The organism is Streptomyces sp. NPDC048269 (assembly GCF_040652395.1).
Taxonomy (GTDB): domain Bacteria; phylum Actinomycetota; class Actinomycetes; order Streptomycetales; family Streptomycetaceae; genus Streptomyces.
The window spans coordinates 289,888-347,558 of record NZ_JBEZLW010000004.1 but is presented as its reverse complement, the minus strand read 5'-3'; the positions used below and the strand labels follow the sequence as shown (position 1 = coordinate 347,558).

General features: G+C 73.5%; 42 protein-coding genes (2 of these 42 only partly in view). 26 read left to right on the top strand and 16 right to left on the bottom strand.

Features of this window, described 5'->3' with window-relative positions; genetic code table 11:
- The 5 genes in view from AB0D48_RS07140 to AB0D48_RS07120 are tightly spaced (at most 7 nt apart) and all read left to right on the top strand, a layout consistent with a single transcriptional unit that may run on beyond the window.
- Window positions 1–1,262, top strand: the 3' end of a protein-coding gene (locus AB0D48_RS07140; RefSeq protein WP_362391671.1) for a beta-ketoacyl synthase N-terminal-like domain-containing protein. 1,729 nt of this gene lie to the left of the window's left edge; only the last 1,262 of its 2,991 coding nucleotides appear in the window; the start codon falls outside the window, past its left edge; it ends in the stop codon at window positions 1,260–1,262.
- On the top strand, window positions 1,259–2,278 hold the full coding sequence (locus tag AB0D48_RS07135) for a 3-oxoacyl-ACP synthase III family protein (protein WP_362391669.1): 1,020 nt from the start codon (window positions 1,259–1,261) through the stop codon (window positions 2,276–2,278). The genes AB0D48_RS07140 and AB0D48_RS07135 overlap by 4 nt, the downstream gene beginning before the upstream one ends.
- 7 nt (window positions 2,279–2,285) lie before the next feature.
- The gene (locus AB0D48_RS07130) at window positions 2,286–4,232 is read left to right on the top strand and encodes an HAD-IIIC family phosphatase (protein WP_362391667.1); all 1,947 of its coding nucleotides are present in this window, start codon (window positions 2,286–2,288) and stop codon (window positions 4,230–4,232) included.
- Window positions 4,229–4,465: a phosphopantetheine-binding protein gene (locus AB0D48_RS07125; protein ID WP_362391665.1), complete on the top strand. Its 237-nt coding sequence runs from the start codon at window positions 4,229–4,231 to the stop codon at window positions 4,463–4,465. Before AB0D48_RS07130 ends, AB0D48_RS07125 begins: the two co-directional genes overlap by 4 nt.
- Window positions 4,462–5,316, top strand: coding sequence for a 4'-phosphopantetheinyl transferase superfamily protein (locus tag AB0D48_RS07120; protein WP_362391663.1), 855 nt, complete (start codon window positions 4,462–4,464; stop codon window positions 5,314–5,316). The genes AB0D48_RS07125 and AB0D48_RS07120 overlap by 4 nt, the downstream gene beginning before the upstream one ends.
- A 33-nt stretch (window positions 5,317–5,349) precedes the next feature.
- Here the strand turns inward: AB0D48_RS07120 and AB0D48_RS07115 are convergent, their stop codons facing one another.
- Window positions 5,350–6,393, bottom strand: coding sequence for a hypothetical protein (locus AB0D48_RS07115; RefSeq protein WP_362391661.1), 1,044 nt, complete (start codon window positions 6,391–6,393; stop codon window positions 5,350–5,352).
- A 393-nt stretch (window positions 6,394–6,786) separates the two neighbouring features.
- Window positions 6,787–7,518, bottom strand: a complete 732-nt coding sequence (locus AB0D48_RS07110; protein WP_362391659.1) for a 4'-phosphopantetheinyl transferase superfamily protein — start codon at window positions 7,516–7,518, stop codon at window positions 6,787–6,789.
- A gap of 290 nt (window positions 7,519–7,808) precedes the next feature.
- Between AB0D48_RS07110 and AB0D48_RS07105 the strand changes: the two genes are divergently transcribed.
- The 3 genes from AB0D48_RS07105 (at window position 7,809) to AB0D48_RS07095 (ending at window position 12,708) form a co-directional block, all read left to right on the top strand.
- Window positions 7,809–8,654 carry a metallophosphoesterase gene (locus AB0D48_RS07105; protein ID WP_362391657.1) on the top strand — a complete coding sequence of 282 codons (846 nt, stop codon included), beginning with the start codon at window positions 7,809–7,811 and terminating at the stop codon, window positions 8,652–8,654.
- Window positions 8,655–8,801: 147 nt separating this feature from the next.
- Window positions 8,802–11,507 (top strand): AAA family ATPase, encoded by a 2,706-nt coding sequence (locus tag AB0D48_RS07100; RefSeq protein ID WP_362391655.1) that lies wholly within the window; start codon window positions 8,802–8,804, stop codon window positions 11,505–11,507.
- Window positions 11,508–11,751: 244 nt separating this feature from the next.
- Window positions 11,752–12,708 (top strand): polyprenyl synthetase family protein, encoded by a 957-nt coding sequence (locus tag AB0D48_RS07095; RefSeq protein ID WP_362391653.1) that lies wholly within the window; start codon window positions 11,752–11,754, stop codon window positions 12,706–12,708.
- A 168-nt stretch (window positions 12,709–12,876) separates the two neighbouring features.
- Here AB0D48_RS07095 and AB0D48_RS07090 read toward each other — a convergent pair whose 3' ends face one another.
- The 4 genes from AB0D48_RS07090 to AB0D48_RS07075 all read right to left on the bottom strand — a co-directional run bounded on the left by AB0D48_RS07090 (window position 12,877) and on the right by AB0D48_RS07075 (window position 20,459).
- Window positions 12,877–14,601, bottom strand: coding sequence for an AMP-binding protein (locus tag AB0D48_RS07090; RefSeq protein ID WP_362391651.1), 1,725 nt, complete (start codon window positions 14,599–14,601; stop codon window positions 12,877–12,879).
- Window positions 14,592–16,814 (bottom strand): LuxR C-terminal-related transcriptional regulator, encoded by a 2,223-nt coding sequence (locus AB0D48_RS07085; RefSeq protein ID WP_362391649.1) that lies wholly within the window; start codon window positions 16,812–16,814, stop codon window positions 14,592–14,594. The genes AB0D48_RS07090 and AB0D48_RS07085 overlap by 10 nt, the downstream gene beginning before the upstream one ends.
- Window positions 16,815–16,896: 82 nt before the next feature.
- Window positions 16,897–19,446, bottom strand: coding sequence for a BTAD domain-containing putative transcriptional regulator (locus AB0D48_RS07080; protein ID WP_362391647.1), 2,550 nt, complete (start codon window positions 19,444–19,446; stop codon window positions 16,897–16,899).
- Window positions 19,447–19,451: 5 nt separating this feature from the next.
- Window positions 19,452–20,459: an AfsA-related hotdog domain-containing protein gene (locus tag AB0D48_RS07075; protein WP_362391645.1), complete on the bottom strand. Its 1,008-nt coding sequence runs from the start codon at window positions 20,457–20,459 to the stop codon at window positions 19,452–19,454.
- Window positions 20,460–20,719: 260 nt separating this feature from the next.
- Between AB0D48_RS07075 and AB0D48_RS07070 the strand changes: the two genes are divergently transcribed.
- The 11 genes from AB0D48_RS07070 to AB0D48_RS07020 all read left to right on the top strand — a co-directional run bounded on the left by AB0D48_RS07070 (window position 20,720) and on the right by AB0D48_RS07020 (window position 32,906).
- Window positions 20,720–22,141, top strand: coding sequence for an MFS transporter (locus AB0D48_RS07070; protein WP_362391643.1), 1,422 nt, complete (start codon window positions 20,720–20,722; stop codon window positions 22,139–22,141).
- Between the two features lie 97 nt (window positions 22,142–22,238).
- Window positions 22,239–23,234: an AIR synthase-related protein gene (locus AB0D48_RS07065; protein WP_362391641.1), complete on the top strand. Its 996-nt coding sequence runs from the start codon at window positions 22,239–22,241 to the stop codon at window positions 23,232–23,234.
- A gap of 163 nt (window positions 23,235–23,397) precedes the next feature.
- Window positions 23,398–23,997, top strand: coding sequence for an acyltransferase (locus AB0D48_RS07060; protein WP_362391639.1), 600 nt, complete (start codon window positions 23,398–23,400; stop codon window positions 23,995–23,997).
- Window positions 23,998–24,429: 432 nt separating this feature from the next.
- Window positions 24,430–25,599 (top strand): hypothetical protein, encoded by a 1,170-nt coding sequence (locus AB0D48_RS07055; protein ID WP_362391637.1) that lies wholly within the window; start codon window positions 24,430–24,432, stop codon window positions 25,597–25,599.
- Window positions 25,596–26,375 carry a WecB/TagA/CpsF family glycosyltransferase gene (locus AB0D48_RS07050; RefSeq protein ID WP_362391635.1) on the top strand — a complete coding sequence of 260 codons (780 nt, stop codon included), beginning with the start codon at window positions 25,596–25,598 and terminating at the stop codon, window positions 26,373–26,375. The genes AB0D48_RS07055 and AB0D48_RS07050 overlap by 4 nt, the downstream gene beginning before the upstream one ends.
- Complete coding sequence (locus AB0D48_RS07045; RefSeq protein WP_362391633.1) at window positions 26,375–27,631, top strand: nucleotide sugar dehydrogenase; 1,257 nt, start codon at window positions 26,375–26,377, stop codon at window positions 27,629–27,631. Before AB0D48_RS07050 ends, AB0D48_RS07045 begins: the two co-directional genes overlap by 1 nt.
- Window positions 27,632–27,634: 3 nt before the next feature.
- Window positions 27,635–28,762, top strand: coding sequence for a UDP-N-acetylglucosamine 2-epimerase (non-hydrolyzing) (gene wecB, locus AB0D48_RS07040; protein WP_362391631.1), 1,128 nt, complete (start codon window positions 27,635–27,637; stop codon window positions 28,760–28,762).
- Between the two features lie 51 nt (window positions 28,763–28,813).
- Window positions 28,814–29,506 carry a chain length determinant protein gene (locus AB0D48_RS07035; protein WP_362391629.1) on the top strand — a complete coding sequence of 231 codons (693 nt, stop codon included), beginning with the start codon at window positions 28,814–28,816 and terminating at the stop codon, window positions 29,504–29,506.
- Window positions 29,503–30,954, top strand: a complete 1,452-nt coding sequence (locus tag AB0D48_RS07030; RefSeq protein ID WP_362391627.1) for an oligosaccharide flippase family protein — start codon at window positions 29,503–29,505, stop codon at window positions 30,952–30,954. Before AB0D48_RS07035 ends, AB0D48_RS07030 begins: the two co-directional genes overlap by 4 nt.
- Before the next feature lie 6 nt (window positions 30,955–30,960).
- The gene (locus AB0D48_RS07025; RefSeq protein ID WP_362391625.1) at window positions 30,961–32,016 is read left to right on the top strand and encodes a hypothetical protein; all 1,056 of its coding nucleotides are present in this window, start codon (window positions 30,961–30,963) and stop codon (window positions 32,014–32,016) included.
- A gap of 86 nt (window positions 32,017–32,102) precedes the next feature.
- Window positions 32,103–32,906: a glycosyltransferase family 2 protein gene (locus AB0D48_RS07020; protein WP_362391623.1), complete on the top strand. Its 804-nt coding sequence runs from the start codon at window positions 32,103–32,105 to the stop codon at window positions 32,904–32,906.
- Here the strand turns inward: AB0D48_RS07020 and AB0D48_RS07015 are convergent.
- Both AB0D48_RS07015 and AB0D48_RS07010 read right to left on the bottom strand, forming a co-directional pair.
- The gene (locus tag AB0D48_RS07015) at window positions 32,903–33,868 is read right to left on the bottom strand and encodes a glycosyltransferase family 2 protein (protein ID WP_362391621.1); all 966 of its coding nucleotides are present in this window, start codon (window positions 33,866–33,868) and stop codon (window positions 32,903–32,905) included. The genes AB0D48_RS07020 and AB0D48_RS07015 overlap by 4 nt on opposite strands.
- Window positions 33,826–35,850 carry an O-antigen ligase family protein gene (locus AB0D48_RS07010; protein WP_362391619.1) on the bottom strand — a complete coding sequence of 675 codons (2,025 nt, stop codon included), beginning with the start codon at window positions 35,848–35,850 and terminating at the stop codon, window positions 33,826–33,828. The genes AB0D48_RS07015 and AB0D48_RS07010 overlap by 43 nt, the downstream gene beginning before the upstream one ends.
- 80 nt (window positions 35,851–35,930) lie before the next feature.
- On the opposite strand from AB0D48_RS07010, the gene AB0D48_RS07005 reads away from it, so the two are divergent.
- Window positions 35,931–36,626, top strand: coding sequence for a hypothetical protein (locus tag AB0D48_RS07005; RefSeq protein ID WP_362391617.1), 696 nt, complete (start codon window positions 35,931–35,933; stop codon window positions 36,624–36,626).
- A 35-nt stretch (window positions 36,627–36,661) separates the two neighbouring features.
- On the opposite strand, the gene AB0D48_RS07000 is transcribed toward AB0D48_RS07005, so the two are convergent.
- The 7 genes from AB0D48_RS07000 to AB0D48_RS06970 all read right to left on the bottom strand — a co-directional run bounded on the left by AB0D48_RS07000 (window position 36,662) and on the right by AB0D48_RS06970 (window position 46,340).
- Entirely contained in the window at window positions 36,662–37,708 is a 1,047-nt protein-coding gene (locus tag AB0D48_RS07000) for a glycosyltransferase (protein ID WP_362391615.1), read from the bottom strand.
- The gene (locus AB0D48_RS06995; RefSeq protein ID WP_362391613.1) at window positions 37,705–41,019 is read right to left on the bottom strand and encodes a DUF4082 domain-containing protein; all 3,315 of its coding nucleotides are present in this window, start codon (window positions 41,017–41,019) and stop codon (window positions 37,705–37,707) included. Before AB0D48_RS06995 ends, AB0D48_RS07000 begins: the two co-directional genes overlap by 4 nt.
- Window positions 41,020–41,052: 33 nt before the next feature.
- Entirely contained in the window at window positions 41,053–42,171 is a 1,119-nt protein-coding gene (locus AB0D48_RS06990; RefSeq protein WP_362391611.1) for a DegT/DnrJ/EryC1/StrS family aminotransferase, read from the bottom strand.
- A complete protein-coding gene (locus AB0D48_RS06985) occupies window positions 42,168–42,938 on the bottom strand; it encodes a NeuD/PglB/VioB family sugar acetyltransferase (RefSeq protein WP_362391609.1) in 771 nt (256 codons plus the stop codon). Before AB0D48_RS06985 ends, AB0D48_RS06990 begins: the two co-directional genes overlap by 4 nt.
- Window positions 42,935–44,089, bottom strand: coding sequence for a DegT/DnrJ/EryC1/StrS family aminotransferase (locus AB0D48_RS06980; protein ID WP_362391607.1), 1,155 nt, complete (start codon window positions 44,087–44,089; stop codon window positions 42,935–42,937). Before AB0D48_RS06980 ends, AB0D48_RS06985 begins: the two co-directional genes overlap by 4 nt.
- Window positions 44,086–45,123, bottom strand: coding sequence for an SDR family NAD(P)-dependent oxidoreductase (locus AB0D48_RS06975; RefSeq protein ID WP_362391604.1), 1,038 nt, complete (start codon window positions 45,121–45,123; stop codon window positions 44,086–44,088). The genes AB0D48_RS06980 and AB0D48_RS06975 overlap by 4 nt, the downstream gene beginning before the upstream one ends.
- A gap of 131 nt (window positions 45,124–45,254) precedes the next feature.
- Window positions 45,255–46,340: a Gfo/Idh/MocA family oxidoreductase gene (locus tag AB0D48_RS06970; RefSeq protein WP_362391602.1), complete on the bottom strand. Its 1,086-nt coding sequence runs from the start codon at window positions 46,338–46,340 to the stop codon at window positions 45,255–45,257.
- Window positions 46,341–46,653: 313 nt separating this feature from the next.
- Here AB0D48_RS06970 and AB0D48_RS06965 point away from each other — a divergent pair, with 313 nt between their 5' ends.
- The 6 genes from AB0D48_RS06965 (at window position 46,654) to AB0D48_RS06940 (ending at window position 57,213) form a co-directional block, all read left to right on the top strand.
- Window positions 46,654–47,535 (top strand): glycosyltransferase family A protein, encoded by an 882-nt coding sequence (locus AB0D48_RS06965; protein WP_362391600.1) that lies wholly within the window; start codon window positions 46,654–46,656, stop codon window positions 47,533–47,535.
- A 113-nt stretch (window positions 47,536–47,648) separates the two neighbouring features.
- On the top strand, window positions 47,649–49,292 hold the full coding sequence (locus AB0D48_RS06960) for an MFS transporter (protein WP_362391723.1): 1,644 nt from the start codon (window positions 47,649–47,651) through the stop codon (window positions 49,290–49,292).
- Window positions 49,289–50,302: a TolB-like translocation protein gene (locus tag AB0D48_RS06955; protein ID WP_362391598.1), complete on the top strand. Its 1,014-nt coding sequence runs from the start codon at window positions 49,289–49,291 to the stop codon at window positions 50,300–50,302. The genes AB0D48_RS06960 and AB0D48_RS06955 overlap by 4 nt, the downstream gene beginning before the upstream one ends.
- A 100-nt stretch (window positions 50,303–50,402) precedes the next feature.
- Entirely contained in the window at window positions 50,403–52,199 is a 1,797-nt protein-coding gene (locus AB0D48_RS06950) for a VanW family protein (RefSeq protein WP_362391596.1), read from the top strand.
- A 96-nt stretch (window positions 52,200–52,295) separates the two neighbouring features.
- Entirely contained in the window at window positions 52,296–54,998 is a 2,703-nt protein-coding gene (locus AB0D48_RS06945; protein WP_362391594.1) for a SpoIIE family protein phosphatase, read from the top strand.
- 253 nt (window positions 54,999–55,251) lie between these two features.
- Window positions 55,252–57,213 (top strand): FAD-dependent oxidoreductase, encoded by a 1,962-nt coding sequence (locus AB0D48_RS06940; protein WP_362391592.1) that lies wholly within the window; start codon window positions 55,252–55,254, stop codon window positions 57,211–57,213.
- A 69-nt stretch (window positions 57,214–57,282) separates the two neighbouring features.
- Here the strand turns inward: AB0D48_RS06940 and AB0D48_RS06935 are convergent, their stop codons facing one another.
- Window positions 57,283–57,671: the 3' portion of an NAD-binding lipoprotein gene (locus AB0D48_RS06935; protein ID WP_362391590.1), read on the bottom strand. 1,555 nt of this gene lie beyond the right edge of the window; only the last 389 of its 1,944 coding nucleotides appear in the window; the start codon falls outside the window, past its right edge — the gene reads right to left on this strand; its stop codon occupies window positions 57,283–57,285.

Sequence of the window (57,671 nt, the reverse complement as noted above, 5' to 3'; positions counted from 1 at the left end):
CCGAGTTCGCGCAGCCCGCCCTGTTCGCCGTCGGCTACGCCCTGGCCCGCACGCTCACCTCGCTCGGCGTCGCCCCGGCCGCCGTCCTCGGCCACAGCCTGGGCGAGTACGCGGCGGCGGTGACCGCGGGCGCCGTCGGCCTGGAGGAGGCCGCCCGGCTGGTGGTCCGGCGCGGCGCGCTGACCGGAGAACTGCCCCGGGGCGGCGGCATGATCGCCGCCGCCACCGGACCCGGGGGGCTCGCCGGGATCCTGGCGGCGGAGCCGGAGGCCGCCGTGGCCGCGCTGAACGGCCCCGCGGACACCGTGGTCTCCGGGCCCCTGGACGTCCTGGCGAGGATCGGCAAGGAGCTCGCCGGGCGCGGCGTACGGGTCAGGGAGCTGCCCGTCTCCCACGCCTTCCACTCGGCCCTGATGGCCCCGGCCGCCGCCGCGCTGCGCACCGCCGAGGTGCGGTGCGCGCCGCCCGCCGTGCCGGTGGCCTCGACCCGGTACGGCCGGATGCTGCACCACGAACCCATGGACGCCGGCTATTGGGCCGACCAGATCGAGGAGCCCGTGCTCATGGACACCGCGCTGAGAGCGCTCGTCTCGGACATCGCCCCCACCCATCTGATCGAGATCGGCCCGCGCACCCAGCTGCTGCAGATCGCCGCCCGGGGCGGCCGGGTACCGGGTGCGGAGCTCCTGCACCCCGCCCCGGGCCCCGAGGCGACCGGCCGGGACCTGGCCGAGGCGGTCGCCGCGCTGCACCGCTGCGGACTCGACCCGCTCTGGGAGGAGCTGTACGACCCCGAGCACCGGGTCGTCGAGCCGCTGAGCCCGTACGTGTTCTCCTCGGCGCAGCGTTACTGGGACCGGCGGACCCCGGCGCCCGCCGCCCCGCTCCCGGCTCCGGCTCCGCCTCCGGGCGAGGAGCGCCGGCCGGACGGCGGGCCCGAAGACCGGCCGCAGTGGCAGGCCGCCGAGGCCGCCGCCCCCGCGACCGCCGCCGCCCGCGACGCCGCCGACCCGGTACTGCTCGCCGTCGTCGAGGCGGTCACCGAGGTCGGCGGATACCCCCCGGAGCGCGTGGTGCGCGAGGCCCGCTTCCACGAGGACCTCGGCTTCGACTCGGTGATGATCATGCAGCTCAAGAACCGGGTGGAGGCCCGGCTGCCGCGCGTCGGCGAGGTGTCCGTCCAGCAGATGCTGCCCGCGTTGAACTCGGTCGGCTCGCTCGCCGAGTTCCTCGGCGACCTGATCACCGCGAGGTCGGCGTGACGGCCCCCGCGGTCTACCTCGCGGCGACCGGTACGGCACTGCCCGGCGACCCGGTGGACAACTCCGCGCTCGGCCGGCTGCTGGGGGTGAGCGAGGAGTGGATCGACATCTTCGTCGGCACCCGCACCCGGCACTTCGGCTGGGACCCGGTGACCGGGGAGGTCCGCGGCTCGCTGGCCGACCTGTGCGCCGAGGCCGGCGCGCAGGCCGTCGACGCCTCCGGGCTCGACCCCGCCGACATGGAGTTCCTGGTCCTCGCCACCGCCACCCCCGACCTTCTCCTGCCGACCACCGCGAGCGAGGTCGCCGACCGGCTCGGCCTCGGCCATCTGCCCGTCTTCCAGCTCCAGTCGGGCTGTTCCGGCGCGATCCAGGCCCTCGACCTCGGCCGCACCCTGATCCGCGGCGGCCACCGGGCGGGCCTGATCCTCGGCGGGGACGTCACGCACCGCTTCCTGTCGCCCCGGGGGGACACCGCCCGGATGCCCACCGAGGAACTGGTCAACTACGTCCTGTTCGGGGACGGAGCCGGCGCCGCCGTCCTCACGGACGAGCCCGAGGGCGAGCGGGTGGCCGTACGGGCGGTGCTGAACTCCTGGACCGGTCAGGGCCGTGCGCCCGGCCAGGTGCTGGACTGGTACGGGACCACCGACCGCCACTCGGAGCGGCCGATGCTGGCCGAGGACTACAAGGCGATCGAGGAGCACGTCCCGTCGATCTCCGTGGAGATCCTCTGGGAGCTGCTCGGCGGACTCGGATGGAGTCTGGACGACATCGGCTACCTGCTGCCGCCCCAGCTCTCCCGGCGGATGACCGCACGGATCCTGGAGCGGCTGCCGGCCACCTCGGCGCGGGAGGTCTCCTGCGTCTCGGAGACCGGCAACACGGGCAACGCCCTGCCGTTCCTGCAACTCGACCGGCTGCTGCCGACGTTCTCCGAGGGAGAGCGCGCACTCGCCCTGTGCGTGGAGTCCAGCAGGTGGATCAGAGCCGGGTTCGCCCTGGAGAAGGTGTGAGGCGTCGATGACGACGGGACTGGACCGGCTGCGCGACCTGCGCACGCGGGGCCTGCTGGAAAAGGCGTACGACCAGGTGCCGGCGCTGCTCGCGGACGAGAGCGGACCGGGCGGACCGGGCGGGCCTGGCGGACCGGGCGGACAGGTCGGCGCGGGCACGGCCTCGGCCGCCGCCGCGGCCGGGAGGCTGCTCGCCGGGCTCGACCCCGATGCCGTGCTGGCCCACCATCCGCGGACACCCGTGGTGACGGTGGCCGTCACCGGCCAGTCCACGGTCGGCCACGTCGTCGATCCCCTCACGGGCGAACTGGCCCGCCACGGACTGCTGCTGCGGCCCGTCCTCGGCGAGCACGGCACCTACCTGCGCGACCTGACCGACCCGGGCGGCGAACTGCGAGCGGCCGCACCCGATCTGACCCTGTGTCTGCTCGACGCCGAGACCGTGTTCTGCGAGGTTCCCGCGGTGTGGCGGCCCGAGGACGTCGAAGCGGCGGGGGAGGAGGTGCTGCGGCGGTGCATCGCGCTCGCGGACCGGGCCCCCGGCACCCTGGTGCTCAACACCGTTCCACTGCCGCGCGCCCACAGCCACCAGCTCCTCGACCACCGCTCCCGGGCCCTGCTCGGCGCGGTCTGGCGGGAGTTCAACGCCCGCCTGCTGCGCCTCACCGAGTCCGCCCACCGCCTCGTGGTGATCGACCTCGAACCGCTGGTCGGCGAGGGCGGACCGGTCACCGACGCGCGCCTGGCGCGTTACGCGAAGGTCCAGCTCGGCGCGGAACTCCTCGCCGCGTACGCACGCGAGGTCGCGCACCTGGCCCGCGCCCTGCGCGGCATGACCCGCAAATGCCTGGTGCTCGACCTCGACAACACCCTGTGGGACGGCGTGCTCGGCGAGCGGGGACCCGACGGCGTCGCGGCGGCCGGCACGCTGCGGGGGGAGGCGTTCGGGGCCTTCCAGAAGTGCGTCAAGCAGCTCGGCTCCCAGGGCGTCCTCCTCGCGGTGAGCAGCAAGAACGACGAAGGCCCGGTCCTCGCGGCGCTGCGAGGACATCCCGATCTCGTGCTGCGCGAGGAGGACTTCGTACGGATCAACGCCAACTGGCAGCCCAAGGACGGCAATCTCGCCGACATCGCGCACCGGCTGGACATCGCCACCGACGCCCTCGTCTTCGCCGACGACTCGCCGGCCGAGCGCGCCCAGGTGCGCTTCGGTGCGCCCGAGGTGGCCGTCGTACCGCTCGACGGCGAGCCCGCGCTGCACGTGACCCGGCTCCTCGCGGACGGCTGGTTCGACACCCTGCGGCTGACCGACGAGGACCGGGCCAGGACCGGCGAGTACCACCGGCAGCGCGAACGCCGGGCCCTGCACGAGAGCTCGGGCTCGCACGAGGAGTTCCTGCGGGCCCTCGGTGTCGGCGTCGGGTGCGGGCCGCCCCGGCCCCACGAGTTCGCCCGGCTGTCCCAGCTGACCCTGCGCACCAACCAGTTCAACCTCACCGGCGGCGGCCACCAGGAGTCCGAGCTGGCATCCCTGGCCGCCGACCCGGACCGGCACCTGCTGCTCGCCGCCCGTACCTCGGACCGGTTCGGCGACAACGGCCTGGTCGGGGCGGTGCTGGGGACCTTCGCCGACGGGGCGCTGCACCTGGACAACATGTGGCTCAGCTGCCGCGTGCTCGGCCGGGGCGTCGAACAGGCCTGCCTCGCGGTGCTGCTGGCCCGGGCCCGCGACCTCGGGCTGTCCGAGGTGACGGCCCGGTACGTGCCCACCCCGCGCAACCACCGCGTCCGTGACTTCTACCCGTCCTGCGGCTTCACGGAGGTCCGGCCCCGCGCGGCCCGGGACGGGGCGGGGGCGGACGGGGCGGTGGAGTTCCACCACGACCTGGCGCGGGTGCCGGAAGTCCCCGGCCACGTGCGCATCACCGAATCCTGGGGGAAGGCGGGCGGATGAGCCTCGACAGCCTCGACACGTTCCTTCGGACGGTCCGGGACGACCTCGGCCTGGACCTCGACATCCCCGCGGGCGCGGACACCGCTCTGGTGAACCTGCCCGGCTGGGACTCGCTCAACCTGCTCCGGCTGCTGGCCCTCCTGGAGGAGTCCGGCCACCGGGTGCCGGTGCACCGTCTGCTGGAGGCGCACAGCCTCCGCGACATCCACACGCTGGTGAAGGAGTACGGATGACCGCCCCGGGCAGCCCCACGCTCGGCCCGCCGCTCGGTGAGCCCGTCGCCGTGGTCCCGGGAGGGGACTCGTGGGACCGGGTCAGGGAAGACCTGGCAGACCACGGGACCGCGCTGGTCTACGCGTGGCTGAAGGACCTGGAGCCCGTCCTGCCCTCCGGTGACGGGCTGCGCGAACTGCTCGGCCGCGACTGGACGCGCTACCTCGACCTGACGCACGCCGACGTGCGCAACCGCTACATCGCCTCCCGGATGCTGCTGAAGTACGCGGCGGGCGCGGTGCTCGCCAGCGAACCCGCCGACCTGGAACTGGCCTACGGGCCGACCGGCCGCCCGTACCTGCGCGGCTGCGACCAGATCGACATCAGCCTCAGCCACACGGAGGACCTGCTCCTCGTGGGTCTGACGACCTGCGGCCTGATCGGCGTGGACGCGGAACGCGCCGACCGGGAGATGTACGGCAGCGGTCTGGGCCGCCACATCTGCACGCCCTACGAGCTGGTGCTGCTGTCCGGGATGCCGGAGGAGGAGCGCAACGGCGCGCTCGTGCGGCTGTGGACCCTCAAGGAGGCCTACAGCAAAGCCATCGGCCAGGGCATGCAGTTCCGCTTCACCGAGTTCGGCTTCGGTCCCGACGGCAGGCCGGTACGGGTCCAGCGGCCGGACGGGACGGCGGGCACCGGAGACGAGTGGATCTTCCGGACCTTCCCGCTGGCCGGCGGCTACGTCGTCAGCGCCGCGGTCTACGACGCGGGCTTCGGCCGGCTCCAGGACGCCCATGTCACGACGATGCTGGACCAGGACTGCGTGGACGCCATCACTGAGGCGCTGGAGGGGGACCCGGGGCGGTGACCGGCACCGCCGGGTGCCGGCGGGCCCCGCGATTCACGATAAGGAGGACGCGGCCGGACCGCCGGAGAGCATCTCCAGCCGTGCGGCGTTGTAGCCCGCCTGGAAGCGGCTGGTGGCTTCCAGCTCTTCGGTGATCTCGGCGATGTGGCGGCGGCACGTGCGCACCGACATGCCGAGCCGGCGGGCGACCATCTCGTCCTTGTAGCCCTTGGTCATCAGCCGGATGATCGACCACTTGAGCTCGTCGGAGGAGGCGGGGGACCGTTGGGACTCCACGACGTACGGGGACGCGCCGTCCCACAGGTACTCGAAGACGGAGCACAGGAAGGCCACGAGCGTGGGCTCGCGGACGATCGCCGCACCGGGCGCGCTGTCCCGGGCGGATCGTTCCGGCAGGAAGGCCACCTCCCGGTCGTAGATGATCAGCCGGTCGATGACCTCGTCGGCGGTACGGATCTCCGCGCCCTGGACGGTGACGTCGCGGACGTACGAGCGGGTGGGCAGGTCGTTGCGCGCGGTGTGCTGGTAGATGGTCCGGATCCGGACGCCGCGCGCCAGGGTGGACAGCGCCGACTCCCGTGCTTCCTCGAGCAGTTCGGCCGGGCGGGCGCCGCCGGGCTGGACGGTGAGCAGCTCGCTCTTGCAGTTCTGGCTCAGGTGGTTGAGCATCGCCTGGATCCGGGTGACATCGGTGATGATGTCGAAGGCCTCCAGGCGGTTGCGCAGCCGGCGTCCCTCGAAGTACAGCGGCGTCAGGGACAGCAGCTTCGCCCGGACGTCGGTCACCGCCTGCTGCAGTTCCCGGATGTGCCGCTCCGCGGGTGCCACCAGGGACGCGGCCGCCACATCGGGTGTGACGGGGGTCAGTTCGGACGGATGGCCCGGCATGGACTGGAGCAGGCGGACCCCGCGCAGCACCTGTTCCACCCGTGTGATCTCCGCGGGTGTCAGGGACAGCTCCTCGGCGATCTTCTCGCGTACGAAGCGGCCGCACTCGACCGCGAGACCGTACGCCGCCGCGCTGATGTCGTCCAGCTCGGCGAACCCTGAAGATTCCGGGCCCTCCCCTGCGAACATCTCAGCCCCCACTGATCGGTGTAATTGCTGCCACGTAACTTTACGCCAGCGTAAGGCCCTTGGCGCGAATGATCGATATCAAGCACTCTATTCGCATCACCAGAGACGCCAAAGCCGGAGAAATCGGGCGAAGCTGTGCTGGGGGAGTTAATCTCGATCTTCGACTGGGGGAGTCGTGAGGGTAGTTTCCGGTAAATTCTCCTCGATTTACTTGACCTTACTGGCGGGTATGGTCATGGCCGTTATGGGGGTGCAGTTCATGTCGGGCCCGGTTCTGCCGGGCACATCCGCCCGGTCCGCCGGAGTCAGTGGTCCCGACGGGGCCGGCCAGGGGTACACCACGACCCCGGAGGACGACCGCTGGGGATGACCAGACCCCGCAGGTGATCCGGTTCAGCAAGCGCTCCCCGCACGGTGAATGGGGGGAGCGCTTCGCGCTGTCCGGGCCCCTGCGGCGTCCGCCGGACGCGCGGCCGGCACCGCTATGGCGCTGAGCAGTACGCCCTCGGCCGCCGACCAGCGGCCGCTGAACGCGGTGGGCCCGTCCGGCGAGAGCCACCCGGGGTCCGGCAGCAGCCGGGCGCGGAACGTCTCCTGCCCCGCGTCGACGGTGACCAGGGCGTCGGTGAAGTCCAGCTCCTGTCCGGTGAGCGGGAACCACGTCTTGTACACCGCCTCCTTCATGCTGAAGAGCAGCCGGTCCCACGCCACCTCCGGCACCGCCCGGGCCAGCTCCCGCGTCCGGCGCAGTTCCTGGGGCAGCGCGATCGACTCCAGCACCCCGTCCGGCAGTGGAGCGTTCGGCTCCGCGTCGATGCCCACCGCGGCGAACTCCGAGGCGCGGGCGAGCGCCACTCCCCGGTAGCCCGCGCAGTGCGTCATCGACCCCACCACCGAGGCGTCCCACTGCGGGACCCCGCGCCGGCCCGGCACCACGGGCGCCGCGGGCACCCCGAGGGACCCCATCGCCCGCCGGGCGCACCACCGCACGGTCCCGAACTCCGCCCGCCGCTTCGGAACGGCGTTGCTGATCAGGAGTTCTTCCTCCGGGAAGAGGAATACGCCGTCGGGGTCGACGGTGGACTCGGCGGTGGCGACATCCGATGGCAGGAGCTTCGTGAGCACGGCATTCCCCCCGGTCGATGGGTCGGTCTGACAGCTCCCACGCTGCCGCCGGCGCCCCGCCCCGGCCACGAACGGAGGCGCCGCCCGCCCCGATCGGCCCCCGCGCACCCGGTTTCCTCCCAGGCCGCTGCCATCCGCCGTCCCCGGGGACGGCTTCCTGCCGGGAGGCTGGCACCGCCACCCGCCGGCATTGCCATCCGCCTGTCATGCGGCACGGTCCGTACGTCCACCGGCGATTGAGGGGATGAACAGGGGTGTGCACCGCATGATCGGTCGCCCATCCTCGCGGAATGCCGCACGGAAACCTCATGGGCATCAGCGACCTCCACGTCGCATTCCGCGAGAATCGACGGATCGTCGAGGAGCTGTATCCGGACAGTCCCGCCGACTGGCTGATCGTGGCCGGGGACGTGGGAGAGTCGCCCGACGATCTTCGATGGGTGCTCGACGTGCTCACCCGGCGCTACGCCACCGTGGTGTGGGCGCCCGGAAATCATGATCTCTGGACGCTGCGCGACGATCCGGTGCCCTTGCGTGGAGAAGCGCGCTACCGGCACCTCGTCGAGATCTGCCGCTCCTTCGGCGTGCAGACTCCGGAAGACCCCTATCCCGTATGGTCGGGACAGGGCGGACCGCTCGTCGTGGCTCCCCTCTTCCTGCTGTACGACTACAGCTTCCGCGCGCCCGGGGCGGCCACCCGGGAGGAGGCGCTGGAGCAGGCGTACGAGGCCGGAGTGGTGTGCACCGACGAGTTCATGCTGCATCCCGACCCGTACCCGTCCCGTGAGGCCTGGTGCCGGGCCAGGGTCGCCGTCACCGAGCAGCGCCTCGCTGCCTGTGACCCCGACCTGCGCATGGTGCTCGTCAACCATTTTCCGCTGGTCAGGAACCCCACCCGGATCCTGCGGCACCCCGAGTTCGCCCAATGGTGCGGCACCGAACTGACCGCCGACTGGCACACCCGGTTCCGGGCGGCGGCCGTCGTCTACGGCCACCTGCACATCCCGCGCACCACGTGGTACGACGGCGTGCGCTTCGAAGAGGTGTCCGTGGGCTACCCGCGTGAGTGGCGAAGGCCCGGCCACCCGCGCAACGTCCCGCGCCGGATCTTCCCCGGAGCCCCTGCCGGGGATTGATGTCTGGCAACTTCCGGACACCGTGGGGCGCTGGATTTCGAGCCTATACTGATCTTGAATTCCCGCTCAAGCGATGCTCGACCATCCCTCTTTCCGATTTTCGCGGTCCTTCCCGGAACGCACGGAAAAGGGACACTGGGGGACCCTATGGTGTTGTTCCGGCGTGCCGAGGAACTTTCTCTTTCACATGCACTGCTCGACGGCTGTGCCGAAGGAAATGCCGGATTACTATTGATCGAAGGGGCGGTCGGCTGCGGAAAGAGCGAATTCCTGGAGACCGTCGCCGCCCACGCCGAGGCCCGCGGCGCGGTCGTCCTGCGCGCCATGGGCACCGCCGCCGAACGCGGCCATCCGCTCGGCGTCCTGCGCCAGTTGGCGGCCGACGCACCGGCCGGGGCCCTCCCGCCGCCGCCGCACGAGGCGGCGCGGGTCGAGGCCATGCAGGCGTTCGCCGCCGCCGTCCGCGAACTGAGCACCGCCGCACCCGTGGTGATCTGCGTCGACGACCTGCACCACGCCGACGAACTCTCCAGCCGCTACCTGCTGCACCTGGCGCGCGGCACCCGCCAGGCCAGGATCCTCCTGGCGTTCGCCGAGTCGGTGCACGAACGCGGCGACGACCCGCTGCTGCGCACCGAACTGCTCCGCCTGCCCCACTTCGTACGACTGCGGCTCGAACGGTTCACCCCGGAAGCCGTCCGCGCCATGCTGCCGGACCGCACCGAGGCGGAGACCGAACGGCTGCACCGGGCCAGCGGCGGAAACCCGCTGCTGCTGCGGTCCCTGCTCCAGGACCCCCGGAGCCGCCCCGGCGACGCCTACGCCCAGGCCGTGCTCGCCTGCCTGCACCGCTGCGGGCCCGCCACCACCGAACTGGCCGACGCGATCGCCGTACTCGACGGTCTCGCGAGCGCCGCGCACCTCACACGGCTGACCGGCGCCGCCGGGCCCGCCGTCGCCCGGGCCCTCGCCGCGCTCGACGCCGCGGGCCTGCTCGCCGCCGAAGGCGGGCACGGGTTCCGTCACCCGGCCGCCCGGGCCGCCGTACTCGACCGGATGGACCCGGCGGCACGGGCGGCCCTGCACCGGGAGGCCGCCCTGCTCGCCCGCGCCTCGGGCGCGCCCGACACGGCGGTCGCCGACCAACTGCTCGGCGCACGCCACACCTGCGAGGAATGGGCCCTGCCCGTCCTGCGGTCCGCCGCGGACCAGTACGTCGCCGACGGAGCCCTCGAACAGGCCGCGGCCGTCCTGCGACTCGCCCAGGAGGCAAGCCCCGATGACGCGGGGCGCGCCGAACTCGCCGTCAGACTCAGCGTCGTCGCCGGCCGCACCGACCCGGCCGCGGCCGAACGCCACCTCCGCGAACCCCTCTGCGCCCTGGCCGCCGGACAGCTGGGGCCGCACGCCATGGGCCCGCTGGCCCGGGTACTGGCCGCCCAGGGCCGGATCGACGAGTCGGCCGACGTACTGGAACGGCTGGCGGCCGCCGGAGGGCGGCACCCTGGCGCGGAGCGCAGGCCGGGCGACATCCCCGGGGACGATCCCCTGGACGGACTCTCCGCGTTCCCCCAGTGGGCGGCCTCCAACCGCCGCGGCACACCGGCCGAGACCGGACCGCCCCCGGCCGGCCGCACGGCCAGGACCCCGGTCCACCCGGCCGCCCTGTGGGCCCTGCCGGTGGATACGGAGGAAGGCGCGGCCGCCCAGGCCGCCGAACTCTTCCTCCGGGGCGCCATCCTCGCCGAAGGCACCGTGGAGCCGGTGGTCCAGGCCCTGCGCACCCTCCTGTACCTGGACGGCGCCGGACGGGCGCTGCCCTGGTGCGAGTCCTTCGTCCTCCAGGCGACCCGGCGCGGGGCCACCGGCTGGCAGGCCGTGTTCGCCGGCCTGCTCGCCGAGGCCCGGATGCGCCTGGGCGACCTCAGGGGCGCGGCCCAGACCGCGGAAGGGGTCCTGCGGGCCGTACCCGTACGCGGCGGAAGCGTCCTGCTGAGCGGGGTCGCCGGGACCCTGGTCCGGGCCTGCACCGCCATGGGCAGGCCGGAGGAGGCCGCGGCCGTACTGAGCCGGCCCGTCCCCGCCGAGCTGACCGGGAGCATCCACGGACTCGCGTACCTCCGCGCCCGGGGCCAGTACGCGCTCGCCACGAGCCGCTTCCACGCGGCGCTCGGCGACTTCCTGGACGTCGGCCGCCACATGAAGCGCTGGGGCCTGGACCGGCCGCGGCTCCTGCCCTGGCGCACCGACGCGGCGGAGGCCCTGCTGCGGCTCGGCGAGGCACGCCAGGCCGAACGGTTCCTCGCGGACCAGCTCAGCAGCCGGGACGCCGCCGACCCGTGGGTGCGCGGGATGTCCCTGCGGCTGCGGGCCTCCCTGCGCGAGCCGAAGGAGCGGCAGGCGATGCTCGCCAAGGCCGTGGACGATCTGCACCGTTCGGGGGACCAGTACGAACTGGCCCGCGCGATGAGTGACTTCGGCCAGGTGCTGCGGGAGATCGGCGAGCCCGCCCGCGCCGCCATGGTCAACCGCCGGGCCTGGCACGTCGCCAGGGAGTGCGGAGCCGAGTCCCTGTGCGTGAAGATCCTCCCCGGCCACACCGGCGACGGCTCCGACGCCGGGGAGACGGCCGAGACCCCGCACGCCGACCTCGTCGCGAGCCTCAGCGAGTCGGAAAAGCGCGTGGCCCTGCTCGCGGTGCACGGCCACACCAACCGCGAGATCGCCCAGAAGCTCTACATCACCGTGAGCACGGTGGAACAGCACCTGACCCGCGTCTACCGCAAGCTGGAGATCCCCGGCCGGCAGGCACTCCCGGTCGACTTCCACCTGGGCGTCGCGGAGTTCGTCTGATCCCGATCCCGATCCCGAGCCCGAGCCCGAGCCCGAGCCCGCGCCCGCGCCCGCCACGGCAGCGGTGCGCGGGATAGCAAGGTCATGGCAAGCCCGCCCCGACCCCGGCCCTCCCTGGCAGACAACTGGCGCACTTGGCCCCGTCTTCCCCCGGGCCCGCTCAGGTGAGCCCTCCCCGCTGGCTCCGCGCGAGCCGTGTGCGAAACGGTTCGGTCATGAGCCGCAGCCCACCAGGGAGGGCACCATGACCACACCGACGCACGACCAGCCGTGGCGCACGGCCACACCCGGACAGGTCCGCGACGCCATGCTCGACCGGGTCGAGGAGCGCCTCGCCCGACTGCTCGCCGAGGAGCACCGCACCCGGCGTACCTCCGACCCGCGCAGCGCCGTCCTCGTGGCCGGCGTCGCCGAACTCGTCCAGGCCGGGGCCGAGCGGGCCCACCCGGTCATCTGCCTCACCGGATACCTCGCGGCGGGCGGCGATCCGGACGGCGAGGACGCCGTGGCCGCGGCCGCCGCGCTCGAACTCCTCGACACCTGCCTGATGATCCGTGAGGACGTACGGGACAACGCGCCGCTGCGCCGGGGCATCCCGACCCTGCACGTCAGCCACGCCGCCGAGCACGAGCGCAACGGCTGGCGGGGCGAGTCCCGCCGGTTCGGCGAGGGGACCGCCGTGCTCGCGGGGGACCTCGCGCTCGCCTACGGTGACCGGCTGGCCGTCCGGCTCCCGTACGAGGCCTGGGAGCTGTGGGACGACCTGCGGACCGAGCGGGCGATCGGCGCGCACACCGAGGCCGCCGCCGCGACCGAGTACCTCGACGACGCATGGCCGGGGCAGTGCCTGGAGGGCTGCGGCAGCGGCTGCGGCGCGGGCTGGTACGGGCTGCGCCACGCGCTGCTGATCGGCGCCTCGCTGGCGGGGCGGAGCGATCTGCGCGAGCCGTACGAGGCGTACGCGCGGGCCCTGCACGCCGCCTGGCGGATCCGCGGATTCCTGCGCGGCGGCCCGGGCTTCGACGGCGACGCCCAGTTCCTGCGCGACGTGTTCTTCGACGCGCGGGCCCGGGACGGGGCCGAGGAGATCATCGCAGGACTCCTGGCGCGCGCGGACGAGGCCGTGGCGGGAGCCCCCGTCGAGGCCCGGTGGCGCACCGAACTCGCCGCCTTCGCCCGCCGGGTGGCCGGCTGCGAGTGACCCCCGGGGCGCACGGCGCCGCCGAGGACGGATTCCGCCCCCGGCCCAGGAAACGGCGCCGAGGACCGGATCCGGTCCGGCGACCTCTCAGGCGACCGGTCCGGCGGACTCCTCCGGTCCGGCGACCTCTCCGGCACGGCGGACCCCGGCCCCGGCGGCGGCCGCGCCTCAGTCGGGGGCCTGCCGGGGCCCGCCGGGCCGCAGGCGCGTCAGCCAGCTGCGCAGCGCGCCGCGGCGGATCCGGCCGAGGTCGTCGCGCGGCAGTGCGCCGACGATCTCCAGCCGCGTGGGCAGGAAGGCCTCCGCCACGCCCCGGGCGGTGAGGTGCTCGCGCAGCTCGGCCGGACCGGGCGGCCGGTCCTGCGCGGTCGGGACCACGACGGCGCAGGGCAGCTCCCCGTGCTCGGGGTCGGTGTAGGCGACGACCGCGGCCTCGCGGACCCGGGGGTGGGTCAGCAACTGCTCCTCCACCTCGGCCACCGGCACCATGAAGATCGCCCCGGTCCGCGTCCCGGCCCTGGCCAGGACCCGGATCCCGCCGTGCGGGCCGGACTGCGCCAGGTCCCCCGTGTCGAGCCAGCCGTCGGCCCGCTCCCACGTCGCCACCGGCGCCGGGTCCCCCTGCCCCCAGGTGGCCAGGCAGACCGACGGCCCGCGCACCGTGAGCGCCGGCGTCCCGTACCCGGCGGACACCTCCAGCCCGCGCAGCGGGTGGAAGGCGTCGCCCTCGTCGGGGGTGTCCCCGGTGAGCGCGCCCATGCCCAGTTCCGGGGTCCCCCATACGGAGAGCACCGGTACGCCGAACACCGCGCGGAGTTCGGCGGCGAGCGGCGGCGGGGTGCTGGTGCGCCCGCCGGACAGCACCAGCCGCAGCCGGTCCAGGTCCCGGGGGCGGCGCTGCTGCGTGGTGAGCAGCTCGGAGAAGTAGGCGGGCTCCGCGTAGACCTGGTCCACCCCGGCCGCCGCCATCAGGTCCAGGCACCGGCCCGGTTCCCACACGTCCTGGTAGACCCCCGTCCCGCCGACCGCCAGCGGCCAGCACACGGTGTAGATCAGCGAGGCCAGCGAGGTGAGCGGCAGCGTGCTGAGGAAGACCTCGCGGGGCCGCCGCCCCGGGCCGTCGCCGTCGTGCTGGGAGGCGATGTTGGCGTACAGCGTGTTGGGGGAGTGCAGCACCGAGGTGTAGGCGTCCCGCAGGCCCATCACGCTGATCAGCAGGGCGGGCCGGTCCGCCTGGCCGCGGTGCGGCCTGCTCCGCCTGCCCGCCTCCGTGCGCTCGTGCGCGGTGCGCCGGAAGTGCGACGTGAAGTCGACCGCCCCCGTCGCCGCCGCGTCCCCCACGACGACCCGGTGACGCAGCCACGGCAGGCGTGGGGCGAGGTCCGCGAGGGCCTCGGCGTGCGGATAACCCTCCCACACGTCGGGCACCACGCAGACCCGGGCCCGGGTGCTCTCCAGGATCCGGTGCAGCCCGTGGGCCCGTACGGTCGGCAGCACGGGCACCGCGACCGCCCCGGCCCGCAGGCAGGCGAGGGTCAGCGCCGCGGTCTCCCACCAGCTCGGCAGCTGGTAGGCGACCGGATCCCCGGGGGTCACCCCGAGCGAGGCCAGGGCGGCGGCGAACCGGTCGACGTACAGCGCCAGCTGGGCGTACGTGACGGTGACCCGGCGCCGGTCGGCGGGCCGGTGGGCCCGCTCCGAGACGATCGCCGGGCGCTCGGGCGCGGCGGCGGCCGTTCGGTACAGGTCGTCGAGGAACGTCTCCGGCCGCCACCAGCCGGCGGCCCGGAACCTCGCCGCCACGCGGGCCGGCGCGGTGAGGTCCAGGGGCCGGCCGTGGGCGGAGCCCAGACCCTCCGCCGCGGGGTACGAGGGGGAGTCCGTCAGGCCCATCGGCCCACCGCCCCGGCGACCTGCACGCGCGAGGTGCACCCGAGCCGGCGCATCACCTGGCGGACGTGGTTGACCACCGTCCACTCCGAAATGTCCAGCCTGGCCGCGATATGGCGGTTCGTCAGTCCTTCCGACACCAGCAGCGCCACCTGGACCTGCCGCGGGGTGAGCGACGGCGCCTCGGCGACCGCCCCCGCCACCGGGCGGCGCGAGGCCGCGGGCGCGGAGAGGGCCTCCGCCACCGCGGCGGGCGCGCTCATCCGCACCCCCTCCGCCCACGCCGTGGCGAAGTCGGACCAGTCCAGCCGCGCGCTGAGCTCCGTACGCGCCCGCTCGGCCTCGGAACGCCACTCGTCCGGCACTTCGGCGCCCGCTGCGGCCCGCAAGGTGTCGGCCGCCGCCAGCAGCCGCACGGTCCGCGGCCGCTGTGCGGGCGCCGTGCGCGACAGGAGCAGCGCGAACTCCTCCAGCAGGTCCGGCAGTTCGGACCGCTCGCCGATCGCGCCGTACAGCCGCAGGGCCTCCCGCAACGCCCGGTCGGCCCGGTCCGGATCCTCGCCCTCCAGGGCCAGCGCCGCCGAGGTCCGCAGAACGCCCCCCAGGCCCCGCCCGTCCCGGATCCGCCGGAAGGTCTCCTCGGCCCGGTCCAGCAGCTCCTGCGCCTTGCGCCGGTCACCGTCGGCGCGCAGCACGGCAGCGAGGGAGGCCGCCGCCCCGGCCGCGCCCCCGGTGACGCCCATGGACTCCAGGGCGTTCAGCGCGGTCACCAGCACGGCCCGCGCCCCCGGCGTATCACCGGCCTTCAGCAGCGCCGTACCCAGGTGGGCGGAGGCGAGCGCGTTCTGCCGCCGGTCGCCCACGGCCTTGCCCAGCGCGAGCGCGCGCCGGTGGCGGTGTACGGCCTCCTGCGGATCGCCCAGCGCGAGCGCGAACAGCCCCGACATGTCGGCCAGCCTGGCTCGTACGGCGTCCGGCAGCGGCGGCCCCGCCGCCTCGGCCGCGCCGTCGCACCACTCCAGCCCTTCCCGCAGCCGCCCCTGCGCCAGCCAGGGCAGCCGGCAGCAGAGGACCAGGGCGGCGGCCCCCTCGCTGTCGCCGCGCTCGCGCAGCCGCCGCAGGGCAGCCGTCACGTTCGCACCCTCGGCGGCCAACTCGTTCAGCAGTCGTTCCTGTCCGGTTCCGTTCAGGCCGGGCTGCGAGGCGGTCACCAGCTGGCGGTAGCGCTCCGCGTGCGCGTCCAGCGCCGCGCCGTCGCGGCCCGACTCCGCGAGCGACGCACGGCAGTGGGACCGCACGGGTTCGGTCACGGCCAGCCGCAGCTCTCCCCGCTCCTCACCCACCACGGCCAGCAGCCCGCGGTCCAGCAGGGTTTCGACGCCCGCCTCCGCAGACACCCCCGCCGCCGGCAGACCGAAGCCGGGCTCGTACACCGAGAGCCGCTCCAGCAGGGCGCGGACCGGGGCGTCCAGCCCGCGACAGCTCCACTCGGCGAGCGCCGCGAGCGAGCGGTGCCGCTCGGGCGCGTGCGCGGGTCCGCCCGCCAGCACGGTCGTACGGCCGCGCAGCCGGGCCGGCAGCAGATGGGGAGGAAAGAGCCGTACCCGGCGCGCGGCGAGTTCGACGGCGAGCGGGAGGCCGTCGAGGAGCCTGCAGGTCTCGGCGACGGCCGCCGCGTTCTCCATGGTGAGCGCGAAAGCCGGGTCGGCGTCCCGGGCCCGGCGCACGAACAGCGCGACCGACGGGGACTCCCGCACCTCGTGCGGGTCGGCCGAGCCGTCCGCGGGATCCGGTACGGGCAACGGCGCCAGCGGCAGCAGCTGTTCCCCGTACACCCCGAGCGGTTCCACCGCGGTGGCCAGCACCACCACGCGCGGATCACCGGCCGCCGCCGCGAGGGCCGCGGCGGCGGCGGGACGCGCATCGTGGTCACAGCCGTCGAGCAGCACCAGGACCCGGCCGGGCTCCTCGGGCCCCGGGGGGCACAGCGGTCCGTTCACCGCGGCCCCGAGCTCCGCCGCGTCGACCACCTCCACCCGGGCGAACTCCGCGCCGAGTTCCCGTACGGCCTCCGTGGCCAGCCGGGACTTGCCCACACCGGCCCGCCCGGTCACCGTCAGCAGCCGGACCGAGGGGTCGCGCAGCCGCGCCCGCAGCGCGGCGGCTTCCCGTTCCCGCGCGACGAGCTCCGTCACCGGGCCGAGCGCTACCGACATGGTTCTCCGTACGTTGCGTAGAGGACGATCGAGTGGTCAGGGGCCGGGTCGTGGCCGGGCCTTGTGCCGGGTGCCGCGCCGGTCACGAGCGCAGCCCGGCCGACTGGATCCGCCAGAGTCCCGGGCGGATCTCCACGGCCCGCCGCGCGGCGGAGCCGCCCCCCGTGGTCCTGGACAGGGCCCGCAGCGAACGCCTCGCGTACACCTCCAGCCGCTGGTCGCGCAGGGCGCCCGCCAGCGTCAGGCACTCGCCGAACCAGGCCCGGGCGCTCTCCGCCGCCTCCGGCCCGCCTTGGGCCAGCGCGAGGAGCGCCCGGGCGCGGCTCGCCTCGTAACGTCCGCGCGTACGGCCGGGCACCGACAGGGCGGCGAGGGCGGGCTCCAGCAGAGCGGCCGCCTCCGCCGCCGCACCGGCGTCCAGCCGCAGCTCGGCCAGGCCCACCAGGGCGCGCGCGGTCTCCTCCTCGTCGCCCGCCTCCCGGGCGTGCGCCAGCGCCCCCGCGTACAGCTCGTGCGCCCGGTCCGCACGCCGGTACTGCCAGGCGAGGTCGCCGAGCGAGCGCTCCATCCGGGCCTGCGCCGACCGGTCCGCGCACCGTACGGCGGCGTCCAGGGCCAGGGTGTAGGCGGCCTCGGCGTCCTCCTCCACCCATCCGAACGTGGCGTCCGTCAGCCGTACCGCCAGCGCCCACAAGCCCGCCTCGTACGCGGTCCGCGCCAGCCGTACGAGCCCCCGCGCGCCGGCGTCCGCCGGCCGGCCCGGCTGCGCGGCGGCCGCCGCGTACGCCCGGCCCACCCGCTCCGCCGTCGCGCGCCGTACCTCGGGCGGCTCCTCCAGGGCCAGCCGCTCCACCGCCAGCAGCCGCAGCAGCTCCGGGAGGTGGCAGCCGTCGCGGTCCACCGCCAGCAGCCGTTCATCGGCCAGGGCGTCCAGGGCCGCCGCGGCCCGAGGCTCGGCCAGGTCCAGCGCGGCGGCGGCCTGCCGGGGGCCGAACCGGCCGGGGGGCAGCAGCGACAGCAGGCGGAACGCCCGCCGCTGCGCCTCCGGAGCCGCCGCGTAGGCCTCCAGGAGGCGGGCCCGTACGTCGAGATCGCCGGCCCGCAGCGCGTCGAGCCGTCCGCCTTCGTCCCGCAGCCGCTCCGCCAGTGTGGCGGGCGTCCAGTGCGGCCGGGCCACTAGCTGGGCCGCGGCGGCCCGCACGGCGAGCGGAAGTCCGCCGCACAGCCCGGCGATCTCCTCGACCACGCCGGATCCGGGGGCGGGGAGGCCGCGCTCGGTGAACAGCCCGGCGAGCCGATGTGACTCCTCGGGGCGCCACGGTCCGAGGACCATCGGGCGAAGCCCGGGGAGCCCGGCGGGCACGCGGCCCGCGGTGAGCAGCAGCGCGGAGCCCGGCGCGAGGGGCAGCAGGGGCCGTACCTGGGTTTCGGAGGTGACGTGGTCCAGCACCAGCAGCACCCGGCGGCCCGTCAGGGGCGCGTGCCCCAGCCGGTCGAGGACCTCCGACCCGGTCGGCGCCGGCCCCGATCCGCATCGCAGGTCCAGGAAGACCTGCCCGTCGGGGAAGGCGTCCGCCACGCGGTGCGCGGTCTCCACCGCGAGCGCCGACTTGCCGGTGCCCGGCAGGCCCGTCACGGCCACGCAGCCACCTGCGGGGGCGGTCCGTAACAGCTGCTCCAGCTCGGTCAGTTCGGCCGTGCGGCCGGTGAAGCGGGGGTCGGCGGGGGGCAGTGCCCCGAGGCTGGGGGACCAGCCTTCCGCACCGTCGGCCGGGGCGACGGCGGTCACGGTACCGGCGACGACCGCGGACCTGGCAGCGGTCCTGGTCCCGGCTCCGGCCGTCGACAGGGCCGGATCCCCTTCCAGGATCCGCCGCTGGAGCTGCCGCGATGCGGGGCCCGGCTCTATCCCGAGCTCCTCCACGAGGGTCCGCCGCAGCATCGCGAACACGCGCAGCGCCTCCGCCTGCCGCCCGCACCGGTACAGCGCCACCATCAGATGCGAGTGGAACTCCTCGTGCATCCGGTGCTCGGCGACCAGCTCCTGGAGCTCCGCCACCAGTTCGCGGTGCAGCCCGAGGTGCAGCTCGGCCCGGATGCGCTCGTCGAGCGCGGTGGCGCGCGCCTCCCCCAGGCGCACGGCCGCGCCGTCGAGCAGCGGCCCGTGCGGGGTGTCCGACAGCACCGGCCCCCGCCACAGCGCGAGCGCCCGCCGCTGCAGATCCGCCGCCGCGCCGAAGTCAGCCGCCCGCAGGGCCTGGTGGCCGCGGCGGGACAGGTCCTCGAAGGCCGTGGTGTCCAGCGCGTCCGGGCCGACGCGCAGCAGATAGCCCGGGCGCCGGGTGACCAGCGACTCCCGGCCGTTCGCCGGATCGGCGCTGCGGAGCGTCTTGCGCAGGTGCGACACGTAGACCTGGAGCGTCGTCGTCGCGGTGCGCGGCGGCGCCTCGGGCCAGAGCTCGTCGATGAGGCTCTCCGAGGACACGACCTCGTTCGCGCGGACCAGCAGTGTCCCGAGGACGACCCGCAGTTTGGCGGCCTGCGGAGCGTACGAGGCCATCTGGCCGCCGTCCGTACCGGCGTCCGCGTCGCCGCCCGTGACCTCCAGCGGGCCCAGAATCCCGAAGCGCATCGTCCTCAGTAGTCCTGGACCACGGAGGTGCGGGCCTCGGCCACCGCCCGGCGGCGCTGTGTCAGGGTGAGCGTGACGGGTACGGAGGGCCGCCCCACGGCGTCGTGCCCCAGCGGCCCGGCCACCGCCACGCAGCGCAGCGGCAGATCGAGGTCCGCCTGCCCGCGGAAGTGCACCTGGCAGGCGCCGATCGCGCTCCGCGCCGGGTTCAGCCCGTGCGCCCGGCCCGCGGCGAGCAGCGAGGTCTGCCGCAGTGCCTCCATCAGGTGCAGTCCGGAGAGCTGTCCGTCCTCGCCCGCGAACACGGGGCTGATCCGCCGGGAGAGCAGCCAGGTGCTGATCCGGCCGCGCGCCACGTCCGCCGGTTCACTGATCACGGTGTTCCCGGGGGAGTAGCGGCCGGTCTCGGCGGAGTCGGCCGGCCGCAGCGGGCCGTCCGGCGCGTCGTCGAGCTCGGGCGCGGCCCGCAGCGCCTGCCGGGAGTGCTCCAGGTGCCGGCGGTAGAGCTTCGGCATGAGGAAGACCAGACCGGCGGCGCCCGTCGCGCACGGGCGGCCGTCGATCACCACCTCCAGGTGGAAGTCGAGTCCGCGCGGCACCTCGTCGACCACGTTCGCCGGGCGGGCCCTGATGTGGGTCTCCATGGGTACGGGGCCCCCGGGGGCCCCGTCCGTACGCCAGGCGGAGAGGTCGGTGAGGTCGAGAGCGAAGCGGTAGAAGAGACCGGGCCGGTCCTCCGGCACGCCGAAGTAGTGGTGGCCGACGAACTCGCCGATCTCGCGCATGGTCTCGGTCGCGATCTGCAGATCGTGGAAGTGGCCCGGGCCGTCGTTGAAGAGCGGGTGCGCGACGGGGGTCGCGCCGACGAGGGTGAAGTTCTCCTCGCCCAGGCTGGGGACGTCGAGACCGTAGTGGGCCCGCGAGGGCGGACGGTGGATCAGGTGCTGGGCCGCCGCGGCCCTCGCGGGTCCGAGGACGGCGGGGGGCGAGGTCGTGCTGTTGTCGACTGTCATGTCCCTCTCCTAACTCTCGCGTCATGGTGGAGCGGTGGTCGAGCGGGCAGCCAGCCGGTGCCGTTGGCAGGAAAGTGCATGGCAGGAACTCATCCGTTCCGCACCGTCCCGATCCGTGCCGGAGGGCTTTAGCCACGTCCAAGGGGAAGGACGGACCCTGCCGTACGAGAGCCCCGCCCCCGGGACGTCCCCCACCCCCCGGGCGGGGCCTTGCTCTCCGTCCGCTCCGTCCGCTCGACCGATCCCGGAAGGGAGCCCCGATGGCCACCACAGGTCGTGACACCGGCACCGTGCGGCCGGTGGAACCGGCGGCTCCGGCGGCTCCGGTGGCCGCGGCGGCCGGCCCGGCGGGTCCGGCCGGGCTGTCCGCCCGGCTCCGCTTCGGCTACGCCTCGGGATCGCTCGTCACGGGTACGTTCACCACCCTCCCCGGCCTCATGCTGCTCCCGTACCTCACGGACACCCTGGGGGTGAGCGCCGCGCTGGCCGGCGCGATCGTGTTCGTGCCCAAGGCCTGGGACGCCTTCCTCAACCCGCTGGTCGGCCGGGCCAGCGACCGCACCCGTACCCGCTGGGGCCCGCGCCGCCCGTACGTCCTGTGCGGCGGGCTCGCCATGGCCCTGGCCTTCGCGCTGACCTTCGCCGGCCTGCTGCCCGGCACCGCCGGCGCCTGGCTCACCGCGGCCGGATACCTGCTCACCGCGACCGCGTTCGCCTTCTTCCTGGTGCCGTACGTCGCCATGCCCGCCGAGCTCACCGACCGGCACCAGGACCGCGTGCGCCTGGTCGGCGGGCGGGTCGCCGTCATCGGAGTGGCCGCGCTGGTCACCGGCGCGGCCGGGCCCGCCCTCGTCGACGCCGGGGGCGGCGGGCTCGCGGGACACCGCTGGGTGGGGGTGTTCGGCGGGGTGGTCATCGCCCTCGGCGCGCTGTGGGTCTTCGCCGGGACGTCCGGAGGGGGCCGGGGCGCACGCGTCGGTGCGCGGGTCGGTGCCCCCGTCCCGGAGAGCGGGCCGAGCCTGCGCCGCCAGTTCGCCGCAGCCCGGCGCAACCCGCCCTTCATGGCGCTGCTGCGGTGCGTGGTCGTCCAGTCCGTCGCGACCGGCGTGCTGCTCGCGGGTGCTCCGTACTTCGCCGAGCACGTCCTGCGCGACTCCTCCGGCGTCGGCGCCCCCGTCGCCGCGTTCGTCGCGCCCAACCTGCTGACCATGCCGCTCTGGTCACGGCTGCGCGCCGGCCGCCACGGCTATACCGTCGCGTCCACCCTGTTCGCCGCCGGCTGCCTGCTCCTCCTCGCCGCCCCGGCGCTGCCCGAGGGCGCCGTCCTGCTCACCATGGCGCTGGCCGGCACCGGCCACGCGGGCCAGCTGCTCTTCCTGTACGCGATGCTGCCGGAGCGCATCGCCCAGGACGCCGCCCGTACCGAACGGGGCCAAGCGGGGCTCCTGTCCGGCCTGTTCAGCACCGGCGAGGGCCTGGGCGTCGCGCTCGGCCCCTTCTTCTACGGCGTGGTGCTCCAGCTCTGCGGTTACGTCTCCTCCGGCACGGGCCGGGCCGCCGAGCAGACCCCGGCCGCCGGACTCGGCATACTGGCCGGCTTCGCTCTCATCCCGGCCGTGGCGACGGCGCTGGCCGTCCTCCTGCTGCGCGGCTACGACCGGCCGGACGGCCGCCCCTACTGACCCCTCATCAGCGGTGGTACGACGACACGGGTATGCGGTGTCCCGTCCGCGCAGGATGATGGACGATCATGACTCGCGGGCTTCGGGGGATGCTTTCGTGACGTACACACAGGAACGGGACACCGGCCAGGTCGGTTTCGGTCCCGGAATACGGGCCCTGATCGAGGAATCGCTCGCCCCCGGCCCCGCCGTCCCCGACCCTCGCCGGGCCCCGGCCGCCTCCGGCGCCGCCGCCGCCGCTGCCGTCGTCCGGTCCGGTACGTATGTCGTCGATCCGCCCTTCTTCGGCAACGGGGACATCGGCCGGGTCGCCGTCTGCGGGGCCGTCAACGAACTGGCCGCCACCGGAGCCGAAGTCCGCCAGATCGCGCTCGGCATCGTGCTGGAGGCCGGACTGCCGCTGGACCTGGTGCGCAGGCTCACCGCCTCCGTGCGTGCGGCGGCCGCCGAGGCCGGGGTCGCCATCGCCGCCGTCGACACCCAAGTCGTCCGCGCGGGCGAGGCCGACCGGGTCTTCGTCACCGCCACCGCGTTCGGCGTCCCGAACGGGCCGCCCCTCGAGCTCGGCTCGGTCCGCCCCGGCGACCGCATCGTGGTGACCGGCCACCTGGGCAGCCATGCCGCCCACCTGGTCTCGTTGCGCGACGGGCTCGGCTACGAGCACCACGTACCCAGCGACTGCGCTCCCCTGGGAGACCTGCTGCGCACGGTGGGCCCCGACATCCGCCATGCCCGGACGGTGGTCTCGGGCGGCCTGGCGGAGGTCCTGCGCTCGTGCGCGGCGACCCGCGGCCTGACCCTGCGGGTCGAGGAGGCCGCCCTCCCCGTACGGTACGAGGCCCGCGTGGCCCTCGGCGCCCGCGGCCTCGCCCCCCTGGACGCGGCCTGCGCCGGGTGCCTGTGCCTGTTCGTCGCCCCGGAACGCACCCCCCAGGTCCTGACCGCACTGCGCGCCCACCCCTACGGCCGCCACGCGACCGTGGTCGGCGCGGTCACAGCCGACGCCCTGGGCGAGGTCGAGTACCGCACCCCGGACGGCCGCCTCCACGCCCGCACGGTCCCCGCGGGCTCGGTGCCCGAACGCCTCCTGTGACGCACCGAGCCGGCCGCGAGGGCCAAGTCCGCTGCGTGGAGAGTCCGTTGATCCCCGTATGCGATGCCCCGCGGAGGCATATGCTCGGCCCGCACGCACCGACGCACGGACGTCCGTGCGCACGCGCGTCCGAACGCCTCGCGAGCCGTAAGGGGACCGCCCTGTGAGTGTCCGCATTCAACCCTCCTCCCAGGTCGACGAGACCGCCGAACTCGGTGACGGGACCACCGTCTGGGACCTGGCGCAGATACGGGAGGAGGCCCGGCTCGGGCGCGGCTGCATCGTGGGGCGCGGCGCGTACGTCGGGCCGGGCGTGCGGATCGGGGACAACGTCAAGCTGCAGAACCACGCGCTGGTGTACGAGCCCGCCGAGCTCGGCGACGGGGTGTTCATCGGCCCGGCGGTGGTGCTCACCAACGACTTCTACCCGCGCGCGGTCGACCCGGACGGCCGGCTCAAGCGTGGCGACGACTGGGAAGCCACCGGGGTCGTGGTGGCCGAGGGGGCCTCGCTGGGGGCCCGTTCGGTGTGCGTGGCCGGGGTGCGCGTCGGGCGCTGGGCGCTGGTGGCGGCCGGCGCGGTGGTGTCCCGGGACGTACCGGACTTCGCGCTCGTCGCGGGGGTGCCCGCCCGCCGGACCGGCTGGGTGGGCCGGGCCGGGGTCCGCCTGGTGGAGCGGGCCGGCGAGCCGGGCGTATGGGAGTGCCCGCGCACCGGCGCGCTGCACGACGAGAAGGACGGCACGCTCGCCGAACGCATCTGACGGAATGTCGGCAATTTAGGGCATCGGCATTTCGTCAAAACCACAAACAACGAACAACCGTAGGCATACCGTGTCCCTGCACACGGGATCTGAGCAGGCAACAGGCCTGGCTCAGTGGGGGGTTGTACACGACGAGGGCACCGCGGGCAGTGCGCCGGCGGCGCGGTTCCACCGCGCCTGCGGACGCTGCCGTTCACGCGCGCTGCCCCAGTCCGACGGCATCGCTGGGGGGTCCAGACGCAGCCGTCGGACGGCTCGTGCCATCGGTGGGAGGACACCGGCGGCACGTGCGCCGTCATGCGCGATTCCCCTCCGCGGAGTGACGACCGCCAGGTCCGTCCGAGGAGCGATCAAGGGGGTAGGTGTGTGGGAGCCGAACAGCTCGGACATACGGGGTGCGCGCAGCACCCGGGGAGTCGGGGTGGGGACCCGATGACCACCACACGATTAGAAGCACTGGCCCGCGAGGACCTGCCGCTGCGCGCCCTCGCCGGACGACTGCTGTCGCTGGCCGAGGCGGGACTGCCCGCGATGTACCTGCCGGGCGCCGAGACCTTCGTGTTCACCCGGGTGGGGACGGCCGCACCCGACGGCACCCGCCGCCTGGAGCCGCGCGGGACCAGTACCCGGTACGCGGCCATCACCGCGCTGGGCGCGCGGTTCCTGCCCGAGGACCGGCAGCGCGCCCTGTTCGGCGGGCACACCGCCGAGCAGTTCGCGGGGCTGCTGGTGGAACGGCTGCCCGGGGTGGCGAACCTCGGAGACGCGGCGCTCATCGCCTGGGCCGCCGCCGAGACCGGCCACCCCAAGCTGTCCGACGCCCTTGACCGGGTCGCGGCGCTCGACGTACCGGGGCAGCCGCAGTACACCGTGGAGGCCGCCTGGGTGCTCTCCGCCCTCGTGGCGGCCCGCGCCGCGGTGGACGTGGAGGACCGCCTCGCGGCCGCCCGCGACCGGCTGCTGGCGGCCAAGGCCGCCGACAACCCGCTCTTCCCGCACGCCACCGGGCCGGGGCTGGTGCCCGGATACCGCTCCCACGTGGCCTGCTTCGCCGACCAGACCTATCCGCTCCAGGCGCTGGCCCGGCTGCACGCGAGCGGCGGCGACCCGGAGGCCCTCGCGGCCGCCGACGCGTGCGCCGCCCGCATCTGCGCCCTGCAAGGGGACGGCGGACAGTGGTGGTGGCACTACGACGCACGCCACGGCGCAGTGGTCGAGGGCTACCCCGTCTACAGCGTCCATCAGCACGCCATGGCGCCGACCGCCCTGTTCGACCTGGCCGACGCGGGCGGCACCGACTTCGGCGCGGAGATCCGCCGGGGCCTGCGCTGGATGACCGAGGTGCCCGAACTCGCCGGGCCCACCGGAACCCCGCGCGAGCCCATGATCCGCGAAGACTTCGGCGTCACCTGGCGCAAGGTCTACCGCGGCGACCCGATGAAGGCCGTCCGCGCCGCCCGCGGACTCACCACCCGGGTGGCGCCGCGCGCCCGGCTCGCCCCGCTGGACCGGCTCTTCCGCCCGGCCTCGGTGGACCGCGAGTGCCGGCCGTACGAGTTCGGCTGGATGCTGTTCGCCTGGCTCGGAGGGCTGCCGAGATGACCCGGACACACAGACCGTCCCTCTTCGGGATCGCACTCGACGCCCTGACCATGGACGAGACCGTACAGCGCTGCCTGGAGGCCGTACGGCGCGGCGAACAGATCGAGATCGGCATGGTCAATGCCGCGAAGCTCGTCAACATGCGGCGCGACCCCCGCCTCGCCGCCGCGGTCGCCGGCTGCGACCTCGTCCTGGCCGACGGCCAGGCGGTCGTCTGGGCCGGCCGCCTCCTCGGCGTCCGGCTGCCGGAACGGGTCGCGGGCATCGACCTGTTCATGCGCCTGCTCGCCGCCGCCGAGACCGCGGACATCCCCGTCTACCTGCTCGGCGCCGAACAGCGCGTCCTGGAACTGATGCTCCGCCGGATATCCGAGCGCTTCCCGCACCTGCGGGTGGCCGGCAGCCGCAACGGCTACTTCACCGACTCCGAACAGGAGACGATCGCCGACGCCATCGCGGACAGCCGCGCCCAGCTGCTGTTCCTCGGCATGACCTCGCCCAAGAAGGAGATATTCACCGCCGGCTACGGCAAACGCACCGGGGCCCACGTCGTGCACGGCGTCGGCGGCTCCTTCGACATCCTCGCCGGCGTCACCAAGCGGGCTCCCCTGGTCTGGCAGCGGATGGGACTCGAATGGTTCTACCGCACCCTCCAGGAGCCGCGCCGCCTCGGCAAGCGCTACCTCACCACCAACGCTGCCTTCCTCCTCATGACGGTCCGGGAACTCATCCACCGCACACCGTCAGCCGCCCGTTCCGCGAACAGGAGCCACTGATGCGCGTCGTCGTCGTGGGACAGGGATACGTCGGCCTGCCCCTGGCCATCCGGGCCGCCGAGGTCGGACACCAGGTGATCGGGTACGACGTGGACGCCCGGCGGGTCAAGAGCCTCACCGCCGGAGAGTCGTACGTGGAGGACGTCTCCTGCGAACGGCTGAACCGGGCGCTGGAGCTCGGCACCTACCGGGCCAGTGAACTCGCCCGGGACTGCGGCGGCTTCGACGTCGCCGTCGTCACCGTCCCGACCCCGTTACAGGAGGGTGCACCGGACCTCCGCTACATCGAGGAATCGGCGCACACCCTCGCCCGGTACCTGCGCCCGGGCGCGACGGTCGTACTGGAGTCCACCACCTACCCGGGCACCACCGAGGAGCTGTTCGCGCCGATCCTGGAGGACGGCTCGGGGCTCACCGCCGGAGTCGACTTCCACCTGGGCTACAGCCCGGAGCGCATCGACCCGGGGAACGCCGTCTGGGGCTTCCAGCAGACGCCCAAGGTCGTCTCCGGCGTCGACGCCGCCTCGCTGAAGGCCGTCGAGGCCTTCTACGGGGACCTCGTCGACACCACGGTGCCCGTGCGCTCGCCCAAGGAGGCCGAGCTGGCCAAACTGCTGGAGAACACCTTCCGGCACGTGAACATCGCGCTGGTCAACGAGATAGCGATGTTCGCCCGCCACCTCGACATCGACGTGTGGCAGGCCATCGAGGCGGCGTCCAGCAAGCCCTTCGGCTTCATGAAGTTCACCCCGGGCCCCGGGGTCGGCGGCCACTGCCTGCCGATCGACCCCTCGTACCTGTCCTGGCGCGTGCAGCGCGAACTCGGCCAGAGCTTCCGTTTCGTCGAGCTGGCCAACGACATCAACAGCCACATGCCCGAGTACGTGGCGCGTCGCGTCATCGACGCGCTCAACGCCAAACGCCGCTCGGTCAACGGCTCCCGGATCCTGCTGCTCGGACTGGCGTACAAGAAGAACACCGGCGACGCCCGGGAGTCGCCCGCCGTGCGGATCTCTCAACTGCTCCTCGACATGGGCGCCAAGGTGCGCGCGGCCGACCCCCACGTCGTGGAGAGCATCAAGGTCGACGCGCGGCTCGTCCGGGTCGAGCCGACCCGCAAGGAACTGGCGGCGGCCGACGTGGTCGTCCTGCTCACCGACCACGACTCCTTCGACTACGGGATGATCACCGAGCACGCCCCCTTCGTCCTCGACTGCCGCAACCGGGTGTCCGGGCCGACGGTGGAGGTGCTCTGAGCCATGACCGTGAAGAAGATCGTGTGCGTCGCCGGAGCGCGGCCCAACTACATGAAGATCAAACCGGTGATGGACGCACTGGAGCGCCGCGGCGCCGAGGTGGTCCTCGTCCACACCGGCCAGCACTACGACGAGTCCATGAACGACGTGTTCTTCCGCGATCTGGGCATCCGCACCCCCGACCGGTACCTGGGCGCCGGTTCCGGCACCCACGCCCAGCAGACCGGGCGCGTGATGGCCGCCTTCGAGCCGCTGCTCGACGAGGAGGCCCCGGACGCGGTGGTGGTGGTCGGCGACATCAACTCGACCCTGGCCTGCGCCCTGGTGACCGCGAAGGCCGGCCCGCTGCTGGCCCACGTGGAGGCGGGCCTGCGCAGCCGTGACTGGAGCATGCCGGAGGAGGTCAACCGCGTCGCCACCGACCGGGTCAGCGACTACCTGCTGGCCCCTTCGCCCGACGCCGCCGCGAACCTGCGGGCGGAGGGCTACCGGGACGACCAGATCCACGTCGTCGGCAACGTCATGATCGACACCCTCCTCGCCAACCTGGACCGGGCCAGGGAGTCGGACGTCCTGGACCGGTACGGGCTGACCCGGGGCGGATACGGCCTGGTCACCCTGCACCGGCCGGCCAACGTGGACGACCCCGCGGCCCTCCGCGGCCTGCTGAAGGCGCTGGGCGAGATCGCCGGCCGCTGCCCTCTGCTGCTGCCCGTGCACCCGCGGGCCGCCGAGCGGCTGGCCGAACTCGGCGTGCCGGGCGGCATCCGGCTGGTGCCGGCCGCCGGATACCTCGACTTCATCGCCCTGCAGGACGCCGCCCGTGTGGTGCTCACGGATTCCGGGGGCGTCCAGGAGGAGACGACCGCGCTGGGCGTGCCCTGCGTGACCCTGCGGGAGAACACCGAGCGGCCGATCACCGTGGACGAGGGCACCAACGTACTGGCGGGCACGGATCCGGAGCGCATCGTGGCCACCGTGAACAGGGTGCTCGACGATCCGCCCGCGGCCCGCTGCCCCGAGCTCTGGGACGGCCGCGCGAGCGAGCGCATCGCCGGAGTCCTGCTGGACGGCGGGACCGCGCGGACCAGGCCCAGACCCACCGGTCTCGTCCCGCAGCAACCGCACTGACAGCAGCCACCGCAGTAACGCGGTAGCCGCAGTGACAAGAGGGGGAAGACCATGGACCTCGCCGAGATATGGCGGGTCATGCGCAGGCGCTGGTACGTGCTGCTGCCCGGACTGCTGCTCACGGCGGCCCTCACCGCCGCCGTGTACCTGCTGGTCCCGGTGGAGTACGTGTCGCAGAGCACCGTGACGCTGCTGAACTCGAAGAAGGCCACGGTGGCCTTCGACGGCAACCCCTTCCTGAGCACCCAGGCCTCGCTCACCGGCATGGCCGACGGCCTGGCCCGCAACCTCAACTCCGACGACTCCGTCGCCGACCTCAAGTCCCTGGGCGTCACCGGCAAGCACGAGGCCAAGATCGCCGACAACGCCCAGGGGCCCTTCATGTGGCTGAGCGTCACCGGAACCGACCCGGCCGCCGTCCTGAAGTCGGACGAGACCTTCACCGCCTACGCGGAAAAGCGGCTGCTGGAGTTCCAGACCCAGCAATCGGTGACACCGGAGGCCATGATCCGAATGGCGACGATCGTGCCGCCCCAGAAGCCGGAGGCGCAGACGAAGACCAGGCTCCAGTACCTCATCATGGCGGGCGTACTGGGCTTCGTGCTCAGCCTCGTGGCCGCCTTCTTCGTGGAGGCCCGCCGGCGGACGCCCGGCAAGCACCGGCCCGCCCCGGGCGAGGCCGCCGAACAGGGTGCCGGCCCGGCGGCCGAACCCGCCGCGGCTGCCGCGGCCGGGTCACCGTGAGCGGCTCCGCGGCCGCGGCCCCCCAGACCACCCAGGCGCCGCCGTCGCTGGGGCGCAAGGTCGGCTCCGCGGCCCGGTGGAGCCTGGTCAACACGGTGGTGATGCGCCTCGGCAACTTCGTCACCGGGATCATCCTGGCCCGCTTCTTCCTCGGGCCCGAGGCCTGGGGCGTGTACGGGATCGCCCAGACGGTGCTGCTGGTCCTGCTCTCCGCGAACGAACTCGGCGTCTCGCTGGCGATCGTCCGCTGGGAGGGCGACCCGCGCCGCTTCGCCCCGACCGTCCTCACCCTGAGCGCGGCGTCCAGCTGTCTGCTGTACGCGGTCCTGTTCGCGGCGGCCCCCACGGTGGCCGAGGTGCTCGGCTCGCCCGAGGCCTCCGGCGTCCTGCGCGTGATGTGCCTGTGCGTGGTCCTCGACGGTCTGTCCCAGGTGCCCGCCGGCTTCCTCACCCGGGAGTTCGCGCAGGGCCGGAGGATGGCCGTCGACGCGCTCAACTTCGTCCTCAGCACCGCGGTGACCCTGCTGCTGGCCGTCCAGGGCTGGGGCGCGATGAGCTTCGCCTGGGGATCCGTGGTGGGCAACGTGGCCGCGCTCATCGGCTGCTGCCTCGCGGCGCCCGGAACGCTGAGGTTCGGCTGGGACCGGGAGCAGGCCCGGGCGCTGCTCCGGTTCGGACTGCCGCTCGCCGGGGCCAGCATGCTCGCCCTCGGCGTCGTCAACGTGGACACCATGGTGGTGGGTTCGGCCCTGGACCCGCTGGCCCTGGGTTTCTACGTGCTCGCCTTCAACATCTCCGGCTGGCCCGTACGCATCATCTCCGAGGCGGCCCGCCGCGTCTCCTTCGCCGGCTTCTCCCGGCTGGCCGGCACACCGGGGGCGCTGGCCGCCGGATTCGGCCGGGCCCTCGGGGTCGTGATGACGGCCACCGTCCCGCTCTGCGTCCTGCTGGCCGCCCTCGCCGGGCCGGTAGTGGAACTCGTCTACGGCGAGCGCTGGCTGCCCGCGGCCCGCGCGCTGCCCTGGCTGATGGCGCTCGGCCTGGTGCGCATAGGCTGCGAACTCGCCTACGACTGCCTGGTGGCCGTCGGCCGGCGCCGCCCGCTCATCGGGGTCCAGGGCCTCTGGCTCCTCGTCCTGATCCCGGCCCTGGTCGTCGGCGCCCGTACCGGCGGGATCGTGGGAGTGGCCCAGGGGCACGTCCTGGTCGCCGGAGCCGTTGTGGTGCCGGTGTTCCTCCTCGCGCTGCACCGCGGCGGCATCGGCCTGGGTACGGTCGCGAAGGCCGGCGCCTGGCCCCTCCTCGGCGGTGCGGTGATGGCCGCCGTGGTCCTCGGCCTGGAGCGGTACCTCGGCGACGGCGTACTCGCGCTCCTGGCGACCGGCGCCGCCGGCACCCTGGTCTACGCCCTGTGCGTGCTGCCCAGCCGCTCCCTGCTCCGCGGGTAGGCGGCCGTGACGCACCGACGAAGGCGCCTGGGCGCATGGCTGCTCACCGGGCTGGTGCTGGCCGTCGCACTGGCCCTGTACCAGGCCGACCGTACCGGCGTGAGCGAACCCCCGGCCGCGCCGCCCCTCTCCCCGTCCGCCGCGCCCTCCGGAACGCAGCCCGCCCCATCTGCGCCCGGCCCGTCGGCCGCCACGGGCACCGCCGGACCCCCGGCCACCACCGGCGCACCTTCGCCGGAGCCGTGCGCCTCGCCCGGCGACTGCGGATACCCCGACGCGCGGACCACCGGCCCGCGGATCGCCCTGGAGCGGCACGACACGGGGAACATGTCCGTGAAGAAGGACGGCACGGTCATCAAGGGCTGGGACATCAACGGTTCGCTCGACGTCTACGCCAACGACGTCACCGTCATCGACAGCAGGATCACCTCGGCCAACTGGTGGGGGATCAACCTGCGCCCCGGCTTCAGCGGACTGAAGGTCCTGCACACCACCATCACCGCCGTACCGGGCAAGGGCCCCGACAACGGCGGCGTGAACTACGCGGTGTCGAACATGGGGGGCAGCTCGATCGAGGTCGGCTGGTGCGACGTCTCCGTGTTCGGCAACGCCCTGTCCATGGGCCAGGGCGAGCTGCACGACAACTACGTGCACGACATCGTCGCCTTCCGCAACCAGGGCGGCGAATGGCAGCACACCGACGCCGTCATCAGCGGAGGCGGCAACAAGGGCCGGCTGACCGTCCGCCACAACACCCTGCTGAACTCCGTCGCCGTGGACCGGGGAGCCACCGCGGCCGTCGGCCTGTTCGCCGACACCGGGGCCGTCTCCTCCGTCGTGATCGACGGCAACTGGCTGGCCGGGGGAGCGTACGCCCTCTACGGCGGCGGCCCGGGCGCCACCGGCATCCAGGTCACGGACAACGTCTTCTCCACCCAGTACCACCCCGGCAGCGGCGCCTACGGCCCGGTCACCGCATGGAACGCGGGCGGCGCCGGGAACGTGTGGAAGGGCAACCGCATGACCGACGGCAGACCCGTCACCCCCGAACCCGCTCCTTGAAGACCGCACGATCCGCTCCTTGAAGCCGCACGATCCGCTCCTTGAAGACCGCACCTCCTGACACCGGACTCCGACGAGAGGACACGATGCATCGCCGTACCGCGCGCGCTCCCTGGGAACTGCTCAAGCGGACCTTCGGCTGGCTGGTGCTCTTCGAGGCCCGGAACAAGGTGCTGCTCGCCGGGTCCGCCGTGCGCCTGCGCCGCTTCGAGGACGCCGAGACCACCCGGCTCGCGGCGCTCCTCGGCCGGCCCCCCGCCGCCCTCGTCACCACCGTGATCGCCACGCACCGGCGCCCCGAGGCGCTGCGCGCGGCGGTCCGCTCGGCACTGGACCAGACAGTGACCGACCAGGTGGTCATCGTCGTCGACGACGGGGCCGGACTGCCCGGGCTCCCCGACGACCCGCGCCTCTTCGCGGTGTCGCTGACCCGCAACACGGCCACCGCCGGAGTCGTGCGCAACGTGGGGATCCGGCTGACCAGGTCGCGGTACGTGGCGTTCCTGGACGACGACAACCTCTGGGAGCCCGACCACCTGGAACAGGCCCTGGCGGCCCTCGAGCCGCCCGGCGGCCCCGACGCCGTCTACACCGCCCTGCGCAGGGTGCTGCCCGACGGCACCGAACGGGACGTCCTGTCGGTCCCCTTCGACCGCCGCCGCGCCGCCCACGAGGCCTTTCTCGACACCAACGCCTTCGTCGCGCGCCGCAACCGCTCCCTGCGCTTCAGCCGCCTGCGGCGCACCCCCGAGGTACTGCCCCGCGAGGACTGGGAACTCATCCGCCGCTACAGCCGCCACCACGAGGTCCGCCACCTCCCCCGGCCCACGGTCCGCTACCTGGTCAACCCCGGGAGCTTCTACACGGCTTGGGACGGCCCGCGCCCCTAGGGGCCCGGCGTGCCGCGCAGGGCGAACGGGGTGGCCAGGGCGCGGGCGGCCGCCCTGCTCGCCGGGCGGCCGAGGGCCGCGCGGGAGGTCTCGCGCAGCAGGACGGCCGCGCGGAAGGCGGCGGTCGCGGCCACCCCGTGGCGGCGTCGGTAGAGGCGTACACGGTTGAGCGTGAGCAGGGTCCACAGGCGCGGGGAGACCTGCGAGTCCCCGCCGAGGTGAGTGGCCGCGGCCGCGGGCTCCAGGCGGGTGACGAAGCCGCGGTCCCGGGCCCGCAGGCAGTACTCGGTCTCCTCCGAGTACAGGAAGAACGATTCGTCCCAGGCGCCGCATGCGTCCAGGCAGGCCCGGGAGAGGGCCATCAGCGCGCCCGTCGCCCAGTCCGCGACCGTCGCCCGCTCGTACGCGGACGGGTCGGTGACCAGCTCGCTCCAGCGCGGGAAGCGCCCGGCCCGGCGATTGCCCAGTACCGCCTCGCCGAGCGCGCGGGTCACGCGCGATTCGCGGCGCAGCGAGTGCAGGAGCGTGCGGCCGTCCTCCTCGTACAGCAGCGGGACGCTGATCCCGACCCGGCGCCCGTTCCCGACGGCCGGGTCGGCGCCGAGCGCGTCCACGAGCACCTTCGCGCAGCCCCGCCGCATCCGGATGTCCGGATTGCACACCAGGGCCGCCCGGAAGCCGCCCTCCCACTCGGCCGCGGCCGCCAGGGCGGCGTTCACCCCGGCCGCGTAACCGGCGTTGCGGCCGGTCTGGACGAGCGTCGCCTCCGGGGCCAGGGAGCGGACCACCTCCACGGTGTCGTCCGCCGAGTCGTTGTCGGCGACGACCAGCCGCCAGTCGAGCCCGGCCATCCCCTCCGGCAGCGAGGCCAGGAACTCCGGGAGCACCCCGGCGCTGTTCCAGGTGACGACGAGGACGGCTACGGGACCGGAACCCGGACGGTCTGGGTGGCGGGAGGGCATGGGGACTCCACGGTTGGGGGCTGCGGCGCCGCGCGCCGGAGGAAGCCGAGAAAGCTGCCTCCGGCGGCGATCGTCAGGAAGAACATCCCGGCGAACATCGGGAAGCTGAGGGCGTCGAAGGTGGCGCTGATGACCAGGGAGACGAGCGCCGACGCGAAGAACGCCTGCCCGAGCTCCCGGTCGGATTCGCTGCGGGCCAGCCGGCGGATGGCACCGCCCTGGTGGATCCCGGTGAGGAAGAGGGCCAGGAGCGCGATCAGCCCCAGCAGGCCCATCTCCGCCAGCGTCAGCATGTACTGGTTGTCGGTGAAGAAATAGAGCTCGGGGATGAAGGTCCCGAAGCCCCGCCCGACCAGGGGGCGTTCGTCCAGGTAGGGGAGGATCGCGCTGTATTTCACGGTGCGGGCCTGGGTGCTGCTGTCGGAGTTCGTCAGGAACGAGCCGAACAGGGTGGTGATGGTGCCGATCAGCCCGGGCACGACCACCTTGAAGCAGGCCACCGAGCCCAGCAGCAGACCGAGCGCCGTCCACCGGCGCTGCGGCTTCCAGCGCGGCACCATCACCAGGACCACGATGAGCGCCCCGATGATGGAGGTCCGCGACACCGTCAGGGGCAGGGCGCCTCCCATCAGGACCACGGGCCCCCAGCGGCGCCATCGGCTCAGGTGCGCCCGTACCGGATCGAAGGCCTGCTGCACGGCGAAGGGCAGCAGGATGGCGAGCATCCCGCCGAACTCCAGGGGCTGCGCCGTGGTGGACCTCGGCCGGGTGAAGGAGCCGCGGTCCAGGGTGGTGATCTGGGCGACGCTCGACTTGAGGCCCGGAATGCTGAGGTGGTCGGCGATGTTCGTCGCGGTGAAGAAGTCGTAGTAGCCGATCGCGGCCACCACCGACCCCATCACGACGGTCCGGCGCAGCAGTACGTCCAGTCGGCCCCGGTCGTGGATCCCGGCTGAGACCAGCACCACCAGGGACACCCAGACGAGCAGCCCGATCAGGCCCCGGTCCGCCCCCAGGAGCTCTTTGTGCGAGCTGGCCCGGGTCGCGTTCGCCAGGTACGAGGCCAGCACCGCGACGGCCAGCAGGCACATCACCACCCGGGGGAGCCGGGTACCGGCGGCCGGCCGGATCCGGCCCGTCAGCCAGGCCGCCAGGTACCAGAACAGGCCGAGCAGTGCGAACACGTTGGCCGGGGTGCCCACACCGCCCATGCCCGGCAGGGTCAGGTTCGAGGGGATGAAGAAGGCCAGGGCCAGATAGCCGGTGAGCAGCCTGGTGGTGTCCAGATTGAGCGCCCGGAGCCCCCGGTGGATCCGCCGCTGCGGCGCGGGCGCGGAAGCCGGGGCGGCGTCCGTGGCCGCAGTGCGCCTGCGACGGCGGGCCGTCAGCACGCTCTCCGTCACGAAGGAGAGCGTGAACCCGGCGGTGGTGCCGAGGATGACGACGCCCAGCACCTGCTGGTAGCGGCTCTTGAGCTGCGGCACCGGGGTCTGCGGCAGCACCACGGGAGCGGTCTGCACGAAGTATGCGGGCTGCACCTTGGCCGCCGCCTGCAGCGCGTTCAGCTGCTCCCCGGCGAAGGCGGTGAGCTTGCTGGTCTCGCTCAGCACCCTCGCCCGGTCGGTCCCCGTGACGGTCAGCGTGATCAGCGGACCCGAGGTGTTCGCGGCGAACCCGACCGTATAGGGATCCGTCACACCGAGGCCGTGCAGGTCCCGCGCCGCGTCCGCCCCCGACAGCGTCCTGATCAGCACGTCCGCGGTCACGACCAGGGAACCGCCGGCGTTCGAGATGGGGTTGCCGAAGGCGGGCGGCAGCTGGGAGGCCGCCGAGGAGTCGAGCAGCGCCACCGAACTCTGCGACTGGTACGCCACCGGCACCGACCGGTACAGGTGCAGAGCGGCGAGCAGACTGAGCAGCGTCAGCGGCAGCATCACGTACCAGCGGCGGCGCAGTACGGCGCCTATCTCCCGGATGCTCATGAACACCCCCGCGAGGTACCGGATTTGATGGCGGCCCTATGCGCGTCCTGCGAGGATCGATCACGACGGAAGGAATCCCCGTGTCGCCTGGTGAGTTGGTCCGCGCGCTGCGTCGGCGCTGGTACGTCCTGGTGGTGACGGCGGTCCTCGCCGCCGCCGGAGCCCAGCAGCTGCTGCGCCCTGCCCCCACGTACGTGAGCACGGCGATCGTCGTGCTCAAGCCGCCGGTGACCGGCAGCCAGCCGAACCAGCTCGCCAACCTCCAGCCGCCGCTCGCCGCCGTCTCCTACGCGGCGGTGCGGCAGCTGGACTCGCCCGCCGGAGCGGCCGAGCTCAGGGCCGCAGGAGTCGGGGGCACGTACCGGCTCATCCCGCGGAACAGCGGCACCAGCGTCACCCCCCGCTACCTGATCCCCTCCTTGCAGGTCCAGGCGGAGCAGTCCGATCCCGCCGCCGCCGACACCGCCGTACGCAAGATCATCGAGCTCTACACGAAGCACCTGTCGGACATGCAGACCCAGCAGGGGATCCCGGCCGCGGCGCGGATGAGCGTGCACCTCCTCGTACCGCCGACCGCGGTCGCCCAGACGGGTACCAAGAGCCGCGCCCTGGCCGGGGTCGCACTGCTGACCGGTGTCGGCGGCGTGGTCGCGGCCTTGTGGACCGACCAGGTACTGCTGCGCCGGGGCCGGGGCCGGCGCCGGCGCGAAAGCGCCGACGCCGGCCCCGGGAGCCCGGCCGAGGAGACCGCGCTCGTGGCCGCGGCCTCCCGGTGACCACGACCGGTGCTTCATCGGATGCGTCGGATCCATCAGATCCCTCGACGCTTCCAGGACCGCCACCACAGCCATTCGCGCCCCCGGTCGGCGACGGCCGACAGCACCAGCGGCTGGAGGTACGGCATGACGCGCGCCCCGATGCGACGGCGCCGCAGCAGCGCCCGGTACTCGGCCAGCGAGGCGTACCCCGGCAGGCACTCGGCGGCGAACTCCACGAGTTCGTCGACCGGCACCACCGCCGTCCGTCCCCGGTCGTAGGCCCGGTAGGCGCGCCGCAGCGCGTACCGGGCGAGCCGGGTCCGCGCCGCCACCGACAGCCGGCCGGCCTCGGGGAGCAGGCCGGCGCACTTCTCCAGCACGGAGTCGAAGGCGACGAGGCGCTGGCGCAGGTCGTCGAGCTGCCCGCCGAAGTCCGTGGTGGACATGTTGTCGCCGTGGACGCGGTAGAAGGCCTGGTCGGCCCCGCGGACGTAGCCCACGTCGGCGTGCGCCGCGAGCCGCATCCACATCTCGATGTCACCGGCGTGCGGGAGCTCCGGATCGTAGCCCCCGACCTTGCGCTGGAGACTGGTGCGCACGACCACCTCGGGTGAGGTGATGCACCCGGTGCCCTCCCGGAAGCGCCGCTCCAGCCACCACCGTCCGGGGTAGACGACCGACCCGGTGCTCTCCGTCCGGGCCGCGGGCAGCGGCCCGCCGTGCCGGAAGCGCAGCGGCCTGCCGTAGCAGAAGCCCGCCTCCGGATGTGCGTCGAGCAGGGCGGCGGCGCGCGCCAGGGCTCCGGGGACCAGCCGGTCGTCCGCCGAGAGCAGGGCGACGTAGTCGCCGTCGGCCCACTCCAGCAGACCCTCGTTGTAGGTGGCGATGTGGCCCTGGTTGCGTTCGTGGACCCGTACCTCGATCCGGGGGTCACCGGCCGCCAGGGCGCGCGCGACCGCCGCGGAGTCGTCGGGCGAGGCGTCGTCGATGATCAGGACGCGGACGTCGACGCCCTCCTGCTCGTCCAGGACGCTCTTGACGCAGTCGGCCAGGAAATGGCCGTACTTGTAGCAGGGGATCACCACGCTGACGGTGCTCACTGACCGGCCACCTCCGTCGAGCCCGCCGACTGCGCGCCGGCCGGGGGAGTGGTGGTGAAGACCGGGCCGACCCAGTAGTTCACCGAGCCGAAGGTGTTCGCCGGGAAGACCGTGCCGGAGCCGTACTTGTAGAGCCCGTTGCCGGCGCCGGCGCCGGTGCCGCCGCTGCCGTCGGCCGGGGCGACCAGCGGATAGGAGCGGTGCGCGGCCGCGAAGTAGCCGCCGTCCACCGAGTACTTGCCGTTCGGTGCGTGGTAGGAGGCCACGTACGAGGTGCCCGCGGTGATGGGCACCGGGGTGGCGAAGTGGAGCTGCTGCCAGCCGGACGGGGTCTCGCTGCCGAAGGTGCCGGTGGCCAGGAGCGTGCCGGTGGCGGACCACAGGCTGCCGGTGTGCGTGCCGCTGTTGCCGGGACCCTTGTAGAAGGTGACGCCGGTGACGTAGCCGCCGACCGCGGACTGGAAGCGGGTGCCCAGCTCCACGGAGTTGGTGTCGTCGCCGACGTTGGCGGTGGCCGGCGTCGCCGAGGCGGGCCACAGGGTGCACGGGCAGTTCACCGCCGGCGGGCTCGCGCTGGTGGTGAAGTTCCACGTGACCGGCGCGGCCATGGTGTTGCCCCACAGATCGGCGGCCTGGACGGACGCCGTGTACGTGGTGTTCAGGGCCAGTTCGGACGACGGGGTGAAGGTGGCGCTGTTCGCCGCGTCGAGCACCTTGGAGCCCGGGACGGCGGCGCCGCCGGGGTCCTTCAGGGTGAACACCAGCGAGTCCGCGTCGACGCCTTCGCTGAAGGTGGCCTTGAGCGCCGCCGTGATCGGGGTGGCCGTCGCCGCGGACTGCGGCGAGGTCGAGGTGACCGTCGGCGGGGTCGTGCTCGCGGTGGAGGTGTCCAGTACCGCGTCCACCCAGTAGTTGCTGCCGGACGAGGCCGTGGACGGGAACCCGCCGGTGGCGCTGTAGCGGTAGACGCCGTTGCCGCCGTCGGTGCCGCTGCGCAGCGCCGTGAGCGGGGCCAGCCCCGCGTCACCTGCGGCGAAGGTGGTGTCGAAGGAGTAGCCGCCGTGAGGGGCGAAATAGGAGGCGACGTAGGTGGTGTTCGCCTTGACCGGTACGGGGGAGGCGAAGTTCAGCTGCTGCCAGCCGGACGCCGTCTCGTTGGTGAAGGTGCCCGTGGCCAGCCGCTGCCCGGAGCTGCTCCACAGGCTGCCCGTGTGGGTGCCGGTGTTGGCGGGGGACTTGTAGAAGCGGACACCGGTGATCGAGCCGGCCACCGAGGAGCGGATCTTCACGCCGAGCTCGACGGCGCTGCCGTCACCGGCGTTGACGGTCCCGGGTACGGCCGCGGCCGGCCAGACGGTACAGGGGCACTGCTGGGGTCCGACGGTCAGCGGCACGGTGGTGGTGGCGCCGATGTTGACGCTGTCGTCCACCGCGCGCACCTTGATCTGTACGGAACCCGGTGCGGTCGGGGTCCACTTGTAGCTCCAGGACCCGATGCCCGTGGTCGCCTTCCAGGTGGTCCCGCCATCGGTGGAGACCTCTACACGGGCCACCACCCCGCCGCCGCTGTCGGCCGCCGTGCCGGTGACGGTCACGGGCCGCAGCGCCGGCACGGTGGCGTTCGCCGCCGGGCTCGTCACCGTGATGACCGGGCCCGCCGTGTCCGTGGAGGCGCTCGACGCGACCAGGTCGCCCTGCAGGGACTTGGGCTGGACACCCATGTCGGCGAACACGTTCACCGTGGCCTGCTGCATGCGCTTGTCCTCGGTGACCACCGCGTCGTCCGGATTGCCGGTGGGCATGTCGGTCAGGCCCCAGGACCACTGCACGGTGCCCGCGCCGAACACGAGCGCGCGCGAGGCCGGGTCGCGGAAGGCGACCAGGCTGTGCGTCGCGGTGCCGTTCCCGTACGTGTTTCCGTAGTCGAGCCGGAGCTTGGCGTCGTCGATGTCCACCGTGGTGGACGACATCTGGATCTGCCCGGGCGGCCGGTGGCCGTCCTCCACGTCGCTGTCCCACTCGTAGCCGAGGGTGCCGGCCGGGAAGGTCGCGGTCTGGGAGGGGGCCAGGCTCGCGACGGTGGTGTTCCGCCACAGCCGCATCTTGGCGAAGGCACCCGGGACGGTGATCGCGTCGCTGCGGTAGCCGTTCACGCTGAACAGCGAGCCGGTCAGCTGGTTCTGCGGCTGGTAGGTCCGCCCGTTGGTGCCACTGGCCGGGTCCATGAAGGTGCCCGTCCAGATCCCGCTCGGGTCGGGGACGCCGTTCGGCTGCGGGAAGGACAGCTTGGTCTCCTTGTAGCAGACCAGCGTCCGGTTGGCGGTGTTCGCGCCGTCGATGCTCGGCGCGAGACGGGTCTTCCAGAAGACTTCGTTGCCGCTGAAGTACGTCTGGTGGACTCCGGCCCGGCGAGCGGTCAGCGCGTTCGTGAACTGTTCCTGGGTCCAGTACTCGTCGTGCCCCGAGGACATGAACACCTTGTGGTTCTGCAGCTGCGTCGCACCGCGGGTCGACATGTCGATGCCGGACATGTAGCTCACGTCGTACCCGTTGCGTTCCAGCCACGAGATCATCTGGTACTCGGACCCGTAGATCCCGTTCTCGCCGCCGATGTCCATCGGGCGGTTGTAACTGACCTCGTACGCCCGCCCGTCGGGCGCGGGGCCCCCGCCGTCGTACAGGTCCTGGCCGCCGTAGTTGTTGTACGCCTGCCAGGTCTGGTCGCTGGTCTGCACCAGGATGTCGGAGTGGCTGGAGTCGTTGCGCACGACGAACGGGTAGGGCATCACCCCGTTGCCGTCCGCCTGGTCGAAGTTGGCCACGTACAGACCGGAGACGGCGTCGGCCGGCACCGCCCAGGTGGCCGTGACCGGCCAGTTCCCGCAGTCGACCAGGCCGGTCGACGGCTTGGTGGTGCAGCTGCGCGGGTTCCCGCCGGGCGCGAAGTTCGCCGGGTACGTCTGGGCCGCCTGCGCCGCGGTCGACAGCAGGCGGGCCCCGTTGCCCCCGTAGTGGCCCAGCCGGTAGACCGAGACGCGGTACGGGGTCGGCGACTGGATCTTGAACTGCACGGTGTCGCCCGCCTGGACGCTCATCTGGGCGCCGAACCCCTTGATGTCGCCGTAGGCGCTGGGCGCGAACCAGTCGGACATCGGCGTGCCCGGTTTGGAGTTCTCGCACACGATCGCGTTCGTGCCGGGACCGCAGGGGTCGGCCGCGCCGGCCACCGTGGACGGCGGGAGGACCGTGGCCATCAGGGCCGCGACCACGGTGAAGAGACCGTACCGGAGCAACCTTGTCCGTCTGTTCATCTGGACCTCATCTTTTGCGTCAGCACAGGGGCGTCAGCGCAGGGCGTCGGTGAGCGCGTCCACGACCCGCCGCTGCTGAGCAGCGGTGATCTGCGGGAAGAGCGGGAGGGAGAGCATCCGGTCCGCGGCGAGTTCGGCGTGCGGGAAGTCGCCGCGGACGTGACCGAGGTGGGCGAAGGCCGGGGTGAGGTGGACCGGAGCGGGATAGTGCACGCCCGCGCCGATGCCCTCGGCGTTGAGCTTGCCGACGACGGCGTCGCGGTCCGCTCCGGCGGCGAGCCGGACGACGTACAGGTGCCACACGTGGACGTTGCCCTGCTCCGTCACGGGCGGGGTGACCCGCCCGGCGGCCGCCAGATCGCCGAGCAGCCCGTCGTAGCGGGCCGCGGCGGCCCGGCGGGCCGCGTTCCCGTCGGCCAGCCTGGCCAGCTTCGCCCGCAGCACCACGGCCTGCAGACCGTCCAGCCGGCTGTTGAACCCGGCCACGTCGTGGCGGTACTTGGCGACGCCTCCGTGGTTGGCCAGCGCCCGCACCAGGGCGGCCGTCTCCTCGTCGTCGGTCACCACCGCGCCCGCGTCGCCGTACGCGCCGAGGTTCTTGCCCGGGTAGAAGCTGGTCGCGGCGATCCCGCCGCTGCCGGGGGAGCGGCCGTCCCGGGTCGCGCCCTGGCTCTGCGCGGCGTCCTCGACGACCTTGACGCGGGCGGGCAGCCGCGCGGCGAGTTCCGCGGCATCGGCACACTGCCCGTACAGGTGGACCGGGACGACCGCGCGCGTGGCCTTCCCGACCGCGTCCAGCGCGGCCTGCGGGTCCATCAGGAGACTGCCGGGGAGGCAGTCGACCAGGACCGGGCGGGCACCGATGCGGGCGGTGGCGCCCGCGGTGGCGATGAAGGTGTTGGCGGGCAGCACCACTTCGTCGCCGACGCCTACCCCACTGGCGCGCAGGGCCAGTTCGAGGGCGTCGGTGCCGTTGGCGACGCCCACGCAGTGCCCGACCCCGGCGAATTCGGCGTACTCGCGCTCGAACGCGCGGACCTCCTCACCGCCGATGAACGCGGTGTCGGCCAGCACGCGGTCGAATCCTGCCCGTAATTCCCCGGCGACCTCGGCGTGCGCCGCCTTCAGGTCGACGAGCGGTATCTGGTTCATCCGACGGTGCTCCCCATCCGTGTGTCCGGCCGCCGGCCGGTCTCGTTGCCATCCGCCCGCAGCTCGTCGAGCGCCGGGCCGTCCGCCGCGCGCAGCCGGCGGGCCGGGCTGCCGGCCCAGACCTCGCCGGGCGGCACATCGGCCAGGACCGTGCTTCCCATACCGGTCAGCGACCAGGCGCCGACCGTCGTGTACTCGCGGACCAGCGACCCCGCACCCACGTACGCCCCCCGCCCCAGCCGCGCCCCGCCGCCGAGGCGGACCCCCGAGGCGAGCGTGGCGAAGTCCCCGACCCGGTCGTCGTGGGTGAGGACCACCTGCGGCATCACCGCCACGTGGGACCCGACCCGGACGGCGGCGGTCAGCACACAGTGCGCGAGCAGCACCGAGCCCGCGCCGAGGACGGAGGACCCCGACACGGCCGCCGTGGGGTGGACCACCGTCGCGTACCGGCTCATGGGCAGCCCCAGGCGCCGCACCAGGCGGGCCCGTACGGCGTAGTCGCGCGGACTGCCGACGCACACCACCACCCGGGCGGCGGCCAGCTCGTGCACCCGTTCGCAGCCGCCCAGCACCGGCACCCCGTCGACCTCCCGCCCGTGCAGGGCCGGGTCGTCGTCGAGGTGCCCGGCGAGCCGCCACCGCGGCGGGCGGCCGTCCGCCGCGTCCGCGGCACCCGCGTCCCGCACCGCCTGGGCGGTCTCCCGCGCGAACCCGCCCGCGCCGACGATCAGCAGATCATCGGTCCGGAGCCGCCGCCCGCTCATCCGCCCGCCTGTTCCCGTAGCACCGCCACCACCCGGTCCTGCTCGGCGTCCGTCATGGTGTGGAACAGCGGCAGGATCAGCGAGTCCCGGCTGATCCGCTCGGTCACCGGCAGCGGCGCCGCACCGTGCCCCGCGTACGCGGGCTCCAGGTGCGAGGCCATGATCCCGCGCCGGGCCGAGACCCCGGCCCCGGAGAGCACGGCGAGCAGCTCGTCCCGGCCGACCGGGAACTCCTCGGCCAGCAGCACCCAGTACGACTGGAAGTTGCCCTGGCCGTGACCGGGATCCTGGACCGGGGTCAGACCCGGGACCTCGCGCAGCAGCTCCGCGTACCGGGCGGCCAGCGCCCGCCGCCGGGCCACGATCGCGTCCAGCTTGCCCAGCTGCACCAGGCCGACCGCGGCCTGGATGTCGGTCATCCGGTAGTTGTAGCCGACTTCCAGATAGCTCTCGACGATCGGCTTGGCACTGGCGTGCCGCTGCGCGGCGGACACGTTCATGCCGTGCTCCCGCAGCCTGCGCAGCCGCTCCGCCCACCGCGCGTCGTCCGTGGTCAGCATGCCGCCCTCGCCGGTGGTGATCACCTTGCGGGGGTGGAACGACCAGGCGGCGAGCAGCGCGCCGTGACCGACCGACTTGCCGCCCACGGTCGCGCCGATGCCGCAAGCGGCGTCCTCCAGCAGGGCGACGTCCCATTGCGCGCACGCCGCCCGCAGCGCGTGCACGTCCGCGGGCACCCCGCCCTGGTGGACGGCGAGCACCGCCTTCGTCCGCGGCGTGCGGACCGCGTCCACGGTGGCCGGGGTCAGGTTGCCGGTGGCCTCCTCGACGTCCGCGAACACCGGCCGCGCCCCCACGTAACGCACCGCGTTGGCCGTGGCGATGAACGACAGCGAGGGGACGACGACCTCGTCGCCCGGACCCAGGTCCAGCGCGATGAGGGCCAGGTGCAGGGCGGTCGTGCACGAGCTCACCGCGATGCCGTGCTCGGCGCCCACCCGCTCCGCGAAGGCCCGCTCGAACTCGGCGACCCGGGGGCCCTGGGCGACCCAGCCGGAGAGCACCGCGTCGGCGGCGGCCTTCGCCTCCTCGTCGCCCAGCCACGGCACCATGACCGGGATGCGGGCGGGCGCGGCGTCCGGGGCGCTCATCGGCCGGCCTGCGCGGCGGTGCCCGCGGCCGTGCCCGCGACGGGGGCCGACGCGGCCTCGGCCGCGTCGGCGGCGCGCTCGGCCCGCCACCAGTCCACCAGGTCCCGCAGCCCGCCGCGCATGTCGATCTCCGCGGTGAAGCCGAGCCGCTCGGCGGCGCGCGAGGTGTCCGCGAGACGGCGGGTCACCCCGTTCACGGCGCGGGCCGGCCCGTACACCGGCTCCAGGCCCTCCGCGCCCATCGCCTCCAGCAGGCCGAGCGCGAGGCCGCGCAGGCTGGTCTCGGTCCCGCTGGCGATGTTGAACACCTCGTCGGTCAGATCCGACTCCGCCGCCAGGAGATTGGCCCTCGCGATGTCCCTGACGTCGACGAAGTCCATGGTCTGGGTGCCGTCCCCGAGGATCAGCGGCGGCTCGCCCGCGGAGATCCGCTCCATCCAGCGGATCAGCACCTCGGTGTACAGCCCGTGGATGTCCATCCGGGGCCCGTACACGTTGAAGTAGCGCAGCGCGACGTAGTCCAGCCCGTACATGGCGTGGAAGCTGCGCAGCACACCCTCGTTGAAGGCCTTCGCCGCGCCGTAGAAGGTGTCGTTGTTGTACGGGTGGTGGCGCTCGGTGGTCGGGAAGGTCTCGGCGCGCCCGTAGACCGAGGCCGAGGAGGAGGCGATCACCTTGCCCACCCCGGCGGCGGCCGCCGCCTCCAGCACGTTGAACGTGCCGTCCACCAGCACCTCGTTCGCCAGCCGGGGCTCCTCCGCGCACTGGGTGATGCGGATGGCGGCGAGGTGGAACACCATGTCGGCGCCCTCCGTCGCCTTGCGTACCGCGGCCACGTCGCGGATGTCGCCCTCGACGACCTCCACCACGCCGCTCGGCAGGGCGCGGGCCAGGTTGGCGGTCCGCCCCCGCACGAAGTTGTCGAGCACCACGATCTCGCGTGCCCCGTTGTCGACCAGGAGGTCCACCACGTGCGAGCCGATGGTGCCCGCCCCGCCGGTGACCAGAATCCTCTTGCCTCGTACGCTGCTCAACGCCCTGCCCCCACTGAGTCGGTCATGTCTTTCGTGCCTGCGAACGGCCTGCGAAGGGCCTGCTCCGCCGGCGCTCGGCGCTCGGCGATCGGCCATCGGCCGCGATCCGTCCGCGATCGGTCCGCGAACGGTCAACGCCCGGTGCGCAGTCCGACGACCGCCCCGCGGAACTCCAGGCTCCGGGAAGCCGCTTCGAGGATGTCCAGCACCTGCAGGCCGGCCCGGCCGTCCGTCAGCGCGGGCCGCCCCGTCCTGATCGCGGCGGCGAACTCCTCGACCATGCTGCGCAGGGCCTCCTTCTCACCGAGCGCGGGCGCCACCATGTCGCCGCTCCGATAGGAGACGAGCATGTCGCGGCGTTCGTCCGCGCCGATCTCCTGCGGGGCGGTCAGGTCCACCCCCCGGTCGAACACCGCCACGCGCTGGGCTGGGTTGAGGTCGTCCCACACCAGGGTGCGCTTGGACCCGCCGACCATCGTGGTCCGTACCTTCGTCGGGGACAGCCAGTTGACGTGCACGTGCGCGATGGCGCCGGTGTTGAGCTGGAGCGTCAAGTAGGCCACGCAGGACTGCCCGGCCCCTATCGGGTCGGCTCCGTGCGCGGCCACGGCGACCGGCCGGACGTGCTCAGGGAGGATGAAGTCGAGGACCGACAGGTCGTGCGGGGCCAGGTCCCACAGCACGTCGATGTCCTTCTGGACGAGCCCGAGGTTGATCCGGACCGAGTCGAAGAACTGGATGTCACCGAGTTCGCCGGAGCGGACCATCTCCCGGATGCGGCCCACGGCCGGGGTGTAGCAGTACGTGTGGTCGCACATCAGCGTGAGACCGCGTTCCCCGGCCTCGGTCACCAGCCGCAGCCCGTCCTCGTACGTGGCGGCGAGGGGCTTCTCCACGAGGACGTGCTTTCCGGCGCGCAGGGCGGCCAGCGCCACGTCCAGATGCGTCCCGGCGGGGGTGGCCACGGCGACCGCGTCGACGGCCGGGTCGGCGAGGACCTCCGCGTAGTCGGAGGTCGCCCGGACCGTGGAGTACCCGCCGAGCACCTGCCGGGCCCGGTCCTCGTTCAGGTCGCAGAGCCAGCGCAGCCGGAACTCCGGTACGGACTGGAAGTTGCGGACGAGATTGGGACCCCAGTAGCCCGCACCGACCACGGCGACGCCTAACGGCTCCACGGGCCCCCGGCCGGCGGCGGCGTCCTTCGCAGTGTCCTTCACAGCGTTCCCCTTCGCTCCGCGAAACACGCCGGCTGGCGTGTCGACAACTCCTGGCCGGGACGCGTGTGATGGAGGGGAACGCCGTCGACGGCGGGCCGGACGCCCCCGCGTCCCGTGCGTGACCCGCTCAACGGTGATGGCCCCCCACAACCGATGCTCTGCGTAATGCGCGTACTTCCGCCCCCCGGCCCGGCTGCGTGTTCCCCCGAGCAGCCGAACCCGTAACGACGGTCAATCTAGACCACGGGGCGTACCCCCGGGGAGAGTTGAGGGAAACACCCGGCGCGTGTGTTCGAGCGTGCATACTGCCCGGGTGACCAGCATCGTGATACCGGCCCACAACGAGGGCAGGGTCATCGGCCGGCTCCTCGACGCGCTCCTGGCCGACGCCTCGACACCCACCGCATCCTCCGCCTCCGGGCCCGACGTCGTCGTCGTGTGCAACGGCTGTACGGACGACACCGCCGAGGTGGCGGCCGCCCGCGGCCCCCGCGTCCGGGTTGTCGAGATCCCGACCCCCTCCAAGCACACGGCGCTCCGCGTCGGGGACGAGCACGCCCACGGCTTCCCCCGCCTCTACGTGGACGCCGACGTCGTGGTCGGCGCCGCCGACGTACGCGCCCTGGCCGGTGCGCTCACCAGGAATCCGAACCTGCTCGCCACCGCCCCCGGCCGGGACGTCCCGCTGACCGGCTGCGCCTGGCCGGTACGGGCGTACTACCAGGTGTGGCAGCGGCTGCCGGCCGTCCGCGAGGGCCTGTTCGGCCGAGGGGTCATCGCCGTGTCCGAGACGGGGCACGCGCGGATCACCGCGCTGCCCCCGCTGATGGCCGACGACCTGGCCGCGTCGCTCGCCTTCGGGCCGGGGGAGCGCCGCGTGGTCGAGGCCGCCCGGGTCGTCGTCCATCCGCCGCGCACCTGGTCCGACCTCGTCAGGCGGCGGATCCGCGCGGCGACCTCCTCCGCCGAGTACGAGCGCTTCCAGGCCTCGCGACGGGCCGACGCCCCCGCCATGCCGTCCGCCCGCACCGGAACGGCCGACCTGCGCGCCCTGCTGCGGACCCAGCCGCGGCTGCTCCCCGCGGTCGTGGTGTTCGTCGTGGCGGCGCTCGCCGCCCGCAGGGGCGCCCGCAAGGCCATCCGCGGCGGGGACTTCTCCACCTGGCTGCGCGACGAGAGCAGCCGGGGCAACTGAGCGGGCCGCAAGCCGAATCGGGAAGTACCCCGCACCGTTGGCCCGTACAACCACTAATGTTCCACTCGCACGTTCGAGTGTCCGAGACCGTCGCCTTCGGGGAGCGCCTGAGCATGTACCTCGCGGACCGCTCCGCCCCCGCCGGGCCGAAGACCGCGCCGGACCGCGACGGCGTCCCCCGGCGTGGGCGGACGCCTGCCGTCGCCACCGCCGTCCTCGCACTGGGCACGGTCAGCCTGATCACCGACATCTCCTCGGAGATGGTCACCGCCGTGCTGCCCCTCTACCTGGTCGCGGGGCTGGGTCTGAGCCCCCTCGGCTTCGGCGCGCTCGACGGCGTCTACAACGGGGTCAGCGCCCTGGTGCAGCTGACCGGCGGGCACCTCGCCGACCGGGTCCGCAACCACAAGCTGATCGCCGGCATCGGCTACGGCCTGTCCGCCCTGTGCAAGCCGCTGCTGCTGCTCGCCCACAGCCTGGGCCCGGTGGGCGTGGTCCTCGCGCTGGAACGCACCGGCAAGGGCCTGCGCACCGCGCCGCGCGACGCGCTGATCTCCCTGGCCACCCCGGCGGAATTACAGGGCCGCGCTTTCGGCGTGCACCGGGCCATGGACACCACCGGGGCGCTCCTCGGCCCCCTCGCCGCCTTCCTCATCCTGAGCGTGGCGATCGACGGCTACGACGCGGTCTTCGGCGTCAGCGCGTGCGTCGCCGTACTCGGGGTCGTGGTGCTCGTGCTGTTCGTCCCGTCCGGTGGCGCTGGCGACGACCTGCGACCGCGGCCTCAGCCCCGGCCTGGGGAGTGTCGTCAAAGTAGCGTCGGCCGCCCGGAGGGCGGGGCCGGCGGGGCCTGGTGCGTGCGATCGCAAGGCGGAAAGGAAATCGACGCGGTGGGGGCACCTCCCAGCGGTAGCTGGGGGACGTCGGTGACCGACGACAACGCGGCGAGCGGCCGTGCCAGGCCCCGCCAGGCAGACGGGACTTTGACGACACGACCCAAGGGCGGCGCCCGCCCGGCACCGGGTTCCGCGGGCCCGCGCGAGGCACTGGCCCTGCTGCGCCTGCCCCGGCTGCGGGCACTGGCGGTCTGCGCCGCCCTGCTGGGCCTCACCACCGTCAGCGACGCCTTCGTCTACCTGCTGCTGCAGGACCGCGCCGGCATCGGCGAACGGTGGTTCCCGCTGCTGCCGCTCGGCACCGCCGCCGTGTTCCTGCTGCTGGCCGTACCGGCGGGCGCCCTCGCCGACCGGATCGGGCGGCGCACCGTGTTCCTCACCGGGCACGCCCTCCTGCTCGCCGGGTACGGGCTGCTGCTGTGGGCTCCCGCCTGGCCGGCCCTGCCCTGCCTCGTCCTCGCGCTGCACGGCGCGTTCTACGCCGCCACCGACGGAGTGCTGCCCGCGGCAGTCGCCGCCACCGTGCCCCGGCACCTGCGGGCCACCGGCCTCGCCCTGGTCGGCACCGGCCAGGCGCTGGCCCGTTTCGGATGCTCCCTGGCCTTCGGCGGGGCGTGGACCCTCTGGGGCACCGGCCCGGCGCTCTCCCTGGCCGCGGTCGGCCTGCTCTGCTGCGCGGCCGTCGCCGGCTTCGTACTGCGACCGGCGGCCCCGGACGGCGCCACCCCTGACGGCGCCACTTCGCACGGCTCCACCCCGGACCCGGCCGGCCCGTCCCCGACCGGCGTGACCGTGCCGACCGACCCGACCGACCCCACCGACCCGATCGACCCGACCCCACGCCCGCGAGGAACCCGATGACGTTGTCGCGCCGCCTGCTCGTTCTCTCCGCGGCCGTGCTGCTCCTCGGGGGCCTCGCCGCCGCACTGGTGCTGCGCGCCGCCGCGCGCGGCGACCGGCCGCAGCCGGGAGGCCCGGCCGTCGCCGCGGGCAGCGTCACCCTCGGCCCGCAGGACCGGCTGACCTTCCTCAACGGCACCCCCGGGCCGCACCGCGGCGCCCTCATCTCGGTCCCGGCCGGGACGCCCGAGGCCCCGCGCACCGCCTCAGGGCTCACCTGCCAGCGCTTCCACGCCGCCGCGGGCACCGGCGTGTGCCTGCGCTCCACGCCCGGCGCGCTCGCCCAGGACAACCGGGCCCTGATCGTCGACGCCGACCTGCGCACGCTGCGCAGCTTCCCCCTCGCGGGCACGCCCAGCCGGGCCCGGGTCTCGCCCAGCGGCCGGTTCGCCGCCTGGACCGTCTTCGTCGCAGGCGAGTCGTACGGCGCTGCGTTCTTCTCCACCCGTACGGCGATCGTGGACACCCGCAGTGGGGCCCTCGAACCCGATCTGGAGAAGTTCACCATCTCCATGGACGGCCGGGAGTACCGCTCCGGGGACGTGAACTTCTGGGGCGTCACCTTCGCCAAGGACGACGACACCTTCTACGCCACCCTGGGCACCGCGGGCCGGACCCACCTGGTCAAGGGCTCGATGTCCCGGCGTACGGTCACCACCCTCGCGCAGAACGTCGAGTGCCCGTCCCTGTCCCCGGACGAGACCCGCATCGCGTACAAAAAGCGCGTGCAGCGCGGCGCGTCGCTGTGGCGCGAGCACGTCCTGGACCTGGCGACGCTCCGCGAGCACCCGCTCGCCGAGAAGCACAGCGTGGACGACCAGGCCGTCTGGCTGGACGACCGGACCCTCGCCTACGCCCTCCCGGCCGAGGGAGCCCCCGACACCACGGACCTGTGGACGGTCCTCGCCGACGGCTCGGGCGCCCCCCGCCTGCTGGCCCCGGGCGCCTCCTCACCGGCCCGCCTCGGCTGATCTTGATCCGGTTCGTGACAAGCATTACATCTGCCCCCGAATGACCGATTTTCCATGAATCATTATTTCCCGGAATCGTCGTATACCGGCCGGGAGTGACATGGGACGCGCAGGCAGCTGGACGGGTAACTGGCGGATCGCTCTGCCGGTGGCGGGCGGAGCCCTCGTCCTCGGACTGGGCGGCCTCTACGTCACCGGGCTCCTGGCCGGCGACGACATCGACGAGGGCACCCGGGTCCGGGGGATCGACATCGGCGGGATGAGCCGGGCGGACGCACGCCGGGCGCTGGCCCGGGAGCTCGGGCCCCTCGCCGCCGCGCCGGTCGCGATGAAGATCGGCGACCGTGTCGAGAAGGCCGATCCCGCCGAGCTCGGGCTGTCCCTCGACACCGCCGCGACCGTCGACAGCGCCGCGCGCAAGGGATACGCACCGGCCACCGTCATCGGCGGCCTCTTCGCCTCCGGCCGCCGGGACGTCGAGCCCGTGATCCGCGTGGACGAGCAGGCCGGCCGGGCCGCCGTCGACCGCATCGGCGCGACCGCCGGCCGGCAGGCCCGCGACGGATCGATCGCCTTCGAGAAGGGCACGGCGAAGGCCGTCTCCCCGCAGTCCGGCGTCACCCTGATCGGGGACCGCGCCGTCGACGCCCTCCGCAACGCGTACCTGCGGGCGGATGCCGGCCCCGTCGAGCTGCCGGTCGAGCGCACCCAGCCGCGCGTCGGAGCCGAGGAGACCGGACGGGCCATGGGGCAGTTCGCGGAACCGGCGATGTCGGGGCCCGTCACACTCGCCGTCGCCGGGAAGCACATATCCATCACCCCCGCCGTCCTCGGCGGGCACCTGAAGATGAAGGCCGACGGTCAGGGCCGTCTCGTGCCCGCCCTGGACGCCAAGGGCCTGCTCGCCGAGCCCGCCGTGGCCCGCCCCGTCGAGGAGGCCACCCAGCCCCCGCGCGACGCCGCGCTCGGCCTCGCCGCGGATGGCCGCGTGGTGCTCGGGGACCACGGCCGCGCGGGACGGCAGGTCACGGATTCGGCGCTCGGCCGGGCCGTGCTGCCCCTGCTGACCCGCTCGGGCGCGGCCCGCACCGGCGAGGTCGCCACCGTGGCGGTCCAGCCGGACCTCACGAGCGCCGAGGCGCGGCGGCTCGGCATCAAGGAGAAGGTCTCCTCGTTCACCGTCGCCTTCCCGGCCGCCCCGTACCGCACGACCAACATCGGCCGTGCAGTGGAACTCATCAACGGCTCCGTGGTCCTGCCGGGCCAGGAGTGGAGCTTCAACCGGACGGTCGGCGAGCGGACCCCGGAGAACGGCTTCGTCGACGGCATCATGATCAACGACGGGCAGTACGTGAAATCGCCCGGCGGCGGTGTCTCGGCCGTCGCCACCACCATGTACAACGCCGCGTTCTTCGCGGGCCTGGGGCTCGTCGAGCACGGAGCCCACTCCTTCTACATCGAGCGCTACCCCGAAGGCCGCGAGGCCACCGTCGCGTGGGGCACCCTCGACCTGCGCTGGATCAACGACTCCGGGCACCCCCTCTACATCCAGGCCGAATCCACCGACACGTCTTTGACCATCACCCTCCTCGGCACGAAGAAGTACGACGAGGTACGGGCGACGAAGGGTCCGCGCACCAACATCACGGAGCCCGGCAAGCGGACGGGCAGCGGCCCGACGTGCGAGGTCCAGACCCCGCTCGAAGGCTTCGACGTGACCGTCGGCCGCGTCTTCGTCCGGGGTGGCAAGGAGGCCGAGCGCGAAGAGTTCAAGACCCACTACACGCCGCGCGACGAGGTCACCTGCACCCCGGAGCCCACGAAGACCCCGAACGCCGGGGAAACGCCGAAGGCCACGAAGACCGCCGGGACCCCGCAGACCGGCCTGAAGGTGTGAGCCGACCGGTGACCGTCCGGGTGCGCATTGTGCCTACTGGGAGCTTTGGGCGCCCGGAAGTGCTACAAATGGGTTCGTGACCCTTCCTTGCCACCCGTGCCGGGCACAACGGTGCGGTCACCCCTAAGCAACAAGTTCAGAAGCGTCGCCGGACAGGTCTTCGTCCTCCAGGTGGCGATCGTGGTGTTGCTCGCCGCCGGTGCGCTTCTGGCCCTGGTGCTCCAGTCGCGGCACGACATCGACCGGGAGGCACGCAACCGGTCGGTATCCGTCGCCCAGACCTTCGCGCACTCCCTCGGTCTGCAGGCAGCGCTGAAGACGGACGACCCGTCCGCCGTCCTGCAGCCCCGCGCCGAGGCGACGCGCAAGGCAGCCGGGGTGGACTTCATCGTGGTGATGGACACCCACGGCATCCGCTACAGCCACCCCCAGCCGGACCGCATCGGCAAACGGTTCGTCGGCACGATCGAGCCCTCGCTGGCCGGCCACGTCCACACCGAGAGCGTGGACGGCCCGCTCGGCAAGGAGATCCAGGCGGTGGTCCCGGTCACCGCGCCCGACGGCAAGGTCGTCGGGCTGGTGTCGGCGGGCCTGACGGTGAAGAACGTGACCGGTGTCGTCGACCGCCAGCTCCCCGTCATCCTCCTGGCCATCGCGACCGGCCTGGCCCTGGCCACCGTCGGCACGGCGCTGATCAGCAGGCGGCTGCGCCGGCAGACCCACGGGCTCGGCACGCAGGAGATGACCCGGATGTACGAGCACCACGACGCGGTGCTCCACGCCGTCCGCGAAGGGGTGCTGATCACCGACGGCGAAGGGCGGCTCCTGCTGGCGAACGACGAGGCCAGAAGACTGCTCGGGCTGCCGGAGGACGCCGAGGGACGCCGCATCGCGGACGTGCCGGGCCTGGACCGCCCGATGGCCGACCTGCTGCTGTCCGGCCGGGAGACCACCGACGAGGTGCTGGCGACCGGAGACCGGCTGCTCGTGGTCAACCAGCGGCCCACCCACCCCCGTGGCCGGCCGGAGGGCTGCGCGGTGACCATCCGCGACTCCACCGAGATGCAGGTCCTGACCAGCCGGGCGGAGACGGCCCGCAGGCGCCTCAAGCTGCTGTACGACGCGGGAGGCGACATCGGCACCACCCTCGACGTGGTGCGGACGGCCGAGGAGCTCGCCGCCGTCGCCGTCCCCCGTTTCGCGGACTACTGCACGGTCGACCTGGCCGACCCGGTGCTGAACGGCGACGAGCCCGGCCCGGGTGCCGACATGCGGCGCACGGCGGTCAGCGGCATCCGCTCCGACCACCCCCTCTACCCGCTCGGCCGGCTGATCGACTTCCTGCCGTCCACCCCGCAGGCACGCGGCTACGGCACCGGCGAGGCGGAACTGGTCCGCGACCTGGAGGACGCGCCGGGCTGGCACGCCCAGGACCCGCCGCGCGCCCGGGCCATCATCGAGTACGGGATCCACTCGCTCATCGCGGCCCCGCTCAGGGCCCGGGGCGTCGTGCTCGGCGTGGTCAACTTCTGGCGGTCGCAGAAACCGGAGCCCTTCGACGAGGACGAGCTGTCGCTGGCCGAGGAACTCGTCGCCCGGGCGGCGGTCAGCATGGACAACGCCCGCCGCTACACCCGGGAACACGCCCTCGCCGAGACGCTCCAGCGCAGCCTGCTGCCGCGGGCCCTCCCCGAGCAGAGCGCCGTGGATGTGGCGCACTTCTACCTGCCCGCGCAGTCCGGGGTGGGCGGGGACTGGTTCGACGTGATCCCGCTGCCGGGCAGCCGGGTCGCGCTGGTCGTCGGAGACGTCGTCGGCCACGGCCTGCACGCCGCGGCCACCATGGGGCGGCTCCGTACGGCCGTGCACAACTTCTCCTCCCTCGACCTGCCGCCCGACGAGATCCTCGCCCGTCTCGACGACCTCGTACAGCGCATCGACCACGACGGGGTCGGCGACGGCGCGAACGGCGGCGTACTGGGCGCGACCTGCCTGTACGCCATCTACGACCCCGCGTCCCAACGCTGCACGATGGCGCGGGCGGGCCATCTGCCGCCCCTGCTGGTCGCCCCCGACGGCACCACGGAGATCGTGGAACTGCCGGCCGGCCCCCCGCTGGGGCTGGGCGGCATGCCGTTCGAGACCGCGGAGCTCCACCTGGCCGAAGGCAGTCAGCTCGTCCTCTACACGGACGGCCTGGTCGAGGAGCGGACCCGGGACATCGGCGAGGGGCTGGAACTGCTGCGCGCGGCGCTGAGCCATTCCGACCGGGACCCGCAGGAGAGCTGCCGGGCCGTGCTCGAGCTGCTGCTGCCGACCCGGCCGGCCGACGACGTGGCGCTGCTCATCGCCCGGACGCGGACCCTCGGCCCGGACCGCGTCGCGGAGTGGGACGTGCCGTACGAGCCGGCCGCCGTCGGCGCCGTGCGGAAAGCGGCGGCGGAGAAGCTCGAAGAGTGGGGCCTGACCGATCTCGTCTTCGCCACGGAACTGATCCTCAGCGAGCTGGTCACCAATGCCGTACGGCACGGCAGCGCGCCGGTGCGGGTCCGGATGCTCCATGACCACGCCCTCACCTGCGAGGTGTGGGACGGCACCAGCACCGCCCCGCACCTGCGGTACGCCGCCACGACGGACGAGGGAGGGCGCGGACTGTTCCTGGTGGCGCAGCTCAGCGAGCACTGGGGCGTCAGGTACACACCCGCAGGCAAGGTCATCTGGGCGGAACAGACACTGCCCGGTGCCTTTGACGGCGCGGGACCCGCCCTGGCGGCCTTCCTGGACGTGGACCCTCTCTGACGGGGACGGGGACGGGGACGGGGACGAGACGGCGCGAGGCGGGAACGGGGCGGGGCGGGGAGCCCGCCCGGGTGGACGTGGTCGTGTGCCCATGAGGGCCCGGGTACCGCCCCGGCGGTCCCGCGGCTCGCGGCCGCCCGTGCGAAACCCAGTTCGTCAGCGTCGGGAGATCCGCGACGCACGTCCGGGTGGTTGTTTCCCGGCCCGCCGCTTTTTGACCGTCCGTGCCCGACCGGGCGGCAAGAGTTGGGCCATGATCACGGATTCGCTCGCCACCCCTGAACCCTCGGACGCACCCGCACCCGCACCCGCACCGGCGCCTTCCCGCAAGCCTTCCCGCCGTACCGTCATCGCCGGCGCGGCCGCGGTCGCGGGAGCCGGCGCGCTGACGGTCGCCGCCGCCTCCGCCGAGACCCCGAAGGCAGGCCCCGGCGCCGGACGCCCCGACTGGGACACCTGCCTCACCGTCGCCCGGGCCGTCCTCGTACGGGACGAGGAGGACCAGCCCCTGGTGCCGCGGTACGCGGACATCCTCCTGAAGAACGGCCTGCCCCGGTCCCGGGCCCGCAGGAAGGTACTGATCGTCGGCGCCGGGCCCGCCGGGCTCACCGCCGCCCACCTGCTGCACGAGGCCGGGCACCAGGTCACCGTCATCGAGGCCAACGCGAACCGGGTGGGCGGCCGGATCAAGACCTTCCGTACCGGCGGCCACGAGAAGGCGGCCGCACCCTTCGCCGATCCGAAGCAGTACGCCGAGGCCGGGGCCATGCGCATCCCCGACAGCCACCCGCTGGTCACCGGGCTGATGGACAGCCTCGGCCTCAAGCGCCGGCGCTTCCACCTGGTCGACGTCGACGGGGCCGGCCGCCCCGCGTACCGGACGTGGATCCACGTCAACGGCGTCCGCGTACGCCGGGCCGACTACGCGCGCGGCCCGCAGGCGGTCAACCGTTCCTTCGGAGTACCGCAGACCTACGAGTCCGTGCCCGCCGCGCAGATCGTCCGCGACGCCTTCGCTCCCGTACGCAAGGAGATCGAGGGCAAGAAGGACAAGGAACTCGTCGAGGGCTGGGCCCGCGTCATCCAGCGCTACGGACACATGTCGATGTACCGGTACCTGACGGAGGAGGCGGAGCTCGACGAGCGGACCATCGACCTGATCGGAACGGTCGAGAACCTCACCTCCCGTCTGCACCTCGCCTTCGTGCACAGTTTCATCGGGGCTTCGCTGATCAGCCCCGACACCGCCTTCTACGAACTGCCCGGTGGCACCGCCACCTTGGCGGACGCGCTCTACGCCCGGGTCGAGGACCTGGTACGGCTCGACCGCCGCGCTACCCGGATCACCCACGGCGAGGGCAAGGTCACCGTCGACACCGTGTCCGAGGGCCGCGGCGGCAGCCCCGTGCAGCGCGAGACCTTCACCGCCGACACCGCGATCATCACCGTCCCCTTCTCCGGACTGCGCCACATCCCGGTCACCCCCGCGCTCTCCTACGGCAAGCGGCGCGCGGTCACCGAACTGCACTACGACGCCGCCACCAAGGTGCTGCTCGAATTCAGCCGCCGCTGGTGGGAGTTCGACGAAGCCGACTGGAAGCGCGAGCTGGAGGCCGTGAAGCCCGGCCTGTACCGGAAGTACCAGCTCGCGCAGACCCCGGAGGCAGGGGGGCTGCTGGGTGCCCACCCCTCCGTTCCCAAGGGACACATCTCCGAAGCCCAGCGCGCCCACTACGCCGCCTGCCGCCTGGTCACCCGCGACCAGCCCGAGGCGGCCGGCGTCATCGGGGGCGGCTCGGCGACCGACAATCCCAACCGCTTCATGTTCCAGCCGTCCCACCCCGTCGAAGGCAGCGCCGGCGGGGTGGTCCTCGCCTCCTACAGCTGGTCGGACGATGCCCTGAAGTGGGATTCCCTGGACGACGACGAGCGGTACCCGCGCGCCTTGGCCGGCGTCCAGGAGGTGTTCGGGCAGCGGATCGAGGTGTTCTACACCGGAGTCGGCCGCACCCAGTCCTGGATGCGCGATCCGTACGCCTACGGTGAGGCGTCCGTGCTGCTTCCCGGCCAGCACACCGAGCTCTTCCCCCACGTCCGCAAGGCCGAAGGCAACCTGCACTTCGCCGGGTGCCACACCTCCGTGAAGCCCGCGTGGATCGAAGGAGCCCTGGAGTCCGCGGTACGGGCCGCGCTGGAAGTCCACTCGGGGGCGTGAGCGGCCGGGAGCCGCGCCGGCCCGCCGCCCGAAGACGGGGCGGCAGCCGGCGCGGCTCCCGCGGGACCGTCAGCTTTCGGCGAGCACGATCAGCCAGTCGCCCTCGGAGAACCGGACCCGCTGCCGCTTGTCGGGATTGATCCTCACCCCGTAGGCCGGGCCCGTGGCGGTCTGCGCGCGCAGCCGGTAGCCGACCGCGCATTCGCCGCGGCGGCGTGCGGACTCGACGGCCGTCGCGAAGGAGACCTCGCGACCGGCCCGGACGTAGTCCGCGGCCGGTTTCAGGTAGAACTCGTGTCCCTCCGCGGTGAACAGCTCCTCGAACACGGCGGCGAGGTAGCGGCTCTCCGAGATCTGGGTCATCAGCAGGCTGATCAGCCTGCCGCTCACGATGAAGTCGGCTCCGTCGCGGGCGGGCGCGAGGAGCCGGTTCCCGTCGTCGGACATCTCGGTGGTGA

Excerpts from the sequence above, each read along its gene's own strand:
- AB0D48_RS07130 (WP_362391667.1), top strand. The coding sequence starts at position 2,286 with ATGACGACGGGACTGGACCGGCTGCGCGACCTGCGCACGCGGGGCCTG.
- AB0D48_RS07125 (WP_362391665.1), top strand. The coding sequence starts at position 4,229 with ATGAGCCTCGACAGCCTCGACACGTTCCTTCGGACGGTCCGGGACGAC.
- AB0D48_RS07120 (WP_362391663.1), top strand. The coding sequence starts at position 4,462 with ATGACCGCCCCGGGCAGCCCCACGCTCGGCCCGCCGCTCGGTGAGCCC.
- AB0D48_RS07115 (WP_362391661.1), bottom strand. The coding sequence starts at position 6,393 with ATGTTCGCAGGGGAGGGCCCGGAATCTTCAGGGTTCGCCGAGCTGGAC.
- AB0D48_RS07105 (WP_362391657.1), top strand. The coding sequence starts at position 7,809 with ATGCCGCACGGAAACCTCATGGGCATCAGCGACCTCCACGTCGCATTC.
- AB0D48_RS07100 (WP_362391655.1), top strand. The coding sequence starts at position 8,802 with ATGGTGTTGTTCCGGCGTGCCGAGGAACTTTCTCTTTCACATGCACTG.
- AB0D48_RS07095 (WP_362391653.1), top strand. The coding sequence starts at position 11,752 with ATGACCACACCGACGCACGACCAGCCGTGGCGCACGGCCACACCCGGA.
- AB0D48_RS07090 (WP_362391651.1), bottom strand. The coding sequence starts at position 14,601 with ATGGGCCTGACGGACTCCCCCTCGTACCCCGCGGCGGAGGGTCTGGGC.
- AB0D48_RS07085 (WP_362391649.1), bottom strand. The coding sequence starts at position 16,814 with ATGTCGGTAGCGCTCGGCCCGGTGACGGAGCTCGTCGCGCGGGAACGG.
- AB0D48_RS07080 (WP_362391647.1), bottom strand. The coding sequence starts at position 19,446 with ATGCGCTTCGGGATTCTGGGCCCGCTGGAGGTCACGGGCGGCGACGCG.
- AB0D48_RS07075 (WP_362391645.1), bottom strand. The coding sequence starts at position 20,459 with ATGACAGTCGACAACAGCACGACCTCGCCCCCCGCCGTCCTCGGACCC.
- AB0D48_RS07070 (WP_362391643.1), top strand. The coding sequence starts at position 20,720 with ATGGCCACCACAGGTCGTGACACCGGCACCGTGCGGCCGGTGGAACCG.
- AB0D48_RS07055 (WP_362391637.1), top strand. The coding sequence starts at position 24,430 with ATGACCACCACACGATTAGAAGCACTGGCCCGCGAGGACCTGCCGCTG.
- AB0D48_RS07050 (WP_362391635.1), top strand. The coding sequence starts at position 25,596 with ATGACCCGGACACACAGACCGTCCCTCTTCGGGATCGCACTCGACGCC.
- AB0D48_RS07045 (WP_362391633.1), top strand. The coding sequence starts at position 26,375 with ATGCGCGTCGTCGTCGTGGGACAGGGATACGTCGGCCTGCCCCTGGCC.
- wecB (WP_362391631.1), top strand. The coding sequence starts at position 27,635 with ATGACCGTGAAGAAGATCGTGTGCGTCGCCGGAGCGCGGCCCAACTAC.
- AB0D48_RS07035 (WP_362391629.1), top strand. The coding sequence starts at position 28,814 with ATGGACCTCGCCGAGATATGGCGGGTCATGCGCAGGCGCTGGTACGTG.
- AB0D48_RS07020 (WP_362391623.1), top strand. The coding sequence starts at position 32,103 with ATGCATCGCCGTACCGCGCGCGCTCCCTGGGAACTGCTCAAGCGGACC.
- AB0D48_RS07015 (WP_362391621.1), bottom strand. The coding sequence starts at position 33,868 with ATGCCCTCCCGCCACCCAGACCGTCCGGGTTCCGGTCCCGTAGCCGTC.
- AB0D48_RS07010 (WP_362391619.1), bottom strand. The coding sequence starts at position 35,850 with ATGAGCATCCGGGAGATAGGCGCCGTACTGCGCCGCCGCTGGTACGTG.
- AB0D48_RS06995 (WP_362391613.1), bottom strand. The coding sequence starts at position 41,019 with ATGAACAGACGGACAAGGTTGCTCCGGTACGGTCTCTTCACCGTGGTC.
- AB0D48_RS06990 (WP_362391611.1), bottom strand. The coding sequence starts at position 42,171 with ATGAACCAGATACCGCTCGTCGACCTGAAGGCGGCGCACGCCGAGGTC.
- AB0D48_RS06985 (WP_362391609.1), bottom strand. The coding sequence starts at position 42,938 with ATGAGCGGGCGGCGGCTCCGGACCGATGATCTGCTGATCGTCGGCGCG.
- AB0D48_RS06980 (WP_362391607.1), bottom strand. The coding sequence starts at position 44,089 with ATGAGCGCCCCGGACGCCGCGCCCGCCCGCATCCCGGTCATGGTGCCG.
- AB0D48_RS06960 (WP_362391723.1), top strand. The coding sequence starts at position 47,649 with ATGTACCTCGCGGACCGCTCCGCCCCCGCCGGGCCGAAGACCGCGCCG.
- AB0D48_RS06955 (WP_362391598.1), top strand. The coding sequence starts at position 49,289 with ATGACGTTGTCGCGCCGCCTGCTCGTTCTCTCCGCGGCCGTGCTGCTC.
- AB0D48_RS06950 (WP_362391596.1), top strand. The coding sequence starts at position 50,403 with ATGGGACGCGCAGGCAGCTGGACGGGTAACTGGCGGATCGCTCTGCCG.
- AB0D48_RS06940 (WP_362391592.1), top strand. The coding sequence starts at position 55,252 with ATGATCACGGATTCGCTCGCCACCCCTGAACCCTCGGACGCACCCGCA.